Annotated in this window: 47 protein-coding genes (1 of these 47 cut by a window edge); 17 read left to right on the top strand and 30 right to left on the bottom strand. The window is 70.5% G+C overall.

What is annotated here, in order from left to right; all coding sequences use genetic code 11:
• Positions 1–1573 precede the first annotated feature (1573 nt).
• Positions 1574–1996 (bottom strand): ATP-binding protein, encoded by a 423-nt coding sequence (locus Aco03nite_RS44855; protein WP_203807807.1) that lies wholly within the window; start codon positions 1994–1996, stop codon positions 1574–1576.
• 393 nt (positions 1997–2389) lie between these two features.
• Between Aco03nite_RS44855 and Aco03nite_RS44850 the strand changes: the two genes are divergently transcribed.
• Both Aco03nite_RS44850 and Aco03nite_RS44845 read left to right on the top strand, forming a co-directional pair.
• Complete coding sequence (locus Aco03nite_RS44850) at positions 2390–3109, top strand: SigB/SigF/SigG family RNA polymerase sigma factor (protein WP_239145956.1); 720 nt, start codon at positions 2390–2392, stop codon at positions 3107–3109.
• Positions 3110–3227: 118 nt separating this feature from the next.
• Positions 3228–3887 (top strand): DedA family protein, encoded by a 660-nt coding sequence (locus Aco03nite_RS44845; RefSeq protein ID WP_203807803.1) that lies wholly within the window; start codon positions 3228–3230, stop codon positions 3885–3887.
• A 60-nt stretch (positions 3888–3947) separates the two neighbouring features.
• Here Aco03nite_RS44845 and Aco03nite_RS44840 read toward each other — a convergent pair whose 3' ends face one another.
• The 9 genes from Aco03nite_RS44840 to Aco03nite_RS44800 form a co-directional block, all read right to left on the bottom strand.
• Positions 3948–5678, bottom strand: coding sequence for a hypothetical protein (locus Aco03nite_RS44840; protein WP_203807801.1), 1731 nt, complete (start codon positions 5676–5678; stop codon positions 3948–3950).
• A gap of 457 nt (positions 5679–6135) precedes the next feature.
• A complete protein-coding gene (locus Aco03nite_RS44835; RefSeq protein ID WP_239145952.1) occupies positions 6136–7284 on the bottom strand; it encodes a PQQ-binding-like beta-propeller repeat protein in 1149 nt (382 codons plus the stop codon).
• A gap of 6 nt (positions 7285–7290) precedes the next feature.
• Positions 7291–9234 carry an alkaline phosphatase family protein gene (locus Aco03nite_RS44830; protein WP_203807799.1) on the bottom strand — a complete coding sequence of 648 codons (1944 nt, stop codon included), beginning with the start codon at positions 9232–9234 and terminating at the stop codon, positions 7291–7293.
• 19 nt (positions 9235–9253) lie between these two features.
• Positions 9254–10030: a LamG-like jellyroll fold domain-containing protein gene (locus tag Aco03nite_RS44825; RefSeq protein WP_239145951.1), complete on the bottom strand. Its 777-nt coding sequence runs from the start codon at positions 10028–10030 to the stop codon at positions 9254–9256.
• 38 nt (positions 10031–10068) lie between these two features.
• Positions 10069–10800: a tetratricopeptide repeat protein gene (locus Aco03nite_RS44820; protein WP_203807797.1), complete on the bottom strand. Its 732-nt coding sequence runs from the start codon at positions 10798–10800 to the stop codon at positions 10069–10071.
• Between the two features lie 122 nt (positions 10801–10922).
• Positions 10923–12131 (bottom strand): tetratricopeptide repeat protein, encoded by a 1209-nt coding sequence (locus Aco03nite_RS44815; RefSeq protein WP_203807795.1) that lies wholly within the window; start codon positions 12129–12131, stop codon positions 10923–10925.
• 10 nt (positions 12132–12141) lie between these two features.
• Entirely contained in the window at positions 12142–13074 is a 933-nt protein-coding gene (locus Aco03nite_RS44810; protein WP_239145950.1) for a cyclase family protein, read from the bottom strand.
• A 13-nt stretch (positions 13075–13087) separates the two neighbouring features.
• Entirely contained in the window at positions 13088–13678 is a 591-nt protein-coding gene (locus Aco03nite_RS44805) for a TMEM165/GDT1 family protein (RefSeq protein ID WP_203807793.1), read from the bottom strand.
• Between the two features lie 243 nt (positions 13679–13921).
• The gene (locus Aco03nite_RS44800) at positions 13922–15487 is read right to left on the bottom strand and encodes an alpha/beta hydrolase (RefSeq protein ID WP_203807791.1); all 1566 of its coding nucleotides are present in this window, start codon (positions 15485–15487) and stop codon (positions 13922–13924) included.
• A 153-nt stretch (positions 15488–15640) separates the two neighbouring features.
• On the opposite strand from Aco03nite_RS44800, the gene Aco03nite_RS44795 reads away from it, so the two are divergent.
• Entirely contained in the window at positions 15641–16141 is a 501-nt protein-coding gene (locus tag Aco03nite_RS44795; RefSeq protein ID WP_203807789.1) for a hypothetical protein, read from the top strand.
• Here Aco03nite_RS44795 and Aco03nite_RS44790 read toward each other — a convergent pair.
• Complete coding sequence (locus Aco03nite_RS44790) at positions 16113–17660, bottom strand: amino acid permease (RefSeq protein ID WP_203807829.1); 1548 nt, start codon at positions 17658–17660, stop codon at positions 16113–16115. The genes Aco03nite_RS44795 and Aco03nite_RS44790 overlap by 29 nt on opposite strands.
• A 59-nt stretch (positions 17661–17719) precedes the next feature.
• Here Aco03nite_RS44790 and Aco03nite_RS44785 point away from each other — a divergent pair, with 59 nt between their 5' ends.
• The 4 genes from Aco03nite_RS44785 (at position 17720) to pseI (ending at position 22641) form a co-directional block, all read left to right on the top strand.
• A complete protein-coding gene (locus tag Aco03nite_RS44785; RefSeq protein WP_203807788.1) occupies positions 17720–20032 on the top strand; it encodes a putative bifunctional diguanylate cyclase/phosphodiesterase in 2313 nt (770 codons plus the stop codon).
• A gap of 80 nt (positions 20033–20112) precedes the next feature.
• Entirely contained in the window at positions 20113–21174 is a 1062-nt protein-coding gene (locus Aco03nite_RS44780) for a glycosyltransferase family 2 protein (RefSeq protein ID WP_203807786.1), read from the top strand.
• Between the two features lie 4 nt (positions 21175–21178).
• Positions 21179–21628 (top strand): GNAT family N-acetyltransferase, encoded by a 450-nt coding sequence (locus Aco03nite_RS44775; RefSeq protein ID WP_203807784.1) that lies wholly within the window; start codon positions 21179–21181, stop codon positions 21626–21628.
• Positions 21625–22641 (top strand): pseudaminic acid synthase, encoded by a 1017-nt coding sequence (gene pseI / locus Aco03nite_RS44770; RefSeq protein ID WP_203807782.1) that lies wholly within the window; start codon positions 21625–21627, stop codon positions 22639–22641. Before Aco03nite_RS44775 ends, pseI begins: the two co-directional genes overlap by 4 nt.
• A gap of 36 nt (positions 22642–22677) precedes the next feature.
• On the opposite strand, the gene Aco03nite_RS44765 is transcribed toward pseI, so the two are convergent.
• Together Aco03nite_RS44765 and Aco03nite_RS44760 are read right to left on the bottom strand one after the other, a co-directional pair.
• Positions 22678–24366, bottom strand: coding sequence for a hypothetical protein (locus Aco03nite_RS44765; RefSeq protein ID WP_203807781.1), 1689 nt, complete (start codon positions 24364–24366; stop codon positions 22678–22680).
• A complete protein-coding gene (locus tag Aco03nite_RS44760) occupies positions 24366–25193 on the bottom strand; it encodes a hypothetical protein (RefSeq protein ID WP_203807779.1) in 828 nt (275 codons plus the stop codon). The genes Aco03nite_RS44765 and Aco03nite_RS44760 overlap by 1 nt, the downstream gene beginning before the upstream one ends.
• A 277-nt stretch (positions 25194–25470) precedes the next feature.
• Between Aco03nite_RS44760 and Aco03nite_RS44755 the strand changes: the two genes are divergently transcribed.
• Both Aco03nite_RS44755 and Aco03nite_RS44750 read left to right on the top strand, forming a co-directional pair.
• Positions 25471–25794, top strand: a complete 324-nt coding sequence (locus Aco03nite_RS44755) for a fluoride efflux transporter FluC (protein ID WP_239145949.1) — start codon at positions 25471–25473, stop codon at positions 25792–25794.
• On the top strand, positions 25791–26135 hold the full coding sequence (locus Aco03nite_RS44750) for a fluoride efflux transporter FluC (protein WP_203807775.1): 345 nt from the start codon (positions 25791–25793) through the stop codon (positions 26133–26135). The genes Aco03nite_RS44755 and Aco03nite_RS44750 overlap by 4 nt, the downstream gene beginning before the upstream one ends.
• Here Aco03nite_RS44750 and Aco03nite_RS44745 read toward each other — a convergent pair.
• The 9 genes from Aco03nite_RS44745 to Aco03nite_RS44705 all read right to left on the bottom strand — a co-directional run bounded on the left by Aco03nite_RS44745 (position 26117) and on the right by Aco03nite_RS44705 (position 36433).
• The gene (locus Aco03nite_RS44745; protein ID WP_203807773.1) at positions 26117–28309 is read right to left on the bottom strand and encodes an MMPL family transporter; all 2193 of its coding nucleotides are present in this window, start codon (positions 28307–28309) and stop codon (positions 26117–26119) included. The two genes, Aco03nite_RS44750 and Aco03nite_RS44745, sit on opposite strands and share 19 nt — an antisense overlap.
• 72 nt (positions 28310–28381) lie before the next feature.
• The gene (locus Aco03nite_RS44740) at positions 28382–29026 is read right to left on the bottom strand and encodes a response regulator (RefSeq protein ID WP_203807771.1); all 645 of its coding nucleotides are present in this window, start codon (positions 29024–29026) and stop codon (positions 28382–28384) included.
• 28 nt (positions 29027–29054) lie between these two features.
• Positions 29055–30362: a sensor histidine kinase gene (locus Aco03nite_RS44735; protein WP_239145948.1), complete on the bottom strand. Its 1308-nt coding sequence runs from the start codon at positions 30360–30362 to the stop codon at positions 29055–29057.
• Between the two features lie 80 nt (positions 30363–30442).
• Positions 30443–32002: a M1 family metallopeptidase gene (locus Aco03nite_RS44730; RefSeq protein ID WP_203807767.1), complete on the bottom strand. Its 1560-nt coding sequence runs from the start codon at positions 32000–32002 to the stop codon at positions 30443–30445.
• Between the two features lie 40 nt (positions 32003–32042).
• Positions 32043–33224, bottom strand: a complete 1182-nt coding sequence (locus Aco03nite_RS44725; RefSeq protein WP_203807765.1) for an acyl-CoA reductase — start codon at positions 33222–33224, stop codon at positions 32043–32045.
• Positions 33221–34255: a LuxE/PaaK family acyltransferase gene (locus Aco03nite_RS44720; RefSeq protein WP_203807763.1), complete on the bottom strand. Its 1035-nt coding sequence runs from the start codon at positions 34253–34255 to the stop codon at positions 33221–33223. The genes Aco03nite_RS44725 and Aco03nite_RS44720 overlap by 4 nt, the downstream gene beginning before the upstream one ends.
• On the bottom strand, positions 34252–35466 hold the full coding sequence (locus Aco03nite_RS44715) for an AMP-binding protein (RefSeq protein ID WP_203807761.1): 1215 nt from the start codon (positions 35464–35466) through the stop codon (positions 34252–34254). Before Aco03nite_RS44715 ends, Aco03nite_RS44720 begins: the two co-directional genes overlap by 4 nt.
• A complete protein-coding gene (locus tag Aco03nite_RS44710) occupies positions 35463–36194 on the bottom strand; it encodes an SDR family NAD(P)-dependent oxidoreductase (RefSeq protein ID WP_203807759.1) in 732 nt (243 codons plus the stop codon). The genes Aco03nite_RS44715 and Aco03nite_RS44710 overlap by 4 nt, the downstream gene beginning before the upstream one ends.
• Entirely contained in the window at positions 36191–36433 is a 243-nt protein-coding gene (locus tag Aco03nite_RS44705; RefSeq protein ID WP_203807757.1) for an acyl carrier protein, read from the bottom strand. Before Aco03nite_RS44705 ends, Aco03nite_RS44710 begins: the two co-directional genes overlap by 4 nt.
• 192 nt (positions 36434–36625) lie before the next feature.
• Here Aco03nite_RS44705 and pseB point away from each other — a divergent pair, with 192 nt between their 5' ends.
• The 6 genes from pseB (at position 36626) to Aco03nite_RS44675 (ending at position 43010) form a co-directional block, all read left to right on the top strand.
• On the top strand, positions 36626–37606 hold the full coding sequence (gene pseB / locus Aco03nite_RS44700; protein WP_203807755.1) for a UDP-N-acetylglucosamine 4,6-dehydratase (inverting): 981 nt from the start codon (positions 36626–36628) through the stop codon (positions 37604–37606).
• A complete protein-coding gene (locus Aco03nite_RS44695; protein ID WP_203807753.1) occupies positions 37606–38730 on the top strand; it encodes a DegT/DnrJ/EryC1/StrS family aminotransferase in 1125 nt (374 codons plus the stop codon). The genes pseB and Aco03nite_RS44695 overlap by 1 nt, the downstream gene beginning before the upstream one ends.
• 3 nt (positions 38731–38733) lie before the next feature.
• On the top strand, positions 38734–39543 hold the full coding sequence (locus tag Aco03nite_RS44690; protein ID WP_203807751.1) for a hypothetical protein: 810 nt from the start codon (positions 38734–38736) through the stop codon (positions 39541–39543).
• A complete protein-coding gene (locus Aco03nite_RS44685; protein WP_203807749.1) occupies positions 39540–41201 on the top strand; it encodes a class I SAM-dependent methyltransferase in 1662 nt (553 codons plus the stop codon). Before Aco03nite_RS44690 ends, Aco03nite_RS44685 begins: the two co-directional genes overlap by 4 nt.
• Complete coding sequence (locus Aco03nite_RS44680; RefSeq protein ID WP_203807747.1) at positions 41198–41926, top strand: cytidylyltransferase domain-containing protein; 729 nt, start codon at positions 41198–41200, stop codon at positions 41924–41926. The genes Aco03nite_RS44685 and Aco03nite_RS44680 overlap by 4 nt, the downstream gene beginning before the upstream one ends.
• An 85-nt stretch (positions 41927–42011) precedes the next feature.
• Complete coding sequence (locus Aco03nite_RS44675; RefSeq protein WP_203807745.1) at positions 42012–43010, top strand: PseG/SpsG family protein; 999 nt, start codon at positions 42012–42014, stop codon at positions 43008–43010.
• A gap of 7 nt (positions 43011–43017) precedes the next feature.
• Here Aco03nite_RS44675 and Aco03nite_RS44670 read toward each other — a convergent pair whose 3' ends face one another.
• Positions 43018–44031, bottom strand: coding sequence for an NADPH:quinone reductase (locus Aco03nite_RS44670; RefSeq protein WP_203807743.1), 1014 nt, complete (start codon positions 44029–44031; stop codon positions 43018–43020).
• A gap of 76 nt (positions 44032–44107) precedes the next feature.
• Between Aco03nite_RS44670 and Aco03nite_RS44665 the strand changes: the two genes are divergently transcribed.
• The gene (locus Aco03nite_RS44665) at positions 44108–44587 is read left to right on the top strand and encodes a response regulator (protein WP_203807741.1); all 480 of its coding nucleotides are present in this window, start codon (positions 44108–44110) and stop codon (positions 44585–44587) included.
• 1 nt (position 44588) lies between these two features.
• Here the strand turns inward: Aco03nite_RS44665 and Aco03nite_RS44660 are convergent, their stop codons facing one another.
• From Aco03nite_RS44660 to Aco03nite_RS44640, 5 genes are all read right to left on the bottom strand, one after another.
• On the bottom strand, positions 44589–47609 hold the full coding sequence (locus tag Aco03nite_RS44660) for a S8 family serine peptidase (RefSeq protein ID WP_203807739.1): 3021 nt from the start codon (positions 47607–47609) through the stop codon (positions 44589–44591).
• 220 nt (positions 47610–47829) lie between these two features.
• Positions 47830–48852, bottom strand: coding sequence for a S66 family peptidase (locus tag Aco03nite_RS44655; protein WP_373872689.1), 1023 nt, complete (start codon positions 48850–48852; stop codon positions 47830–47832).
• A gap of 32 nt (positions 48853–48884) precedes the next feature.
• Complete coding sequence (locus Aco03nite_RS44650) at positions 48885–49610, bottom strand: zf-HC2 domain-containing protein (RefSeq protein WP_203807735.1); 726 nt, start codon at positions 49608–49610, stop codon at positions 48885–48887.
• Entirely contained in the window at positions 49607–50116 is a 510-nt protein-coding gene (locus Aco03nite_RS44645) for a sigma-70 family RNA polymerase sigma factor (protein WP_239145947.1), read from the bottom strand. Before Aco03nite_RS44645 ends, Aco03nite_RS44650 begins: the two co-directional genes overlap by 4 nt.
• 158 nt (positions 50117–50274) lie before the next feature.
• Positions 50275–51333 carry a neprosin family prolyl endopeptidase gene (locus Aco03nite_RS44640; RefSeq protein WP_239145946.1) on the bottom strand — a complete coding sequence of 353 codons (1059 nt, stop codon included), beginning with the start codon at positions 51331–51333 and terminating at the stop codon, positions 50275–50277.
• Positions 51334–51713: 380 nt separating this feature from the next.
• Here Aco03nite_RS44640 and Aco03nite_RS44635 point away from each other — a divergent pair, with 380 nt between their 5' ends.
• The gene (locus Aco03nite_RS44635; protein WP_203807731.1) at positions 51714–52184 is read left to right on the top strand and encodes a cysteine dioxygenase; all 471 of its coding nucleotides are present in this window, start codon (positions 51714–51716) and stop codon (positions 52182–52184) included.
• A 14-nt stretch (positions 52185–52198) separates the two neighbouring features.
• Here the strand turns inward: Aco03nite_RS44635 and Aco03nite_RS44630 are convergent, their stop codons facing one another.
• Both Aco03nite_RS44630 and Aco03nite_RS44625 read right to left on the bottom strand, forming a co-directional pair.
• The gene (locus Aco03nite_RS44630) at positions 52199–52780 is read right to left on the bottom strand and encodes a hypothetical protein (protein ID WP_203807729.1); all 582 of its coding nucleotides are present in this window, start codon (positions 52778–52780) and stop codon (positions 52199–52201) included.
• Positions 52781–52805: 25 nt separating this feature from the next.
• Positions 52806–53671: the 3' portion of an AAA family ATPase gene (locus Aco03nite_RS44625; RefSeq protein WP_203807727.1), read on the bottom strand. It continues 232 nt past the right edge of the window; 866 of the gene's 1098 nt are visible here — the last part of the coding sequence; the start codon falls outside the window, past its right edge; it ends in the stop codon at positions 52806–52808.

Below are 53671 nucleotides of genomic sequence, written 5' to 3'. Positions count from 1 at the left end.
CCTTAGTTCGTTCCGCTTTCGCGGCCCGCCCTCCGGGGCACTCGCTCTACTTTACCCGAGCTATTCCGTCTCGCCAAATCCGGGGTTTCCCTCGAATTCGCTGAGCGAGGAGTTCGCTCAAGTCCCGCAGAAAATTACACGATGCTTCGTGCTGCTCTTCGTTGGGGTTTGGCAGGACGGCCGCTGCGGGTCTGTGTTGCTCGACCCGCTCGCCTCGCCCGTTTCCCTGCCGGCTCCCAAAACATTACCCGGTGCTCCCCGGGACGCCAAATCGGCCCCCCTCCCTCGCACACGGCCGTTGCCGCTGGTGCCCACCGAGCCGAATGGGGCCAATGACGATACGAAGTGGATCCGACACGAATTGAACACGCCTCACTTCCACCACCCACCACAACAGCCCGAATAGCGACCCCACCCAACAACGCCACGACCGCAGGAAGAGCGGAGGGGAGAGGGCCGATGCCCGCAAGGCGGAAGACGGAAGCCCGCAAGACGCAGGGCGGCAAGGCGCGAGGCGGAAGACGCACGGCGGCAAGGCGCAAGGCGGCAAGGCGGCAAGGCGGCAAGGCGGCAAGGCGGCAAGGCGCAAGGCGCAAGGCGCAAGGCGGCAAGGCGGCAAGGCGGCAAGGCGGCAAGGCGGCAAGGCGCAAGGCGGCAAGGCGGCACGGCGGCACGGCGGCAAGACGGAAGGCGGAAGCCCGCAAGGCGGAAGCCCGCAAGGAGAGGAGGCACGGAGAGGAGGCACGGAGAGCAGGAAGCAAGGGGCGGACACCGAGAGGAGTCGGCGAAGGAAGGGCGGCAAGAGGGAGATCCGCACCAAGCGAGCCGGGTAACGCCAAGAGAGCCGGGTAGAGCCGGGAAAGCCGGGTAGAGCCGGGAAAGCCGGGTAGAGCCGGGAAAGCCGGGTAGAGGCAGAGGAGGAGAAGGCCGGGCGGGAAGCACCAGCCGACAGGCAGGAAGGTCCGGGCAGGCGGAGAAGGCGTCGAGTCGAGCAGAGGAAGCCGATCGGCCAAGGAGAGGGCAGGCTGATCAAGGAGAGGACGGGCCGAAGGAGGGACTGGCCTCCGGGATATGGGAAGGACGGCCAAGCGCTTCAGGAACGCGGGAAGGGCGGCCGAGCGCCTCAGGAATACGGGAAGGTCGGCCGAGCACAGGAGAGCAGGCCAAGGACGACTGCTGCGGAGGACAAAACCCAGGAGGGGAGGGCAGGAGGAAGAGGGAGGAGGGACTGACGCGAGCAACCCCCACCCCTCAGCCCTGATCGGCGAGCTGGCATGGCTGGCTGACGTCGGCTGTCGCTGCCGAGGACGAGTCGGGCACAGCGAGTCGGGCACAGCGAGTCGGGCACAGCGAGTCGGGCATCGCCGGAAGACCATCGGGCGTAGCCGGAAGACCATAGGGACAACCGCCGCGGGCAAGGCCGGCACGGTCAGAGGACAGTGGTCGACCTCCTGGAGGTGGACCGCCGCGGGCAAGGCCGGCACGGTCAGAGGACGGTGGCCGATCTCCCGGAGGTGAAGCAAGCGCGCCGGAGAAGGGCAGGCGGCAGCTGCTGGGGGCGAGGTGGGCGGGCCTATCCCCGTACCAAATCGAATGTTGCCCAGATGTGTTTGGTGTTTGTGGTGCGGTGCCAGCCGAAATTGGTGGCGAACGTCTTGACCAGCCTCAGGCCCAGGCCGCCCAGGCCGACCGGGCGGGTCAGGTCGAAGTGGGGCTCGCCGGTCAGGTCGTGGTCGGCCACGTCGAGGATCAGCAGGCCGGGCTCGCGCAGCAACCGGATGACGGTCGGCGGGCTGCCGTGCCGGAGCGCGTTGGTGGCGAGTTCGGTGCCGACGACCGTCAGGCGGTCCAGGCCGTCCTCGGTGTCGAGGGAGGTGCCGGCGACGGCCGCACGGAGTCCGGCTCGCAGGTGCCGGAGGCCGCCGACGTCGTCGAGGGTCCAGCGGCGGATCTCGATCGCCTCCGGGTACGGAACCGGCGTGGGAGGCGACGTCATGTGCCTATCTTGCCCACTCACGTGGGAAATGCGGATACCCGTAAGAGTCGGCTTCCCCTACCCGAGAGGCCTAGATCACGGCCGCGTGAGCAGGTTTTAGACCGTTTTGTACAGGTTTATGCCTCATACTTTCGGCTAGTGTTCTCTCGACCTGTCGTATAGAGTCTGCATAACCGAACGGCCTAGTGTGCTCATCGGGCGCCCCCGTCGGGGATGCCTGTACGAGCTATGGATACCCACCCGACCCGGGCCCTAACCACAGGGCCGGCTCTCCGGAACGGTGCCAGGGAGGACCACGACATGACCGTCACCGAGACTCAGACCAAGGTGTCGCCCGCGACCAAGGCAAGCGCCGAGGCATCGGCGGACAGCGCTGCGGAGCTGCTCTCCGCGATGGCCGCGATGCCGGCCGGCCACCCGTCGCGTGCCGCGCTGCGTGACCGTGCGATCGAGGCCTGGCTGCCTCTCGCCCGTCACCTCGCCCACCGCTACTCCGGCCGTGGTGAGCCCACCGACGACCTCGTCCAGACCGCCAACGTCGGCCTGATCAAGGCGATCGACAAGTTCGACCCCGAGCGTGGTGTGGACTTCGCGGGTTACGCGATCCCCACCATCATCGGTGAGATCAAGCGTCACTTCCGGGACCGCACCTGGTCGGTGCGGGTGCCGCGCCGACTGCAGGAGCTGCGCCTGGCCATCACCGAGGCCAACGCGACGCTGACCCACTCGCTGGGCCGCTCGCCGCAGGTCTCCGACATCGCCGGCCACCTCGGGATCACCGAGGAAGAGGTGCTGGAGGGCCTGGAGGGCGCCCGCGCCTACAACGCGACGTCCCTCTCCACCCCGATCAGCGCGGACGGCACCACCGAGCTGGGTGACACCCTCGGCGGTGAGGACCACGAGTTCGAGGTCGCCGAGACCCGGGTCGCTCTGGGCCCGGCGCTGGCCACGCTCGACGAGCGTGAGCAGAAGATCCTCACCCTGCGGTTCTACGGCAACCTGACCCAGTCGCAGATCGCCGACCAGATCGGCATCTCGCAGATGCACGTGTCCCGCCTGCTGACCAAGGCGCTGACGAAGCTGCGCGGCCAGCTCGCCGCTGACGTGATCTGACTCTCCGTGTAAAAGTGGTGCCGGCCAGTGGCCGGCACCACTTTTTGTCATGAAGAAATCGCCCGGTCGACACAGGTCTGTGCAGCCGGGGATGCCGGGTACGGCTACCGTGTAGCGGATGCCACCTTCTGCCGAGCTTCCCGGGTTCCTGAACACCGTGGCCCCGATCCTGGACCGATGGGGTTATCTGGCGATCGGCGGCGTGATCGTGGTGGAGAGCTTCGGCGTTCCCGCCCCCGGTCAGACGATCATGGTGGCGGGGTCCATCTATGCCGGCTACGGCCGGATGAACATCTTTCTGGTCGCCCTGATCTCGTTCGTGACAGCGGTGGTCGGCGACAACATCGGGTACTGGATCGGGCTGCGCGGCGGCCGCAAGATCGTGCACCGGTGGGGCAAGTACATCTTCGTGACCCCGGCCCGGCTGGCGAAGGCCGAGGAGTTCTTCGCCCGGCGCGGCAACCGGATCATCGTGGTGGCCCGGTTCATCGACGGGTTACGGCAGCTCAACGGCGTGATCGCGGGTATCACCCGGATGCCGTGGAAGACGTTCCTGCTCTACAACGCGATCGGCGCGGCCCTGTGGGTCGGGTTCTGGTGCACGCTCGCCTACTTCCTCGGCGCCAACCTCGTGACGATCATGGGGCACGTCCACAAGTACCAGTGGCCGGCCATCGGACTGGTGGTCCTGGCCATCGGCACCTACGTGGTGCTGCACGTGCGGCACATCCGCAAACGCAAGGCCCGCACCACCACGGTCGAGGAGACCCAGGCCTGACGAAGACGGTTCCCGCCGCCCACAGCGGGAACCGTCTCCGCTTTCATCCCCCGAGCAAAGTCACGTGCCCTGCGTGGGCTGGGCGTTCGGCGGCTGTCCGTTCGGCGCCTGACCGGGCGCGCCGGCCGGGGCGGTGGCGTTTCCGTTCTCCATGAACGCCACGATCCCGGCGCCCACGCCGCCACCCGCCAGAGCTGCGGCGATCAAGGCTGCGGCCAGGGTCAGCTTGGGGTTGCGGCGGGTTCCGGAGGTCGGCCGGCCGGCGGGTTCGGCGATCGGTTCCGGCGGTCCCACTGCCAAAGATCCGGCTTCGGTACGGGGGACCTGCGCACCCGTGGCCGTCCCGCCAACTCGCGAATCCTCGTTCCAGCCCCGGGCCGGAGCTTCGACGGGGCGATTGCCGGGCGCCGGGCTCCACGAACCGTCCACGACGTCCCGCCCGGTCCGCTCGTCCCGCCCGGTCCGCTCGTCCCGCCCGGTCCGCTCGTCCCGGCTGGCGCTCTCGTCCCGGCCGGCCCGGTGGGCACTTTCGTCACCGCTTTGGTCTCGCCCGCCGGCACGCCACGATCCGGTGCCTCCGGCCGGCGAGTTCCACGACGTGGCCGGTGCCCCCGGGGGTTCGGCACGGGTGAGTGCGGCCGGGCTGTCCCACGTCGTCGTCGGAGACTCGGCGCGGTCCGCGACGGCCGGACTGCCCCAGGCCGCGGTCGGCGGTTCAGCGGGGGACGTGTTGGTCCAGGCCGCGGTCGGCGGTTCAGCGGTGGGCGTGTTGGTCCAGGCCGCGGTTGTGGGCTCGCCGGCGGTGGTGTTCCAGGTCGCGGTCGGCTCGGGGCGGTCGGCTTGCCATGGTTCGGGGTTGCGGGCGGCGGGGTGCCACTGCTCGGTGGCGGTTTCGGAGTTTCCTTCACCCCAGGCTGAGTGACCCTGGTCGGTGCGGCCGTAGTCGGTGTGGGTCCGGCCGGACGGGGTGTTCCAGGGGACGGTCGGGGGTTCGGGGTCGCGGTGGGGGTCGGTGGCCCAGGACGGCGGGATCGAGTCCGGGACCGCGGTGTCGTCCCACTCCGGCGGGATGCGGTCCGGTACCGGGGTCACCATCCACGGGTTCCGGTCCCGGTCCGAGGTGGTTCGCTCGGCGCCCATCGAGGTGTTGCCGTTCCAGGACGAGGCCGGGTCGTAGGCGGCGCTGCGCCCGGAACGGCCCGGAGCGTCCGACCAGCTCTCGTCGGGACGGCTCCGGGAAGCGGGCGCGTCGCCTGGCTCCGTGGGGGCGGGGAGCCAGGCGACGGGCGCACCCCCCGGCTCACCGGACGACCATCCGGCGGAGGAGCGTTCGCCGGAGGCCCGGTTGTCCGGCGAACGCTGGTCGGAGAAGCGGCCGTCGGAATACGGCGAACCCGCATACGGCGAACCGGCGTGCGACGAACCGGGATGTGCCGAACCGGCATACGGCGCATCGGGGTAGCCGGGGGCGGGAGAACGTGGGGTCACGGCGCCGTCGAAACCGGCGGGCGAGTGCCGCGGGGTGACGACGGTGTTGTAGCCGGTGGACTCGACCGAGGTGAATCCGGTCGGGGCGCCGGGGGTGAACGCGGACACCGGGGCGTTCGACGGCGTCGAGTGGTGCGAGCCGGCGTGTGCGGTTCCGGACGGGGACCAGTCGGTCGGCAGCGAGTTGGGGTCGGGCACCTCGGGCAGCCGGGCGCCGGGTTCACCGTGCGGAGTCCGTGGCCGGTACGCCTCCGGGCGTCTCGACATCGGCCCGGTATGGGCGGTCGGATCGTGCTGAGTCATCGGCGCTCCTCGGTCCGCTCGGCTACTGACGCCGAGAAGACTGCCGAGCCCGCCTATGCAAATCCTGTGCGGTCCTTAGGCACCGCATATCAGTCCAGGTCACCAGCGCGAGGCGGGCAGGCGAGGAGAGGGGAGGCCCTGAGCAAGGAAGGCCAGGAAGGCAAAAAGGACGCGGACGCCGCCAAGGTTGCGATGGCTACAAAACGGGCAAGGTTGAAGGGTGGAGGGCCGCGAGCAGGGCGAGTCGAGGAATCCGGGAGATCACCACGCGGGGGCGGGCCGGGTGGTGATCTCCCGGGGCGTGACTGGTCACCACGCGAGGGCGGGCCGGATGGTCGCCGCCCGGCGGCGCGGCTGGTGACCACGCGAGGGCGAGGTGGGTGGCCACCACGCGGGGCGGCGCGGCTGGTGACCACCCGAGGGCGAGGTGGGTGGCCACCCGGGGCGGGGCGGGTGGTCAGAAGCGGGCGAAGCGGGGGCGGATCTGGCCTCCGATGGTGGTGAAGTCGCCGCCGGCGTCCAGGGAACCGGTGGCCGGGTCGGTGGACAGGACGCGGACGCCGATCACGCCGTTGGCGCGCGGGTTCCAGGTGGTCAGGCTGCCGGCGGTGGTGATCGCGGCCAGTTTGACGCGGGGTACCGAACCGTCCAGGCAGCTGCCGTGCGGGCCGTTGCGGGCGGTCCGGCAGACCCGGTCGAAGTGGCCACCGACGTAGGCGATGCCACCGGCCAGGGTGATCGCGGTGGTGTCGCCGTCGAAGACGCGCTGCCAGCGGGGCCGGCCGTCGAGCCGGAACGCGACGGCCCGGCCACCCTGTCCCCCGGTGGCGGCGTAGACCCCGCTGCCGTCGACGGCGATGTCGTTGACCTCGGCGGAGACCGCGGGCCGGAAGGTGCGGTCGAGTGCCCCGGATCCGGCGTCGACGGCGGCCAGGCGGGCCGCGGTCCGGTCGCCGCCGATGCCGCGGAAGGCGCCGCCGACGAAGACCCGGCCTCCGACGGCGGCGAGGGTCTGCACGCGGTCGTCGGCGACCGGCCGCCAGCGCGGGTCGAGACGGCCGGTGGCCAGGTCGAACGCGGCCAGGTTGGACTGCCGCCGACCACTGACGACGCTGAATTTGCCACCGAGGTAGAGGCGGCCGTTGCCGATTGCCAGCGCGTACGGCGTACCGGCAAGGAAATGTCTGAAGGGGGTGAGGGGGTTGCCGTTGGGGTTGAGGCGGGCGAGCGAGTCGCGTCGTTTGCCGGCGATCCGGTGGAAGTCACCGGCGACGTAGACGGCTCCGGGTGCGGCGGCCAGGGCGCGGACCGTGCCGTCGGCGGTGGGTGCCCAGCTCAGCAGGGCGCCGGTGCGGGAGTCGAAGGCGGCGAGGCGTTCGCGGGGCCAGTTGCGCCCGCCCCAGTGCGCCCGGGTGAACGATCCGCCGACGTAGACGGTGGTGCCGAGGTAGGCGACGGCGTGGACGGTCCCGTTGAAGGTGGGCGCGGTCCGGGCGGTGTCGGTGACGGCCCGGTCCGGCACCGCGGCGTGAACAGCGGCGGCGGGTGCCGCGGCGGGGACCGCGGCGGACAGGACGAAGGCGAGGGTCAGGACAAGCAGGCGCACACGTCGTCAACTCTCCCGCACGGGGGAAAGTCGCGCATTTGTCCCGTTTTCCCGGTTTGTCAAGTGTAGTGGCTCAGCCGGGTCGAGCGCCATCCTCTCCGCCTTGCGCAGGCCGAGCATGACCAGCCAGTCGACCAGCTGCCGGTACACCGCGTCCGGGTTCTCCAGCTGATGGGTGACCGGCCAGGACGCCGGATGGACCAGCATCGCGTCGGTCTGCCAGCCGCCGAGACCACCGTGCGACCCGACCAGCTCCTCGAACGCGGACACCTCCTGCGTCTCCGGATCCACCGCACTGATCACCACGAGATCGCCGACGTGCGCGGCGCTCTGATGACGCAGCAGGTCGGCGCGGGCGCGTTCGCCGTACGGCGCCAGCGGGTCGATGCCGACGACCACGCCGGCCCGGAGATCGTGCGAGCCACCGGACCCGTACGCCATCGGCCCCTCCTCGCCCTGAACCACCACCACACCGATGCCGGGGTGGATGGCGAGCCCGCTGATCAGGTGCGGGTGGGCGTGCTCGATCGCGCCCTGCTTGAGCCGGGTCGGGAACCGGGTCAGGTAGATCATCGACAGGTTCCCGGACGAGACCGTGAGCGCGTCGGCGGCGAGCCGGTTCACCACCTCGTCCAGGCCCTCGCCGTGCCGCTGCCGGAACGTCGGCCCCTGACTCTGCCCGTGATCGGAGAGCACCACCAGGTGGTAGTCGCGGGCCGCCTCCGGCGCCAGCCGCTGGAGCACCCCGAGCATCCGGTCCAGGTTCTCCAGCTGGCGCATCGACTCCGGTCGGGCCGGGCCGGCGTGGTGCGCGACCTCGTCGTAGTCGACCAGGTCGCAGTAGATCGCCGGGACACCGCGGGCCATCTGCTCGGCCATCAGCGAGACGTTCACGTCGCGCAGCAGCATCGACGCCGGGCGCAGCGCCAGGAACGCGCCGGAGCGGCTGACCCGGGGCTGCAGGTCGCGGCGGCGCTGCAGACGGGCCTGGTGCAGTTCGGTGACGACCTCGGCGACCCCCAGGACCAGGGCTCGGGTGAACCCGTACGGCGAGGCCATGAACGCCGCCCAGCCGCGCGCCGACCGGCCCGGCAGCGCCGCGTGGCTGACCGTGAGCAGGCTGGTCGTCGCGTCGCCGCTGAACGCGTTGCTGATGCTGACCCCGCCGTCCCGGAGCAGGCCGCGGCCGTCGCTGAGCCGGGTCTCGATCACCGCGGCGTCCCGGGGCCGATTGGCGACCATGATCTTGCCGGTCTCCTTCTCGTACCAGCGGAAACCCGGGATCTGCCGGCTCGCCCCGTGCAGGATCCCGGCCTGCGAGGCGGGTGTGGTCGACGGCAGCCCGGTGTGCCAGCCGCGGGCGGTGTGGCTGCCGGTCCGCAGCCAGTGGCCGAGTGTCGGCAGGTTGCCGGCCCGGATCGCCCAGCGCAGCACCGGCTCGGCCACCCCGTCCAGCTGGATCATCAGCAGGCCCGGTTCGGTGCCGGGCGGGCGGCGGCGGAAGTCCAGCCGGCGGCCGCTTCCCCGGCGGCGGACCGCGCGCATCAGCCGGCGGGCCTCCCGGGCGAACGTGTCATCGGTGCCGCTGTCGGCCAGCCAGTCGATCAGCGCAGCCACGATCACCGCCAGGACCGCGGCGGTCACCAGGCTGGGCAGCCCGTTGATCCGGTTGCCCGGGTCCAGTCGCAGCGCCACCACCATGACCACCACCTGCGCGACCACGCCGAGCAGCATCGCCGCCCAGCCGCCGAGCGCGGTGATGCCGAGCAGCAGCAGCGGCCGCAGCACCGCGCCGGCCACCGCGACCAGCACCACGAGACCGAGGGTGTCGACCAGATCGTTGCTCGCGACACCCGGCATCAGCCACAGGGTCAGGGTCAGCACCACGAAAGTCGTCAATGCGCTGCGCAGCGCGCCCCGAACCCGGGTGAGCAGGGCGTTGATGGGCACCCTCCGACGATAACGGGGCTCAGCGGTCGATCCACACCCAGACGTTGTCGAGGACGCCGTTGAACTGGTCGTTGTCCCGGTAGAAGCCCTTGCCCCCGATGCTCAGCGGCTGATCGTTGGCGACACTCAGCCGGGACGGGATCCGGACCCGCCCGCGGAGCACCTCGTCGACCCAGACCTCCCAGCGGGAGCCGTCCCGCCGGCAGCGCAGCCGGTGCCAGCGGCCGTCGGCCACGGTGACCGCGCTGCGGACCACCCGGATCGCGGGCCGGCGCACGTCGACCAGCACACAGCTGGGGTGCCCGGCGGTGCCGTCGATCTGCAGTTTGTACTGGCTGCTGACCGTCGAGTAGCCCTTCTGCAGCACGTTCTGACCGGCGCTGGTCTGCGCCGGGGCGAGCAGCACGTCCGCGCCGAACGCCAGGTTCCGATCGCCCGGGTTGAGGTCGGCCGAGTCGGCGCTCTGCAACGTCACCTGCGGGCAGAGCAGGGCGGCGCACTTGCCGGGGAAGGCCAGCGCGGTGCCCGGCCCGTGCACGACCGGGCGGACCCTTCCGCCCTGGAACGAGATCACCCGCAGCGTGTGCCCGTCGCCGGACTCGTCGAGGATGTTGCCGGACCGGCCGTTGAAGCCGTAGTGCACGGTCATCGCCGCGACCGGCAGCGCGGGCACCGCACGCCGGGCCGGGGCGCCCGGCGGCACACCGGCCGTGCCGACCGCCCGTGCGGCTCCCGGGTCGGCAGCGGATACCACCACGACGATGACCGAAGTCACAGCACGCAGACGGGGTTTCATGCCCGAATTATGACCTGTTATGTAGTTTTGACGGTTATTTACGGACGGAACTCTTCGGGGCGTACCGGCTTGCTGTCACTCTTGCGCCCGAACAGCCGCCAGCCACGCTTCTTCTTCTCCGGCGCCGGCGCCGCCACCCCGTTCAGAACGTCCAGCCGATGCCGGGCCACCGGGTTCTCCGGTTCCAGCCGCAGCGACGTCATCAGCGCCTGCCGGGCCTGATCGATGTGCCCGAGAGCGGCCAGGGTCACCCCGTGCGTGAAATAGAAGTGCGCCTCGTTCGGGTCCAGCCCCACCGCCGTACGCGCGGCCTGCTCGGCGTCACCCAGCTGCCGGTCCGCGGCCATCAGCGCCCACGCCACCCGGTCGTGCCACAGCGGATTGCGGGGTTCCACGATCACCGCCCGGTACGCCATGCTCATCGCCTCGTCGTGCCGCCCGAGCAGGGTCAGCGCCCGGCTGGCGATAGCAGGCGGCCGGGGATCCTCCGGAGCGAGCTCGACAGCCCGGCTCGCGGCCTCCAGCGCCTGCGGAACCTGATCGAGCGTCAACCGGATCCGGGCCATCAGAATCCACCCCGACGCCGAATCCGGCCGGCTCGCCAACACCGGAGCCAGCATCTCGGCAGCCTTGTCGGGCTGCATGTCCTCGAACAGCTCGGCGGCCCGGGCCACACCGGCCTCACTCGGATCAGCGAACGATCGCCCCCCGACACCGGGCGAGGCGGTCAGATTGAGGTTCAAGCCCGGCGATGCGGCGAGTTCGGTCATCAGGCGACTCCGGGAAGACAGCGAAACTTCACACCAGGCACATCGGCAGGACCACACCATTTCTGAGCTTTCGGTACGCCCGTCAAAAGCCCCGCCCTTTGACGGGCGTACCAGAAAAGGGGTCAGGAAGTTGTCTGGCGTCGGCGCGCTATCAGGATCAGGACCACCGCCGTTGTTGTGGCGGCGGTTATGGCTGCTGGGAGACGCCATGGGGCCGTCAGAGCGTCGGTGACGGCGAAACCCACTGTCAGGGCCGCGCCTACCACCACTATTCGCCACAACGATGCCGTGCTCAGTGTTCTGCCGGAGCCGCCTGGCTCGTCCACGGGGGCCGTCAGCAGGCGTACTGCGAAACCGGCGAACGTTGCGGTGCCCAGTAGGACCGGTAGCCACGTGACGGGGGCCGCAAGGGCCATCAGCAAGGGGATCACCGCTACCGCGGCGGCTGTCAGGGCCAATCTCTGGCGGCTCTGGGTCAGCAGGTCTCGCACGTATCTGCGCAAGCCTGGGTCCAGGCGGTGCAGGAAATAGCCCGCGTACGCGGCGGGGGCCAGGACCGCCACGGCTGCGAAGAGTCGGGCCGTTCCGGGGGACGTGTCCGTGAAACGCCAGCCCAGGTAGGCCAGGAACGCCAGGATGATCGCTGTCCAGACCAGGAACTGGCGTAGTGCCAGGTCCAGCAGGAAGCGGCTCGCCTCCTGTTTCGGGTCGGCTCTCAGAGCCCCCACCAAACCCGAGGCTCCTCTGGCCAGGCGGGTCAGGGCGAACGGGTTGTGGTGCACCACGTCGAAGGCTGCCAACTCGTGCCTTGCCACCGCGTTGTCGGGCTCCAGGGACAGGGCGTCCTTCAGCGCCTGGCGGGCTCGGTCGTGCAGGTTGAGCTGCTTCATCACCATCGCGTACGTGATGCGGAAGTCGGCTTCCTCGGGGTCCAGGCGGATCGCCTCACGGGCCGCGTGTTCGGCCTCCACCGCGTGTCTGCCGTCCTCCAGCAGGGCCCACGCCAGGCGGTTGTGGCGGAACGGGTTCTCCGGCTGTCTGTCGGCCGCGGATCTGGCGGTGGCTATCGCCTGGTCGTGCCGGCCCATCTCGGTGTGCACCCGGCTCAGGGCGGACAGGGCGTCGGGCCAGTCGGGGGCGTGTTCCACGGCTCTGCGGGCCAGCTCGTCGGCCAGTTCGGGTCTCTGCAGGGCCAGCTGTGCGTGGGTCATCAGGACCAGAGCCGGGACGTCGTCGGGGTCGGCGGCCAGGATCGGGCCCAGCAGGTCCGCGGCTGCTGCCGGTTCGCCGCGGCCGAGCTGGATTCTTGCCAGGTCCAGGTTCTGCGTCATGCTCCGGTTCCTAGAGAGCGTCCTCTACGGGGACAGTGCGGTCGTCCTCGGCGGGGACGGTGGCGTAGGCGCGGACCGGGAACGTGCCGAATCCGGCGATCCGGGGTGGGACGGCGGTGAAACGGGCGCCGACGGGTGGGAGTTCGCGCAGGTTGGTGAGGTGTTCGACGACCGGGATACCGGCCGCCAGCAGGAGCGTATGCGCCGGTCGCTCCCCGGAGGCAGCCGGGGAGATGTCGTCGATGTTGACGGCGTCGATGCCGACCAGGACGGCGCCGCGGTCGGCGAGCAGCTCGGCGGCGTCCCGGGTCAGATAGGGGGCGTCGACGCCGTAGCCGTCGGTGGCCCAGTGCCGGTCGCCGCCGGTGTGCAGCAGCACCGCGTGCCCGGTGACCATCACGTGGGCCAGGGTGTCGGCGGTGACACCGCGTTCCCGGCCGACCGCGCGGACCACCACGGCCGGCAGACCGGCCAGCCGGTCCAGGGGCAGCCCGGCCAGGTCGGTGCCGTCGGCGTAGCGGTGGTACGGGCTGTCCAGGTAGGTGCCGGTGTTGCCGACCATGCTGATCCGGTCGATCGCGAACTCGGTGCCGGGCGCGTAGACGGCCCGGGACGCCTCCCTGGTCAGGTGGGCGGTGATCTGCGGTGCGGGCACACCCGGGTGGCTGACCAGCCCGTCGGTGATGACGTGGCTGAGGTCGACGAACCGGACCCGCTCGGCCGGGGAGTCCCCGGCCGGCGGGTGCGGTTCGGCGAAGATCCGGACGTCGCTGACCTCGGCCCGTTTCACCCGTTGCGGGGCGAGGGCGGCGATCAGCAGGTCGGCGATCTCGGCTTCGGTGACGTCGGCGTGCGGGATGACCATCCGGAAGCCGCGCGCGCTCAGCTCGCCCCCGCCGTCGAGGGCAACTTCGGCGTCGAACTCGGCCCGGTACTCCAGCACGGTTGGCTCCCTTTTATCGCACTTCGATCACACCTTCGGTGATCAACCAGATGCCGAAGATAGCGAAGAGTGCGGCGGCTCCGTACTTGATGACCTTTTCGGGTAGATGACGCCCGAGATAGCGGCCCACCACGATGGCGAGCGCGTCGGCCGCCACCATGCCGACCGTGGAGCCGACCCAGACCCCGAACCAGCCGTGCTGGGTGGCCAGCGTGATGGTCGCCAGCATGGTCTTGTCACCCAGCTCGGCCAGGAAGAACGCGCCGGCGACGAACCAGAACGCGGACTTGCCGCCGGCCCGTTCGGCCTTGGTCTTCTCGTCGTCGGTGAGCGAGTCGCCGCGCAGTGTCCAGGCGCCGAAGCCGAGGAAGGCGATACCGGCGATCAGGGAGATCCAGCCGGTCGGGATGGCGGCGCCCAGCCCGTAGCCGATGGCGACCGACACCAGGTGGACCACCGCGGTGGCCACGGTGATGCCGAGCAGCACCGGGACGGTTTTGAAGCGGGTGGCGAACGTCATCGCCATCAGCTGTGACTTGTCGCCCAGCTCGGCGACGAAGATGACCGCGAAGCTGATGCCCAGCGCGGCGAGGAAAGCTTCCACAAGGAACTCCCGGTAGAACACGACCGGGCGTCGGGCGCAGGGCGACCTCGACCCGGCCGTAAACGAATACGGCCTGGTCGAAGGTCTCGCTCGCCCCGGAGACCGAGGCCGCGCGGCCGGAGCCCGGAGAACCGGGATCAGTATGTCGACCGCGACATTGGGAGCTACTCCCCTTCGCGGGACTGAGCATAACTCACGTGCTGGTCAGCGGCCCGGTGACGACCGACACCGGGCCGCCGGGTGTCATCTGCCGACGATCAGGTCCTGCAGCGCCGCGCGCTCGGCGGAGCGGGCCGTCGCCAGCGGGGCCGGTTTGGCGATCGGCTTGCACTGCTTGTCGGAGCGGTCCCCCTTGGCCCGGCCGGGCAGCACCCCGGCGGTCAGGTAGTCGGCGATGGTGTTGTCGACGCAGGCGTTGCCGTAGAGCGATCCGGCGTGGGTGGTGCCGCCGACACCTTCCAGCAGCGCCGAGCGCGGGAAGCGGCGGCGGACCTCCAGGGCGCCGGCGAACGGGGTGGCCGCGTCCAGGGTCTCGCTGATCAGCAGGATCGGCGGGGCCTTCGCGCCGTCGACCCGGACCGGGGTGCCGGCCGGTGCGGGCCAGTGCCGGCAGGGCGCGTTGTACCAGGCGTTGCCCCAGGTCTCGAACGGCGCCTTCTTGTGAATCCGCCAGTTCTCCTCGGACCACGTCTTCCACTCGGCCGGCCACGCCGCGTCGGTGCACTCGACGGCCAGGTAGACGGCGTAGTTGTTGTCGGTGCCGTCGCCGGTCGCGCGGTTCTCGTCCCAGAGCCGCCGGACCGGGGCCGGGTCCTTCTTGTTGACCAGGGCGGAGAAGGCGCGGGCGATCTCGTCCCAGCCGAAGATGTAGTAACCGGCCTGCAGGAAGACGTCGGTCAGCTCGGCCGGGCCGATCCGGCCACCCGCCGGTTTCGCGGTCAGGGCGGTGAGCTGCCGGTAGTACGTCTTCTCCACCGCGTCCGCGGTCCGGCCCAGGTGGTAGACGGAGTCGTGGCGGGCGAGCCACTTGAAGTAGACCCGGATCGCCTTCTCGAAGGCGAGGTCCTGGTCGAGGTTCGCCCGGTACCAGACCCGGGTCGGGTTGACCACGCCGTCCAGGATCATCCGGTGCACCCGGGTCGGGTTCATGGTGGCGTAGACCTGGGCGAGGTAGGTGCCGTACGAGAACCCGTAGAAGCTGATCTTCTCCACGCCGAGGGCCTGCCGGATGCTGTCGATGTCCCGGACGGTGTCCTCGGTGCGCATGTGCCGCAGCAGGTCACCGCCGTTCTTGGCGCAGGCGGCGGCGTACGCCCGGGTGCGGGTGTGCCACTCGTCCTCGATCTTCGGGGTGGCCGGGACGTACGGCGGGCGGAGATCGGTGTTGTATTTGCTGTCGCAGGAGATCTTCGGCTTGCTGGCGCCCACCCCGCGCGGGTCGAAGCCGATCCAGTCATACGCCGCGCCGGCCTTCTTCGGCACACTCTGGCCGACTGTCGCCATCCCGCGCCCGGAGCCGCCGGGACCGCCCGGGTTGACCAGGATGACGCCCTGGCGTTTCGCCGCCGGCGCGGTCGCTCTGATCCGCGACACCGCGATCTGGATCTTCGTCCCGCCGGGCTTCGCCCAGTCCATCGGCACGGTGACGTATCCGCACTCGGCACGGTGCGACTTCAGGGTGCTGTCGGTGCAGGTGCCCCATGCGATCGGAGCCGGCCCTCCGCGCGCCGTCTCGGCTTGGGCGCGGGTGGCCCCGGCGCCGGCCGTGCAGAGCGCGACCGCTGCGGCGGCCGCCCAGATTCTTCTCATTCCCCCATGCTGTGGTTCACACCGGCACACTTCGCCCGCACACGCCGGGTTACCCCCTTTACAGGTGGTTTTTACCGGGGCGTGGTGATCTACTCGGACGCGCCACCCCGGAATCCGCACCTCGGGCTGCCTGATTTGCGACCATTGCGAACCATGGACGAGTTCTGGCTCCGCCCGCGGCTGGGGACAGCGACTCGGGACGGCCGGGCGCCACAGCACTACCTGGTGGCACTGCGACACGCCGTACAGACCTTGGACGCGGACCCCCGCTGGCAGCAGTGGTGGCACGCGTCCGGATTCCGGGACTGCGAACTCGGCATCGTCACCGAGGGCCGGCTCGACCACCTGCGGCCCACCGCCGATCTGCACCGCGTCGACGACCAGTTGCGGGCCAACTTCACCTGCGCGCTGCCGCCGGCCGGCACCGCGCCGGACGAACTCGCCCTGCGTGCCGCCCTGGAGGTACGCACCATGTTCGAGGTGATCCGGGAGGCGATGGCCCTCGCCGACCTGCCGCCCACCCCGGCGCCGTCGCCGCTGCCGGAGGACGCCGACGAGGTCCAGGTCACCGCCAAGAGCCTGCCGTCGATCCCCCGTGAGCTGGAGACCCAGGGCTATCTGACCCTCACTCAGGTCCGGGACTTCTTCGGCTAGGCACTCGTTCCGGACGGTGGGCGCCGGGGTCGCGCTGGCGCGGGATCAAGCGGGGCTCGGCGTGGCCCCCGGCCGGTGGTGTGACCACGACGGCCATCCCGGCCAGGCCGATACCGGCATAGCGCACCGGGGCGAACCGGCGCAGCAGCAGGGCGTGCGCCACGGCCAGCAGCACACAGGCGGCCAGGAAAGCCGGGATCGCCCGGACCAGCGGAAACCCGGACGGCATGTCGAGCAGCGCGGCCAGGTCCCGGAACGCCAGGAAGACCAGGGTGCCCAGGCCGACGGTGGCCAGCACCGGCGCCACGAAGCGTCCCCAGGCCCCCTCCCGCCCGGGGACGCGGTTCAGGTGCAGCAGCGCCGCCACCGAGATCAGCAGCAGCACCACCAGGATGCTCAGGGCGCCGCCGACGATCAGCCAGCGGGCGGTCCGCGGCCCGGGGTCGGCGCCGGCCAGGTAGGCGCCGGTCATCGTGGCGCCGGCGATCAGCGACTGGGTCACCGAGGCGGCCCGGGGCGCGGCGGTCCGGCGGACGGCCGTGCCCAGCACCACCGGCAGCACGTGCTCCCGGCCCAGGGCGAACAGTTGCCGGGCGATCACCTGGTGCAGGGCCAGCAGCGCCGCCAGCACCCCGGCGAGCAGCGCGAACCGGCCCAGCGTCACGGCCCACGGGGAGAGCCGTTCGGCGGCCAGGGAGAAGAGCAGCTCGGAGCCCCGGGCGGCGGCGAGCGGGGCGACCCGGTCCGGGCCGGCCGCCACGATCAGGCTCCAGGAGAAACCGCCGAGCAGCAGGGCGAGCAGCAGGACCGCCCCGTGGGCGCCGTAACCGGCACTGCGGCGGGGCTGGAAACCCTCCTCGGCGTACGCCGCGGTCGACTCGAATCCGGCGAAGGTGAGCACCGCGACGGCGAGCAGCAGGCCGAGCGCCGGCCGGTCCAGCACGGCCGGGTCGGCGATCAGGATCGTGTCGGGGGTGACCCGGTCGCCGGACGGCTGCAGCACGTTCGCGGCGCCGACCCCGGCGAGCACCGCGGCCTGCGCGACGGCGAGCAGCCCGATCACCCCGGCGGCGATCTCGATCCGCATCGGCCCGCAGATCGCGACGAACGCCCAGCAGGCCGCGGCCACCGCCCACCAGGGCAGGGTCAGGCCGAGGAAGCTGCTCAGCAGTGGGGCGGCGGCCAGTCCGGCGAGCGCGTACAGACCGAACTGGATCGCGTGGTAGCCGGCCACCGACAGCCAGGCGACGGCCAGCCCGGCGGGACGGCCGAGACCCCGGGCGACCAGCGAGTACGCCGCGCCGGTGCTGGGGAACCGGCGGGACATCGAGGCCAGGCCGGAGCAGAGCAGCAGCAGGATCACACCGACCGCGGCGAACGCCCAGGGCACGAGTTGACCGGCGCCGTCGGCCAGCACCGCCGGGACCACGGTCACCAGGGTGACGATCGGCGCGGCCGCGGCCACCCCGAGGAAGGCGATCGAGGCGGCACCCACCCGGCCGGCCGCCAGCCCGTGCATCTCCACGGATCTATTCAGTCGGAAACCGGGCGCCTTTGACAACCGTACGTATCGACCCAATGACCGTTCGTGACCAGATTGGCACGAACCTCGAACTGCATGCGGATTTCTCTCAGGTGCCCCGGGCCGAAGCCGACTGCAACCTCGTGCTCGCCACTCAGCAACTGACGGAGTTCCTTGCCGTCGTGGCCGATCGGCCCGACGAATCCGCCGCGCAGCACGCCGCCGTGGAGTGCGCGTTACGCGCCCTCGATGCCGACCTCGCAGTGTTGACGGTCGACGGTGGCGTGGCTGCGGCTGTCGGGGTGCCCGCCGACCAGATCCCGGAGTACGGCCTGATCGCCGGGTATCTGGTCGGCCGGCCGGCGACCCTGCGGGCCGGTGACGTGACCTACATGCTCGCGGTCGCCCCGCTCGGCGGCGCGTCCTCCGGCACCCTGGTGATCGGCCGCGCCTCCCACGACTTCAGTGACGAGGAGGTCTGTCTGCTCCGCGGGATGGCCCGGGTCCTCGAACTGAGCCTGGAGACCCGGCAGCTGACCGACTCGTTGCAGCGCCGGGAGCGCCTGTTCGAGGAGCTGAGCCGGATCCAGCGGGCGATCGCCCGGCGCGAGCCGCTGCCGGAGATCCTGAACCGGGTCACCGCCGGGGTCGCCGACCTGCTCGGTGTCGACGTCGCCGGGCTGACCGTGCTGGAGAACGACGACCCGGGCCGGATGAGCGTGGTCTCCGCATCAGGCGTCCCGGAGGACCTGTCGGCGAAGATGCAGCGGATCCCGGTGGCCGCCCTCGGCGTGGTCGGGTTGTCGATCATGGGGGACGAACTGGTCGCCGTGGACGACTACGTCAACTCGCCGATCGCGGTGCCGGAACTGGTCCAGCACCGGATCAAGAGCGTGATGGCGGTGCCGGTGCACGAGAACGGCCTGGTGGTCGGCTCGATGTTCGCCGGCATGCACACCGCCCGCCGGAACTGGGACGAGGCGTCGCAGGAGATGCTGCGGGCGTTCGCCGAGCACGCCGGCCTGGCGGTCACCGACGCGCGGACGCTGACCGAGATGAACGCGTCGTTCCATGACCCGCTGACCGGGCTGGCCAGCCGGTCGCTGTTCGTCACCCGTACCGAGAACGCTCTGGGCAGTCTGCGCACCGGTGGGGTGGCCGCGCTGCTGGTCGGCCTGGACCGGTTCAAGATGATCAACGACGCGCTCGGCCACGGCACCGGGGACCAGCTGCTGGCCCTGGTCGCCGACCGGCTGCGCGAGTGCCTGCGCACCGACGACACCGCGGCCCGGCTCGGCGGCGACGAGTTCGCGGTGCTGCTGCCGGAGGCCGACACCGTGGAGGCGGCCGTCCCGGTGGCCCGGCGGATCGTCACCGCGATGCGTGAGCCGTTCGACCTGGACGGCCGGGAGACGTTCGTGACCTGCAGCATCGGGGTCGCGTTCGGTGAGGCCGGCAAACACGACGCCCACGAGCTGCTGGTACGCGCCGACCTGGCGCTGTTCGAGGCCAAGAAGGGCAAGGACCGGTACGCGGTCTTCGAGGCGTCGATGCGGGAGTCCTTCCAGAAGCACCTGGAGATGGAGGCCGACCTGCGCCGGGCCGTGCTGCGGCACGAGTTCCAGCTCCGGTTCCAGCCGATCGTGCGGCTGGCCACCGGCGAGATCTCCGGCCTGGAGGCGCTGGTCCGCTGGCAGCATCCGGAGCGCGGGATGATCCCGCCGCTGGACTTCATCCCGCTGGCCGAGGAGACCGGGATGATCGTCCCGATCGGCGAGTGGGTGCTGCGCGAGGCGTGCCGGCAGGCGGCCCGCTGGAACGAGCAGCGCGACCCGGACAAGCCGCTGTCGGTGAGCGTCAACCTGTCCGCGGTGCAGCTGGAGCGGGCCGATCTGCCCGAGCTGGTCGTCTCGGCGCTGACCGACAGCGGGCTGCCGGCCCGGTGCCTGGTGATCGAGCTGACCGAGTCGCTGCTGGTGGATCACCGCCAGGAGACCCTGGACCGGCTTCAGGCGATCAAGGAACTGGGCGTACGCCTGGCCATCGACGACTTCGGCACCGGCTATTCGTCCCTGGCGTACCTGCGCCGCTTCCCGGTCGACATCATCAAGATTGACAAATCGTTCGTGGACGACGTCGGTGACGTGCCCGCCGCGGCGGCGCTGACCCTCGGCATCATCCAGCTCGGCCAGGCCCTGCAACTGTCCACGGTCGCCGAGGGGATCGAGGACGCCGGGCAGCTCAGCGAGCTGGCCGACGGCAACTGCGAGCTGGGGCAGGGCTACTACTTCGCCGAGCCGCTGACCACCGAGGCGATGGACGAGCTGCTGTTCGGCGCGGTCGGGGCGAAACCCGAGTTTGTTGATTAGACCGGTGAAGTTGCCTGTGATGTAGATCCCCGACAACTCCGGTTCCCCTTGACTTCACTCAAGGGGCCGACGGTTGTCGCATGGATGTTCTGCTGACCGTCGTAGTGCCGGTCTACGCGGTCGAGGGCTACCTCTACCAGTGTCTCGAGTCGATCCGCGCCGGACTGACCGCGGAGGAGAACGCCAAGGTCGAGGTCATCGCCGTCGACGACGCCTCACCGGACTCCTGCGGCACGATGCTGGACGACTACGCCACCCGCCACGGTGACCTGCGCGTCATCCACCTGGAGGAGAACGTCGGACTGGGACTGGCCCGCAACGCCGGGCTGGCCCAGGCCCGCGGGTCGTACGTCTGGTTCGTCGACAGCGACGACTGGCTGCCCAGCGGCTCGGTCCGCGCGGTGCTCGAGCGCCTGACCGAGAACGAGCCGGACGTGCTGCTCATCGACCACCTGCGGGTGCACGAGAGCGGCCGGCTGCAGACCGACCCGAGTTCCCCGCTGCTGGCCGGCTCCCCGGATCTGAACCGTCTGATCGGGGTCCAGCACACCGCCTGGAACCGGATCCTGCGCCGCGAGTTCCTGGCCAAGCACGAGCTGAAGTTCCCGGCCGGCTGGTACGAGGACGTCCCGTTCAGCAACCCGGTGCTGATCGCCGCCGAGCGTCTCGACGTGCTGAACCGGGTCTGCTACCACTACCGGGTCGGCCGCTTCGGCGCGATCACCGCGACCCGCAGTGACCGGCACTTCGAGGCCTTCGAGCAGTGGGACCGCTTCTACGCCTGGCTGGACGGGGTGGAGTTCGATCCCGGCCTGCGGGTTCGGGTGTTCACCCTGATGATCAGCCACCTGCTGGTGATCGCCGGCAACGAGAGCCGGGTGCACCCGAGCCGCCGCCGCGCCTTCTTCCGGGAGATCGCCGCGCTCTACCGCCGGCACCGCCCGGCCGGGTATCTGCCGCCGGCTGGCACCCCCGGGCTCAAGCACCGGCTGGTCGCGGCGAACAGCTACGCGATGTACGCGGCACTGCGCACCGGTTACCGGGTGGCGGGCATCCGGCGCCGGTCCACCCAACGGACACCTGTGGTTTCCCGGGACCTCCCCTCTCCGCCACAGCGGGTCAAGACCACATCCCTACGTTGACGGCGTGCTTCGACCCGCCCGTGATTCCGACCGTGACCTGGTGCTCCCCTGGCGCAACCATCCCGATGTCCGCGCCGTCAGCCTGACCAGGCACGAGATCCAGCCCGCCGAGCACGCCGCCTGGTGGGCGAAGCGCAGCGGCAACGTCCTGATCTACGAAGAGGACGGCGTGCCCGCCGGTGTGGTGATCTTCGACGGCACCACCTGGTCGTTCTACCTCGACGTCGCGGGGCTCGGTCAGCGCCTCCTGCCCGCATGGATGCGGCTGGAGAAGGAGGCCGTCGAGTACGCCTTCGGCACGCTCGGCCTCGACACCCTCGGCGGCGAGACGCTCGCCGACAACAAGCAGGTCCTCGCGCTGCACCGGCGATTCGGGTTCCGCGAGACACGCAGATACGAACGGCTGATCGACGGGGTGCCGACGACGGTCGTCTGGACGGAGAGAAACAGATGAGCAGCAAGAAGCCGTACATCGTCGCGGAGATGTCGGGCAACCACAACGGTTCGCTCGACCGGGCGCTGCAGTTGGTGGACGCCGCAGCCGACGCCGGCGCGGACGCCATCAAGATCCAGACGTACACCGCGGACACCATGACCGTGAACGTGGATCATCCGCGCTTCCGGCTGTCCAAGGGCCACGAGCTGTGGGGCGGCGAGCACCTCTACGACCTCTACGAGCGGGCGCACACCCCGTGGGACTGGCACGCGCCGATCTTCGAGCGGGCCCGTGAGCGCGGCATCACCCCGTTCTCCAGCCCGTTCGACCGGACCGCGGTCGAGCTGCTGGAGAAGCTGGACGCGCCGATGTACAAGATCGCGTCCTCGGAGATCACCGACCTGCCGCTGATCCGTCTCGCCGCCGCCACCGGCAAGCCGATCATCATCTCCACCGGCATGGCCACGCTGCACGAGATCACCGCAGCGGTCGAGGCCGCCAAGGGCGCCGGGGCCACCGACATCACCGTGCTGAGCTGCACCGCGTCGTACCCGGCCCCTCCGGAGCAGACCAACCTGCGGCGCATCCCGGTGCTGGCCGAGGCGCTCGGGCTGCCGATCGGGCTCAGCGACCACACGATGGGCATCGGCGTGCCGATCGCCGCGGTGGCGTACGGCGCGGTGCTGATCGAGAAGCACTTCACCCTGGACCGGGCCGACGGTGGCGTGGACTCGGCGTTCTCGCTCGACCAGGCCGAGCTGAAGCTGCTGGTCACCGAGTCGGAGCGGGCCTGGCAGGCGCTCGGCACCACGGCGATCGGGCCGACCGAGGCGGAGCAGGAGAGCCTGCGGTTCCGGCGGTCGCTCTACGTGGTGGCCGACGTCAAGGCGGGCGACCCGGTGACGCCGGAGAACGTGCGCTCGATCCGGCCGACCGGTGGTCTGCAGCCGGACGCGATCGGGACCGTCCTCGGCCGGACCTTCACCGCGGACGCCGCCAAGGGCACCCCGCTGACCTGGGACCTGATCTAACAGTTGAGGGGGGCTTCACGGCCCCCCTCAAAAAGCCTACTTCTTGACCTTCTTGTACGCCCGTTTCGCCAGCATCAGCGACCGGCCGCCCCAGGTCCGCCGCAACAGCTGCAGCTCCCAGTCCATCTTGCTCAGTGCCGAGTCGCGCGAGCGGATGATCTGCTCGTTCCACTCCATCATCGCCAGCAGGTGACTGGCCTGGTAGCGCTGCCGCCACAGGGCCTCGGTCAGCTCGTGGTACCCGGCCACGTCCAGCGGCGCGGTACCCGGCTGCACGGCCAGCAGGGCCAGCCGGTGCGCCTGCCGTTCGGCCGGCCCGAGCCCGAACTCGGCGCTGTCGATCACCACCTGGAGATCGATCGCGGCCCGCAGCTCGTCGTCGGCGAGACTGCGCCCCGCCATCCCGGCCAGGATGGCGGCCAGGTCGGCGGCGCTCGCGGTGTTCGGCCACGGGTGCGGGCGTCCCCAGGTGATCAGCCGGACCGCGAACTGCCACAGGGCGCGGACCAGCACGATCTGGGCGGGCACCGGTTCGGCCGGCGACCAGCGCGCGGACATCACCACCGGGCCGTCCGCGGTGATCCCGAGGTCGGAGAGGTCGGCGAGGGCCCGCGGTCCGCTGACCGGGCCGGCGCCGAGCCACGACTCGTACTGCGCGATCTCCTGCCGCAGGCGCCGCACGTCGGCGGCCGCGCACAGTTCGAGCAGCCGGTCCTCCAGCCGGTCCGCGGCGACCGGGTTCACGATCCGCTCGCGGACCAGGCTGTCCACCCGGCCGGTGACCCCCGGCTCGGCGGCGTCCGGGGTATAGACCCCGTGCACGTCGCTGACCAGCACGTCGTGCCACTCCCGGGCCGGTTCGGTGTCGCCGGGGGCGTGCGCGACGACCAGCCAGCCGCCGGCCACCGTCTCCTCGGCGCCGGCCCGCAGGGCCCGGTTCACCAGCCGGCGGGGGTCGCTGAGGACCGGGCGGCCGCGGAAGGCGACGGTGTAGGCCTGCGCGAGAACGGTCCGCAGCCAGGGCCGCAGCGGCGACGTGACGTCGCCGAGGGTGACACCGCCGATGAGTACGGCCGGGTCGCCGGGCTCCGGGAACGCGGCGTAGGCGGCATCTACGACCAGTCCCGCCCCGGTCAGGTGCGCGGTCAGCTGGGACCGGGCGGCCGGGCCCTCGGTGGTCTCGGACGGGTGCCAGGCGGCGTCGTCGCGGTGCCGGGCGCCCGGGTCGAGCCGGACCGTGTGGTGGGCGCCGAGCTGGTTGTCGTGCATCAGGATCAGGGCGCCGTCCGGGCGGACCGCGGCGGCCAGCCGGTCCAGCAGCTCCCCGGCGGCGAGCTGGTCGCCCTCGGCCGAGTTGAGGCGCTGGATCCCGCCGGCGGCGACCACCAGGTCGTACCCGCCGGTCAGGTCGGCCTTGCCGAAGGCGCCGGACAGCACGGTGATGCCGGGGTGGGCGCGGGCGGCGGTCTCCGCGTCGATCAGCGAGCGCAGCAGCCACGTCACCTCGGCGCCGGCACCGGCCAGCGCGGCGACCAGCCCGTCCGGGTGCGGGCCGGCGACCAGGACGGTCCGTCCCGGCCCGGCGTGTTCCAGGACCAGGCGGGTCAGCAGCTGGTTGTCCCGGCCGTCGGTGTCGGTCCAGTTGAACATCTCGCCGCCGGACCGGATCAGGTTGGTCAGCGGTGGGGCGGCGACGGCCGCGGCCATGTCCGGACGGTCCGGCATCACACGTACCCTTCCTTGGGCCAGCCCAGCAGCTTGCGCAGCTCGGCGGGACCGGCCAGTTCATCGGCGCCCAGTTGTTCCCGGGCGAGCTGGTGACAGGTGGCGAAGTCGGTCTGCTTGCCGTAGACGTCGGGCCACTGGCGGTGCAGGCGCGGTTCGCCGCCGAACGTCATGTCGGCGTTGTCGAGCACCATCGGGTCGCCGTAGACGGCGGCCTCCCGGCCGGCCAGCAGGCCGTACCAGATGGCGCTGCACAGCCGGTTGGAGACGACCCGCCGGTGGCGGCGCAGTTCGGCGAGCTGGCCCACCAGGAAGTCCCGGTTGCTGTCGCGCCACCAGAATCCCCGGTACCCGTGACAGATGACCCGGAACCCGGCTTTCTCGTAGAGCGCGCGCACGTTGCGCATCCGGTACTCGTTCCAGTACAGGCACGCGGTGACCGGTCCGGTCTCGGTCTCCAGGACCTCGTCGATGAGGCGCTGGTGGTCGCCGTGGACCTGCTGGCCCTCCCAGCCGTGGAAGGGGTAGAAGATGGTGCCCTCGCCGGGGCCCTCGACGGGCGGGGCCATCTCCACCAGGTAGGCGAACGGCGCACCGACCACCGTCACGTTGCGGCGGCCCTGCGACCAGGAGCGGCGGCGGGTCTCCTCGGACCAGACGAAGAGCGGGGCACCGGACACGTACGGTGTGCCGGGCGCGAGGCCGTCCCCGATGTTCCAGCCGTGTTGCAGGTACCCCCGGATCCGCGGCGGGTGCATCGCATCCGGGATGTTGCAGTAACGGGCCAGAATGTGCGCGTGCCCGTAGTGGTGATTCGCGTGGTGCATCGTCAGTACCGCTCCGTCCGCGTGCGGAGCCGCACGTTATCAGCCGTTCCTACGCCAATCCTGCCCGCTTTATAAGGCAGATGCCCCTTTTGTCGGCCGAAGCCGCCGACAGACAATCGCGAAGTCACCCCCTCGACAGACAGAATTAAGGTCGGAGACCCGAACAGGGCCGCCCGCGCGTTCTTCAAGATCCTGATCTAAAGTGGACTGACCGGCCGGGGTGGACGCCGCCACGTCCCCCCGGCCGCCCAACTTCTGCTGGGATACCGTGCGGGTTGTGGATCGCACCGCGCTTGCCGTCGTCTCCGCCGGTGGTGTCCTCGGCGCGCTGACCCGGTGGGCCATCTCGGTCACCTGGCCCGGGACGGTCTGGACCACCTGGGCGATCAACGTGTCCGGCTGTTTCCTGATCGGGGTGCTCTACACCCGGGTCGAGCGGCGGATCCCGCGGCTCCTGATCGGCACCGGCTTCCTCGGCGGCTACACCACGTTCTCCACCGCGATGGTCGAGGTCTCCGTCGCCGGGCTGGTCTATCTGGCCGCCACGCTCACCGGATGCCTGCTCGCGGTGCTGGCCGGCAGTCTGCTGGCCCGGCGATGACGGCCCTGTTGGTGGCCCTGGGCGCCGCCGTCGGAGCGCCGCTGCGCTACCTGGTCGGCCAGTGGGTGAAGGATCACCGGGGCACTCTCGTGGTCAACGTGGCCGGGTCGTTCGTCCTCGGGCTGGTGCTCGGCCTGCCGCTCTCCCCCGGCCTGGTGGCGATGCTCGGCACCGGGTTCTGCGGGGCGCTCACCACGTACTCCACCTTCAGCTGGGAGATCCTCACCCTGTCCAAGCGTGGCGAGATCGCCGCCGCGGTGGGGTACGCCCTGCTCAGCATCACCGCGGGAATGGGCGCCGCCGTGATCGGCGGCGCCCTCGCTCACACCCTGGTCAGCTGACGTTCCACATCCGGGTCCGGCAGCGGCCCGGCGGGCGGGGCGGGCAGTTCGTGGGCGACCTCCGGCAGCCAGCCCAGCCACTTCGGCAGCCACCAGTTGGCCCGGCCGAGCAGCGCCATCACCGCGGGCAGCAGCACCGCCCGGATGATCGTGGCGTCCAGCAGAACCGCCGCGGCCAGCCCGACACCCAGCTCCTTGGTGGCGGTCAGCGGCAGCGTGGCGAAGAGCGCGAAGACCGCGACCATCACCACGGCGGCGCTGGTGATCACGCCGGCGGTCCGGCCGATGCCCTCCCGTACCGCGTCCCGGGTCGACAGCCCCCGGTCGTGGCCCTCGCGGATCCGGCTCACCACGAAGACGTGGTAGTCCATCGACAGACCGAAAAGGATCACGAAGAGGAACATCGGGATCCAGTTGGTGATGCCACCGCCGGAGACGAAGCCGAGCTGCTTCTCGAAGTGGCCGTCCTGGAAGACGAAGACCAGCATGCCGTACGCCGCGGCGACCGACAGCAGGTTCAGCAGCAGGCCGGTGATCGCCACGACGACCGACCGGAACGAGACCAGGAGCAGCAGGAACGCCAGCCCGAGGACAAAGCCGAACACCATCGGCATGGTCCGGTCCAGCTGCGCGTTGTAGTCGATCCCGCTCGCCGTCGAGCCGGTGACCAGTGCCCCGTCACCGAACGTGTCCGGAACCACCCGCTCCCGCAGCAGGGTCAGCGCGTCGACGGCGGCGGCGTCACTCTCCTTGCCGGCCAGGCCCACCGACACCACGGCGACGTTCCCGGCCGGGTTGACCTGCACGTCGACCGGTTCGACCAGAGCGCCGTCGCTGGCCCGTACGGCCGCGGTGAAGGTCTTCAGGGTCTTCGCGAACCCGGCGCCCCCGACGTCACCGGAGACCACCACCTGCGCCGGGGTGGTCTTGCTCGGGAAGGCCTCGCCGATGGCGAGGAAGGCCAGCACCACCGGGGCGTCCGCGGACACGTCCTGGATGCCCTGGCCCTTGGTCTTCAGATCGAGGGCGGGCGAGGCGATGGCGGCCAGCGCGGCGACCGCGACGATCGCGGAGATCAACGGCTTGGCGAGTACGACCTTCAGCAGCCCGTTCCAGACCCGGCCCTCGTTGTTCTTCCGGTACAGACCGGGGATCCTGATCGCGTCCACCCGGTCGCCCAGCGCCGAGAGCAGCGCGGGGAGAACCGTCAGCGAACCGAGCACCGCCGTGGCCACCACCAGGATCGTCCCGACGGCGAAACTGACGAACGTGACGTCCTGGGTGAAGAACATGCCGGCCATCGCCACGATCACGGTCAGCCCGGAGACCCAGATCGACCGGCCGGAGGTCTGCGCGGCGATCATCAGCGCCCGGTGCGGATCGGCGCCGGCCCGTCGCTCGTCCCGCTCCCGCCGGATGTAGAACAGGCAGTAGTCGACCCCGACCGCCAGGCCGATCAGCAGCATCACGTGGGTGGTCTCGTCGACCGCCGGCGCCCACCGGCTGGCCAGCGCCATCAGGCCGATCGCAGCGACCACCGACATGATCGCCAGCGCGACCGGGAGCAGTGACGCGACCACCGCGCCGAACGCCACCAGCAGGATGCCCAGCGTCACCGGGATGGAGAGCATCCCCAGCCGGGTCAGCCCGTCCTCCAGCTCGACGCCGACCAGCCGGTCCGCGCTGGCCGAACCGGCCTGCGCGACGTAGAGATCCGGGTGGGCGGCCTGCACTTCCGCCACCGCGTCCAGCGACGGCCCGACCCGCTCCCCGGCGGTGTCCGCGGCACCGGCGACGCTGAACGAGATCAGGGTGGACCGGCCGTCCGGCGACTCGATCGGCGCCTGCACATCGATGACGTCCGAGGTCGTGCCGAGGACCCGGATGATCTCCGCCGCGGCCGCGGTCCGGTCGGTGCCGGCCCGGTTCTGGATCAGCACCATCTCGCCGGCCGGCTGCTCCGGGAAACCGGCCGCCGCGACGATCCGGTCCGCCTCGCCGGAGTCGCCGTGCCCGGTCTGGTCGAAGTCGGCCTGCCTGGTGCCGAGCTGGCCGCTGAGGACCACGGTGGCCGCGACGAACGCCACCCAGCCGAGGATCGCGAGCGCCCGATGGCGGGCGCTCCAGATCGCGACACGAGCCGCGATGCCTTTGACGTTTTCCCTGTTCTCCACGGGGAAAGACGCTATGGAGCGGACGGCGTCACCAGAATCCGGCGAGCACCCCGGTCGGTGGTAGGGCTAGCCCTACGTCTGGAGGTAGGCCAGCACTGCCAGGACCCGCCGGTGCTGCTCCTCGTCCTGGTGCAGACCGAGCTTGGTGAAGATGTTGCGGACGTGCTTCTCCACCGCGCCGTCGGTGACCACCATCTTGCGGGCGATCGCGGTGTTCGACATGCCCTCGGCCATCAGCGTCAGCACCTGCCGCTCCCGCGGGGTCAGGGCGCGCAGCGGGTCGTCCCGGCGGCGGCGGACCAGCAGCTGGGCGACCACCTCGGGGTCGAGCACGGTGCCACCGGCGGCGACCCGGGCCAGCCCGTCCAGGAACTCGGCGACCACCGAGACCCGGTCCTTGAGCAGATAGCCGACCGCGCCACGGCGGTCGGCCAGGAGATCGTCGGCGTACGACACCTCGACGTACTGGGAGAGCACCAGGATCGGGCTGCCCGGCACCGCGGTCCGCGCCTCGACAGCGGCCCGCAGCCCCTCGTCGGTGTGTGACGGCGGCATCCGGACGTCCACGATGGAGACATCCGGACGATGTTCCTTGATCGCTTCGACCAGGGAAGGGCCGTCCCCGACTGCCGAGACGACGGTGTGACCGTTCTCCTCGACGAGCCGGATCAGGCCCTCCCGCAACAGCACCGCATCATCGGCTATGACCACCCGCATGCCGCCATGCTGTCAGATCCTCATGTCTCTAGAGGGGCAGCGGTAGCGCCGCCGTGAGCCGCGTCCCTCCGTCGACGGGGCTGTCCACCGCCAGCACGCCCCCGGCGGCCTGCACCCGGTCGTCCAGGCCGGCCAGGCCGTGGCCCTTCGCCAGGCTGGCGCCGCCCACCCCGTCGTCGCTGACCGTCACGATCAGGCCGGTGGCGATCCGCTGCACGCTGACCTGGACCTCGTTGGCGTGGCTGTGCTTGGCGACGTTGGTGAGCGCCTCGGCGACCACGAAGTAGGCGGTCGACTCGACGGCCGGATCCAGCCGCTCCATCGGCGGCGCGTCCAGGTCCACCGGGACGGTGCAGCGGCCGGCCAGCGCGGTCAGCGCCGCCTGCAGCCCGCGGTCGACCAGGATCGGCGGGGCGATGCCGCGGGACAGGGCACGCAGCTCGTCCAGGGTCTCCCGGGTCTGGGTGAGCGCCTCGGCGACGATGGCGCGGGCCCGCTCCGGGTCGTCGGTGAACTGCTGCTCGGCGCGCCCCAGGTCCATCGCCAGCCGGACCAGCCGCTGCTGCGGGCCGTCGTGGATGTCGCGCTCCAGCCGGCGCAGCGCCACCGCCTCGGCCGAGACGGCCGCCGCCTTCTGCCGCTGAGCCACGTCCCGGGCCTCCTCCGCGGCGGCCACCTGCATCCGCAGGTCGTGGGCCCCGTTCAACAGGCCCTTCGCGAAGTACGCCTCGGCCAGCGCGACCGCACGGACCACCCAGTACAGGGTGCCGCCGAAGAAGATCCCGATGCTGAGGTTGAAGAAGATCCGGACGGACGCGGTGTCCTGGAAGCCGAGCACCTGGTGCAACCCGTAGTTGTCCGGGCTGTGCGGCAGGGCCCAGTCGTAGAACGGGTAGAGCAGGCCGGCGATGGCACCCGACCACCAGACCACGACGAAGCTGAACCCGATGACGTTCGGGATGAAACGCAGCGTCGCGTGCAGCAGGTCGAGCCAGGACTGGGCGTCCAGCAGCGGGGCGAGCGTGCGGCGCACCGCACCCTCACCGTGCACCTTCCGGTACGGCGGGTGCGGCACCCTCTGGCCCAGGACCGGGCTGATCCGGGCCCGCTCGGTGATCGCCATCCCGCGGGCGAACAGCAGGGTGCCGACCATCAGCGGCAGACCGACCCAGATGACCGCGAGACCGAGACCGAGGGCGAAACCGGTCAGGCCGATGATCAGGGTGATCAGGCCGAGGGGGAAACCGAGCAGGACATATTGGGTGTCGATGCCCAACTGGGCCAGCTTGCCCCGGTGGCTCCGGGCGGGCGCCGCGTCGGCGTATGCGGTGGTCATGCCGTAGACGCTATTCATCGGCGCCCACCCGCGCGATCCGGTGGGCCGCCCACCCGAAGGTGGGGTTATCCCTACCTAGCTCAGTGCTCGTGCCCGCTCAGCAGGTGCGCCCGGTTCGGGAACACCAGCGCGTCGGCCGCCGAGGTGGCGGTGGCCGAGGCCTTCAGCACCTTCCAGTTCTTGCCGGGCATGGCCGGGGTCTTCTTGCCGTACAGCCAGTTGGTCAGGAAGGGCTTCAGGTTCTTCCCGGAGACCTTCGAGGCCAGCGCGATGAACTGGGCGGTGGAGGCGGACTTGCCCTTGTACTTCTTCGCCCACTCCCGCTCCAGCTTGGCGAACTTCTTGGCGCCGATCTTCTGCTGCAGGGCGTAAAGGGCGAGCGCCCCGCCGTCGTAGACGTTCGGGTTGAAGACGTTCCAGACCGTCTTCGCGTTCTTCGGCTTCGCCACCGGGCCGTACTGGGCACGGAACCGGTCGCCGAGCTGGTAGACCGCCTTGAAGTACGCCTCCCGGTTCGCGAGCCCGGTGTACTTCTTGAAGGTCTTGGTGTCGCTGGCGTAGAGCATCTCGTACCAGGTGGCGTGGCCCTCGTTCAGCCACACGTCGCTCCAGGCCGCCGGGGCGACGCTGTTGCCGTACCACTGGTGCGCCAGCTCGTGCGCCATGATCGGGTTGAGGACGTAACCGGGCAGACTGAAGACGTTGGTGTCGTACAGCGAGAGGGTCTGGGTCTCCAGGGCGAAGCCCAGATCCGCCTCGATGACGAGCGACCCGTAGTTCTCGAACGGGTAGGCCCCGACCTTCTTGGTCAGCCAGCTCATCTGCGACCGCTCGATCGCGGCCTTGCCGGTCAGCTTGCTCGCCAGCCGCCGCGGGAAGACGTCCCGGATCGGCACGCCGCCGACCGCCTTGCGGTTCTGCACCACGAAGTCGCCGGCCACGATCTGGGCGAGCTCGCTGGCCATCGGCTTGGCCTCGCGGTACGTCGAGGTGACGTACCCGCCGGCGGTGGTGGTCTTGAGCAGTTTGCCGCTGGCCACACCCTTCCAGCCGGACGGGACGGTCACCGCGATGGTGTACGTCGCCTTGTCCCGCGGGTGGTCGTTGCTCGGGAACAGGTTGTGCGCGGTGTTCGGCTGGCCGGCCAGCACTGTGCCGTCCCGGGTCGCGATGAAGCCCTCGGGCTCGCCCTTGGCCGCCGAGACCGGGGTGGCGGTGAAGTCGTTGACGGTGACCCAGAAGCCCTTGCCCTTCGGCAGGTAGCTCGCCGGGGTGACCACCAGTTCCCCGCCGGAGCGGGTGAACCTGGCGGCCTTGCCGTTGACGTAGACCGAGCCGACGCCGTTGCCGGCGAAGTCCAGGTTGAACCGGGACAGGCTCTGGGTGGCGACCGCGGAGATCGTCACGCTGCCGGTGACCTTCTGGGTCGGGGTCTTCGCCGGGTGCTTCAGGCGAAGGTTGTAGTTGGTGACGTCGTAGCCGCCATTGCCGAGCAGCGGATACAACCGGTCACCGAGGCCGGCCGAGCCGGGCTTGGCAGCGGCCGCGGCGCTGGCCGGGACCGCGGTCCCGGCGATACCGACCAACGCCGCCGTGGTCACGGCCAGCGCCCCCGTGAGCCGGTTGTTGATGGTTGTCATGGCCGGGACGGTACGCCCCCGGCGCAACGTCGGCAATCACCTATATGTGCAGCGTGGTAAGCCTGGTGAACTCGGCCGGAAGGTCGTATCCGTCCCAAATGGACCCGAAGGTCAGCGCGGATCCGAAAGGCACGATCCGGTCCACCCCGCGCCCGCCCAGCTCGGTCGCGAAGGCCCGCAACTCGTTCTCGGCGAACCCGAAATGACTCACCGTCTGGTCCTGCCGGTTCATCGCCGGCACCAGGTCGAGCAGCGAGCCGGCCTCGGCGAACGGGAACGCCCCGGCCCCGATCCAGCGCCGGGGCGCCTGATCGGTATCGGCCAGGGTCACCGCGGTCAGCCGGTTGTCCGGGAAGTCCACGGCGGTCGCGGCGCCGGTCGCGGCCAGTTCGTACGCGTTGACCCGCTTCTCCACCGCCATCGCCGCGTCCACCGTCCAGCCGCGCTGGTCGACCACCTGCAGCAACAGGTCCAGGAACTCGGAGCGGACCGCGGCGGTGTCCCCCGCGCCGACCAGGAACACGGTCCGCGGCGACGAGCAGGCGGCCTGGTCGAACCAGTAGGCGTCGTTGGCGAACCCGACCGCGGCGGCCTTGCGCGCGGCCGGGTCGGCGGCCTGCCAGCCGGGCACCGACAGCAGGGCCCAGGACGTCCGGTCCGGGAAGGTCAGGTCCCGGGCCGACGGCCGTAGCGGCTGCTTGCGGATGGTGTCGACGGCCCGGTCGCCGCCCCAGATCACCCGCAGGTCACACCACCTGCTGAGCGCCGCGGTGACGGTGTCGTCATGGCCGTACGTGACCATCTTCTGGGTCCGCCCGATCACCGGGTCGGCCTCGGTCTTGTTCAGCGCGTCCAGGATGACCTCGGCCGCACCCGCCGACCGCGACGAGATCCGGACCACGTTGTGGTTGCCGGCCAGCGCGGACAGCGCCCACGAGTAGACGAAGATGGTGTCCACATTGGCCGGGGGCAGGTGGAAGACGTTCCCCCGGGGGAAGACCATGGCGTCGGTACGCTGCATCGCGGCGACCGCCCGGTGCAGTTCGGCCGGTCGCAGGAAGTAACCGAGCGAGCCCAGCTCCGGGAACTTCCGGGCCACCGCGGGCGCCAGCAGCTTGCGGGCCAGCTTGGCGAGGAAGTCGACGACCCGCGGGTCACCGACGGTCAGCCGATCCTCGGACGGCGCCGTCAGATCGCCCTCGACCCCGAAACGAAACTTCATGCCGCGCTCCTGTACGTGTCCGAACAGCCCCGTGCCTCGGCGCGGGGCAGCCGGCCGAGCACCGAGAACCGCTTCCCGGGCCACTCGCCGTCGTCGATGCCGTGCACCACGCCGAGGTCCTCGGTGAGCAGCACGTGGCCGGGGTAGGAGGTGGGCAGCGTGCTCACGACCTCCAGGAGGCCCGGTTTGCCGGGCGGTAGTTCCGCCCAGGTCTCCGGGTCGCGAACCACGACGTCCGCGAAGTCGGGGCAGTACAGCGAACCACCGTCCGGGCCTTCAAGGAAGATCGTCCCGATCTGCTCGACCATGCCGTAGTAGTTGTGCACCCGGGTGAGCCCGACGCCCGACAGGCGCTTGCGGAACTCCTCCGGTGAGACGGCCTGGTCGATCAGCTTCTTCCAGCCGCCGGAGTGGATCAGGATGCCGTTGCTCAGGTCCAGCCCGTGCTCCAGCGCCACCTCGTAGAGGTGCAGCCAGACCAGGAAGGTGAAGCCGAAGATCAGGAACGGCTGGTCACCGTGCTTCTCCAGGAAACCGCGCAGCGCCGCCAGGTCCACCTGGCCGTCCATGTCGAGCGCCCACACGTGGTCGCGCCCGAAGGTGGACATGCCGAGCACGCCGGCGCCCCGGGCGCTGAACGAGCGGCGGTCCTTCAGCATCGCCCTGGTATCCACCAGGATCATCGGCAGGCGCTTCGGGCCGAGCACGGTCTGCACCGTGGCGGCGAGCCGTCGCTGCTGCTCGGCGGCGGCCGCCTTGTCCAGGTAGATCTTGCTGACGTCACCGGTGGTGCCGCTGGAGGTGAGGACCTTGAAGACCTCGTCGTCCGGGATGCTCTTGAGTTCCAGGGTCTTGAAGAGCCGGACCGGCAGCCACGGCAACTCGGCGACACCGGACGCGCCCTGGTAGCCGGACGCGCGCAGGATGCGGTCGTACGGCTCACAGTTGGCGCGATGAAAATCGGTCAGCGTGGACAGCTCGTCGAGCAGCCGCGCCTCCTTGTCGGCTTGCGACAGGGTGAAGACACTCACAGCGACGCCTCCAGGGCGCGGTAGTCGGTCTTGCCGTTCGGCAGCAGCGGCAACGCCTCGATCGTCCGCACGTCGACACCGGTGAAGTGGGTGCCCAGCCACTCGGAGATCTTGGTGCGCAGCGCCCGGGCGTCGCCGTCCAGGGTGAAGACGTGCAGCTTGTCGTCGCCGGCCACGGCCGCGACCGGGAACTCGCGCTCGACGTCGTCCAGGTTGATCCGGACGCCGAAGACCTTGGCGATCCGCTTGATCCGGCCGGTGATGAACAGATAGCCCTCGTCGTCGAGCCGGCCCAGGTCGCCGGTGCGCAGCTCGCCGCCCTGATCGTCACCGCGGGCCAGATCGGCGGCGGTCTCGGCGTACCCCATCATGACGTTGGGACCGCGATAGACGACCTCGTCGTCCTCGATCGCGAACGTCCCGCCGCGCATCGCCACGCCGGCCGAGCCGAGTTTCTCCCGGAGCCGGGCGGACGGCAGGCAGGCCATCCGGGGCGCGGCCTCGGTCTGGCCGTACATCACGAAGAACCGGCCGCCGACGGTGTCCATCCGGTCGGCGAAATCGGTGACGAGGTCGGTGCGCAGACGGCCACCGGCCTGCGTGAGGGTACCCAGCGACGGGTACCGGGCCGGGTCGAAGCGCAGCCGCCGCAGCATCTCGTACTGCGACGGGACGAACGCCATCGACGTGACCCGGTGGTCGTTCACCGCGGCCCAGAAGTCCTTCTGCATGATCCCGGTGCGTTCCAGGACCACCGTCGCACCCCGGAGCAGGTGCGAGTGCAGGACCGACAGGCCGTACGAGTAGAAGAGCGGCAACGTGGTGATCGCCACGTCGTCAGCGGTGACACCGAGGCTGTCGGCCACCTGCCCGGCGTTGGCCAGCACCGCGTCCCGGGACAGCCGGACGAGTTTCGGGTCGCCGGTCGAGCCGCTGGTGGTGAGCAGCAGAGCCAGGTCCGGGTGCACCCGGTCGGTGGTGAACCGCTCGCGCAGCGAGGTCTGGTCGATCTCCGGGTCGAGCAGCAGAACCGGCTTGCCGGCGCGCAACGCGGCCAGGTAGGTCGCGATCGACGACACCGTGGTGGCCATCGACAGGAAGACCGGCGACTCCGCGGGCAGTTCCCGCTCGGCCGCGTCGATCAGGTCGGGGGTGAGCGTCTCGCCGGTGGCCGCGTCGACGACCTTGGCGGAGGGGTGGAGCAGGTTCACAGCGTCAATCCCCCGTCGACCCCGATCACCTGTCCGGTGACGAATCGGGCCTGGTCGGAGAGGAGGAAGGCGATCACGTCGGCGACCTCCTCGGCGGTGCCGAGCCGGCCCAGGGCGGTGTCGGCGATGCGTTCGGCACGACCGGCCTCGTCCAGGGTGTCCAGCATGTCGGTGGCGATGAAGCCGGGCGCGACCGCGTTGACCCGGATGCCGCGCGGGCCGAGCTCCTTGGCCGCCGACTTCGCCAGCCCGACCACGGCGGCCTTGGAGGCGGCGTAGACGGCCTGACCGGCGGCACCGTGTGTGCCGGTGATCGAGGCGGTCAGCACCACCGCCGGGTTCTGCGCGCGCGCGAGCAGCCGGACCGCGTTCTGCAGGGTGTACGCGGCACCCGCCGCGTTCACCGCGAAGAGCCGCTCGACGGTGGCGTCCGGGGTCATGCCCAGCATCCCGGCCGCGTGCGTGCCGGCGTTGACGACGAGCGCGTCCAGCCGCTTGAACGTCTCGAAGGCCAGCCGGACCAGGGCCTTGCTGGTGGCCGGGTCGGCGATGTCACCGGCGGCGTGCACGACGGTGACGCCGTGCTTGCCGGCCAACTCCGCCGCGGCCGCCGCGACCGCGTCCGGGCCGTGGCCGTGCAGCACCAGGTCGAAGCCCTGCTCGGCGAGGCGGTGCGCGGCGGCTCGGCCGATGCCGCGCGACGCACCCGTCACGAGGGCGACACTCACTTGACGTCCACCCCGTATTTACCGAGGATTCGCACGGCTTCCTTGAAACTGGACATATCGATGACGTCGTCGGTGTCAATCATTACCGAGAATTCATCTTCAATGGTCGCGACAAGTGACATGTGCGCGAGCGAATCCCACTTCTCGTTGTCCTGGTAGCGCAGGTCGTCCACGGGGGCGTCCGCCGGAAGATCGAGGGCGGTACGGAACGCCTCGCGTAGTCTCTGCAGCTCAGTCACGGTGTTACTCCCGGGTGGGGGTGGTTAGAGGAGTCCTACCTTCCCGCAGCTTCCCGGTCTGCCGGACCAATCCCGGCTGAACTGGAAATGAACTGAATTTGGCGTTCTTCCGCACTCGTGGAATTAGCGAATCCGCTGGTTATGCTTCCGGCTCGTACCCGGCCTCATCGCTGAAACCCTGCGGAGAAAACCTTGTCTGAAATCGCCGGCTCCTCGATCCTTGTCACCGGCTCCACCGGTTCCTTCGGCAAGGCCTTCCTGAGGTACGCCCTGACCCACCTCGACCCGGCGCGCATCGTCGTCTTCTCCCGGGACGAGCTGAAGCAGTACGAGGTCCGCCAGATGTTCGGCGACGACCCCCGCCTGCGGATGTTCATCGGCGACATCCGGGACGAGAAGCGTCTCGCCCGGGCCATGCACGGCATCGACCACGTGGTGCACGCGGCCGCCCTCAAGCAGGTCGACACCGCCGAGTACAACCCGTCGGAGTTCGTCGCGACGAACATCAACGGCACCCAGAACGTGATCGACGCGGCCATCAACGCCGGCGTCAAGAAGGTCGTCGCGCTCTCCACCGACAAGGCGTCCAGCCCGATCAACCTGTACGGCGCGACCAAGCTGGCCGCCGACAAGATCGTGATTGCCGGCAACCACTACGCCGCCACCCACCCGACCCGTCTCGCCGTGGTCCGCTACGGCAACGTGATGGGCAGCCGCGGCTCGGTGGTCCCGTTCTTCAAGAAGCTCGCCGAAGAGGGCAAGAGCCTGCCGATCACCGACAAGCGGATGACCCGGTTCTGGATCACCCTGGACCAGGCGGTGAAGTTCGTCGTCGACTCGTTCGACGTGATGCAGGGCGGCGAGCTGTACGTGCCGCGCATCCCCAGCATGCGGATCATGGACCTGGTCGAGGCCGTCGCGCCCGGCGCCGCCACCCACGAGATGGGCATGCGCCCCGGCGAGAAGCTGCACGAGGAGATGATCGCCGCCGACGACAGCCGCCGCACGCTGCGCTTCAAGGACCGTTACGTGGTCCAGCCGGTGGTGGCGAGCTGGGGCTACCAGACGCCGGAGGGTGGCGAGGAGGTCGCCGACGGCTTCAACTACCGCTCGGACAACAACGACCTGTGGCTCTCGGTCGACGAGATGCGCGAACTGCTCGCGGAGTCCTGATGATCTCGTACGGACGGCAGTCGATCGACGCCTCCGACGTGGAGGCGGTCGTCGAGGCCCTGGGCAGCGACTGGCTGACCACCGGGCCCCGGGTCGCCCAGTTCGAGGCCGATCTCGAAGCGGTCGCCGGCGCGCCCTGCGTGACGGTGACCAACGGGACGACAGCCCTGCACGCGGCGTACGCGGCCGCCGGTGTGACAGCCGGCGACGAGGTCGTGACCACGCCGATGACGTTCGTGGCCACCGCCTCGGGCGCGGCTATGCTCGGCGCGAAGGTGGTGTTCGCGGACGTCGAGGAGGACTCCGCGAACATCGACCCGGCCGCCGTCGAAGCGCTGGTCACGTCGCGTACCAAGGTCATCGCGGCGGTGGACTACGCCGGGGTGCCCGCCGACTACGACCGGCTCCGCAAGATCGCGGACGGGGCCGGGGCGTACCTGCTCGGCGACGCCGCGCACTCGATCGGATCGGTGTACCGGGGCCGGCCGGTGGGCACCCTCGCCGACCTGACCACGTTCTCGTTCTTCCCGACCAAGAACCTCACCACCGCGGAGGGCGGGGCGGTCGCCTCGATCCACCCCGAGCTGGTCACCCGGTTGCGGGAGTTCCGGACCGTCGGGCTGGTCCGGGACCGGGCCAGGATGCGGTATCCGGACGAGGGTGGCTGGCACCAGGAGGTGCACGAGTTCGGCCTGAACTACCGGCTGCCGGACGTGCTCTGCGCCCTGGGCAGCTCGCAGCTCAAGCGGCTCGCCGCGTTCAAGGCGCGGCGGCAGCAGCTGGTCGCCCGCTACGACGAGCTGCTGGCCGGCGTGCCCGGACTGCGGCTGCCGGTGCACGGCGACGGCGTCGACGCGATGCGGCACCTGTACCCGGTGCGGATCCTCGACGGGCGCCGTCGTGAGGTGTTCGACCGGATGCGGGCCGGCGGGATCATCGTGCAGGTCAACTATGTCCCGGCGTACTGGCACCCGGTCTTCGAGGACCTCGGCTACCGGCGTGGCCTGTGCCCGAACGCCGAGGCCTTCTACGCCGAACAGCTGTCCCTGCCGCTCTACGCCGACCTCACCGACAGTGACCAGGACCGCGTGGTCGAGGCTCTGCGCGGCATCCTCGGGAGCTGACGGGTGCACCACGGCAACCACTTCTACGGCCACGCGCACGTCCTCGCCGAATACTGCGGGCTGGACCCGGCCGACCCGCCCCGGGTCGAGGGCTACCTGCAGCACGGCTGGAACGTGGTGGACGGGCTGGGCGCGGGCACCCCGTACGCGCCCGGCCTGCCGATCTTCGTGTGGTCGGAACGGACCCGCCGCCGGGCCTGGTCGATGAACCGGCCGCTGGCCACGGTGACCGGCGCCCCGTTCCTCTACCTGCTGCGTTCCCTGGCCGAACCCGAGCCGGAGACGCCGCGGGAGGGGACGATCTGGTACCCGTTCCACGGCTGGGAAGGACAGAAGGTCAGCGGGGACCATCACCGGCTGATCGACGAGATCACCGCCACCGAGGACGGGCCGATCACCTTCTGTCTCTACTGGAACGAGTTCGAGGACAGCCGGATCCGGGCGCTCTACGAGAAGAGCGGCCGGGTCATCTGTCACGGGTACCGGGGTTACATGCGGATGCGCACCGACGCCCGGTTCCTGCACAACCAGCTCGCTGAGCTGCGTAAGCACCGGCGGGTGGCGTCGAACCGGCTGAGCACCGCGATCCTCTACGGCACCGCGGCCGGGTGCGAGCCCGCGGTCTACGGCGACCCGATGTACCTGGACCGCGAGGACACCTCGACACCCGACCGGATCCGGCGCGAATGGCCGGAGCTGCACGGGTCCGCGCCCGAACCGGAGCGGGCCCGGGCCACCGTGCTGGCCGAGCTGGGCGACGGGCATCTGGCGTCCCCGGCGGAACTGCGCGCGATCCTGGGATGGCCGGCATGATCACCATGATCGGCGGCGAGATGCCGGAGTACGCCGAGGAGCACCCGCCGGCCGCCGGGCCCCTCTACCGGCACCTGGCCGACCGGCTGCCCGCCGGCATCCGGGTGCTGGTCGCCGGGCCGCACGACACCGGGCTGGTCCGGGCACTGGCCGACCGGCGCGAGGTGACCTGCCTGCTCCGCTCCCGGCCGGATGCCGAAACGCTGTCCTCGGACGCGGCGGATCCGACCGAATCCGGCCTGACCGTCCTCTGCGGCACCCTGTCGAAGCTGACTGATGCCGACCGGTATGACGTGGTGATCGCGTTCGACGGGGTCGGGCGGCTCTGTTCGCCGGAGGACACCCCGCTGGACTGGGCCGAATCGGTCCGGCTGCTGCAGCGGTCGTTGCGCCCCGGCGGGACGCTGCTGCTCACGGTCGAGAACGAACTGGGCATCCACCGGCTGGTCGATCCGGGCACCCCGTCCGCGAGCCGGTCCGCCGACGCCTGGAACGCGGCCGCCGAGTTCGGCACCGCACCGGGCCGGGCCGATCGGGTGGCTGAGGTTCTCGGCGCCGAAGGCCTTCCGGTGTCCGGGATGGCCGCTCTCTGGCCGCTTCCCGCCAACCCGACACTGCTGATCAACCCCGAGACGCTGCGGTACGGGCCACTGGACGCGCTCGCCGCCCTGGCCGCGAACGTGACCGCGACCGCGTACTCGCAAGGCTCTGTCCTCAGTGATCCCCGGCGGCTTGCCGCCTCCTCCGTGCGTCGCGGGATCGGCGCCGAGCTGGCCCCCGCCTGGCTGGTCATCGCCCAGCGCGCCACCCGCCCGACCCAGGGAATCCAGCTGCCCCCGGCACTCTTCGTGGGCGGATCGGGGGTCGGTGGCTCAGAGACCGGCGGATCGGCGGCCGGCGGGTCAGGGGCGGCTGCGGTCACCGAGATTCTCGGCACGCCGGATGGCTGGCTGCGTCGGACCGGGAACGGGACCGCCGAACCGCTGCCGGATGGTCATCTGCTGGAGGAGCGGCTGCTCAGTGCGGCGCTCGGGCACGATCTGCCGGAGTTGCGGCGGCTGCTCACCGGGTGGATGACCGAACTGCCGCTGACGACCGCCGGGAACGTGCTGGTCGACGGTGCGCGATTCACCGTGCTGGACCCGGGCGAACCGGAGCGGTCGGACGCGCTGGCCCGATTCGCCCATCTGCTGATCGACGGCGGATACCACCACCCGTGGCCGGGTATCACCGATGTGGTCCGGCTGATCGCGGTCCTGGCCGGGGCGGCCGGGCTCGCCAACCCGACCGACATTCCGGAAATGTCCGGCAAGGAAGTGGCACCCGGACAGCGGAGCAAAGAAGTAGCTGCCGGACAGCCGGGCCAGGAAACGGCGTCCGGGCCGCGAGGCCAGGACGCGGTGGCCGGGCACCAGGGCCAGGAAGCGCTGCCTGGGCAGCGGGAACAGCTCCTGCAGGTTGCGGCCCTGCGACGACAGCTGGCCGACGCCGAGGAACGTTCCCGGTTCTTCGAAGTCGAACTGGAGAAACGCGAGGCCGAACTGGGCCGCGCCAAGACACAGATCGCCGCGTTCAGCGGCAACCTCGGCTATCGCGCCGCCAAGGCCGGGCTCGTCCTGGCCCGGGCGGCCCGCAATCGCATCCGAAAAGGACGATGATGACCACCCTCGGGATCATTCAGGCCCGGATGGGCTCCACCCGGCTGCCCGGCAAGGTGCTGCGCGAACTCGGCGGCCGTACCGTCCTCGACCGGGTGGTGCATGCCGCCCGGGAGAGCGGGGTCCTCGACGATCTGGTGGTCGCCACCACGATCGAGCCGGCCGACGACGCGGTCGTCGCCGAGTGCGAGCGGATCGGCGTCGCGTGTTACCGCGGGCCGGTCGACGACGTGCTCACCCGGTTCCTCGGGGTGCTGGAGACCCGGTCGGCCGAGCACGTGATGCGGTTCACCGCGGACTGTCCGCTGCTCGACCCGCGGCTGGTGGCCCGGGCCTACCGGGTGTTCGCGGCGGCCGGCGCCGACTACCTGACCACGTCGATCACCCGGACGCTGCCGCGCGGCCTGGACGTCGAGGTGGTCCGCGGTGCGGTGCTCAAAGAGATCGACACGATGGCGTACGACCATCACCGCACGCACGTGACCTCGTACATCTACTCGCACCCGGCCGATTTCGACGTGATCGGGATGACGGTGCTGCCGGATCTGTCGTACCTGCGGCTGACCCTGGACACCGAGGACGACTGGCGTCTGATCGAGGCGATCGTCGAGCACTTCGGCGACGCGCCGGTGGCCGTCCGGGAACTCGCCGACTGGCTCGCCGACCGCCCTGAGCTCGCCGGCTTGAACGCTCATATCGCGCAGAAGGAACTCGAGCAGGCATGATCGCCTGCACCGAGCGGCACCTACCCGCAGCGGACCGACGACGCCGCAGGCGAGGGCCAGAAGAGCATGCCAAGGCAGGCACAGCGTGACCGTCATCGGTATCCGGTGCGACGCGGGACCGAAGACCGGGGTCGGGCATCTCGTACGGTGCGTGGCCCTGGCCGAGGAGCTCGTCGCGCGGGGTGTGGACGTGCACTTCCTCAGTGACCTCGGCGGGTTGGCCTGGGCCGAGGCGCAACTGCGGCAGCGCGGGCTGCCCTGGCATCCGGCGCCCTACGACGAGGTGGGACTGGTCGCCGCGGTCGAACGGCTCGGGCTGGACGCGCTGGTGGTGGACTCGTACACGCTGCCGCCGGCGCATTCCAAGGCGGTCCGGGCCACCGGGCGGACCGTGCTGGCCATCGTGGACGGTGACACCCGCGGGCAGGACGCCGACATCTACGTCGATCAGAACCTGGACACCGCACTCGACGCGGACGGCACCCTGCTGACCGGAATCGATTACGCCCTGCTGCGTACCTCGGTACGCCGCCTGCGGCCGCCCGCTGCTCCGGTGCACCTCTCCGGGCGTACCGCAAAGGTGGTCGCGTTTTTCGGTGGAACCGACGCCTATCGTGCCGCGCCGCAGGTCGCGCGACTGCTCGCGGACACCGCGGCGCCTTTCGACGCGACGGTGATCGCCGCCGACCCGGGCCTGCGCGCCGACCTGGAGTCGATCCCGGCCGGCGAGGACCAGAATTTCGAGATCATCGACCCGACCGACCGGCTGCCGGAGCTGCTCGCCGAGGCCGACCTGGTGGTCAGCGCCAGCGGCACGTCGACTTGGGAGCTGCTCTGCCTCGGCCGGGCGGCGGCCCTGGTCTGGGTGGTCGACAACCAGATCCTCGGGTACGACCGGACCATCGCCCGTGGGTACGCGGCGGGGCTGGGCCGGCTCGGTGACTTCGACGAGCACGCCGTCACCACGCTGCGCCGGCTGCTGCTGAACCCGGCCGACCGCACCGCGCTGGCCGTGCAGGGCTGGGCCGCGGTCGACGGCCGGGGTGTCGAACGGGTCGCGGACACCCTGCTCAGAGGGCGGTGACCGCGGTTCAGAGGGCGGTGACCTCAATGACGACCTTGCCGACCGCGTGGTTCTCGACCGCCTCGTGCGCCTCGCCGATGCGGTCGAGCGGGAACCGGATGAGCGGCAGCCCGGCCTCCTCGCCGACCCGGAAGGCACCCGCGTTGACCGCTTCGGCGACCGCCTCGACCGCGTTCGCCTTCTCCCGCGGCTTGGTTGAGTAGGTGAGCACGAAGTCCAGGCTGGCGTTCTTCATCATCGCCCGAAAACTGGGCACCCGGACCTTCCCGCCCACGTAGATCGCGATGTTGCCGCCCGGGGCGATCATGTCCAGGTCCAGGTCGAGATTGTCGGTGTTGACCTCGACGATCACGTCCGGTCCGGCCGGGCTGATCTCACGGACCCGGGCGGCGACGTCCTCCTCGCGGTAGTCGATCACCGCGTCGGCGCCGGCCGCGAGCGCCAGCTCCGCCTTCTCCTTGGAACTGACCGTGGTGAGCACCGTTGCGCCGGCCCACTTGCCGAGCTGGATCGCCGCGTTGCCGACCGCGCCCGCCCCACCGGCCACCAGCACGGTCCGGCCGGCCAGCGCGCCCGGCTGCAGACGGTCCGGCCCGTCCGCGGCCAGCGTCAGGCACCGGTGCGCGGTCAGCGCGGGGATGCCCAGACCGGCCCCGACCTCGATCGGGATGTCGTCGTTCATCCGCACCACCTGGTGCCGGGGCAGCACCACATACTCCTGGGCGGTCCCATTCACCCGGCCGAACCCGGCATCCCACACCCACACCCGGTCACCGCACTCCAGGTCCCGCACACCCTCGCCGAGCGCGTCCACCACACCTGCGCCGTCCTGGTTCGGCACCCGTGGTGGCGCCACCCCGTCCGGCACGCCCCGGCCCGCCCGGGTGCCGGTGTCGGTCGGGTTCACCGCCGAGTACACGATCCGGACCCGCACCTCCCCCGCACCGGCCGGCGGCAGGTCACGGTCGACGATCTGGAGGACGGAGGCGGGACCGGGCTCGTGGAAGACGGCAGCGCGCATACCCCCACCCTATTTCGCTCTCAGGCGTTCTTTCGGGTTGCCGAACAGGAGTATGCCGAGTTCTGGGAGGTAGCCCGTGCCCACCGTGTTGATCGCCGATGACGAGATCGACCATCGTGAGCTGCTGACACTCGTCCTGCACCGGCTCGGCTACGACGTGGTCACGGCGGGGGACGGCGGCGCCGCGATGGAGTTGCTGACCGCCGGGGGCGTCGACGCGGTGCTGGCCGACGTGCGCATGCCCGGGGTCTCGGGAATCGAACTGTGCCGGATGATCCGGAACTCACCGGTGCTGGAGAACCTTCCGGTGATCGTGATCAGCGCCGACGTGCACCGTCATCAGATCATGACCGCGTTGCACGCCGGCGCCGACGACTTCCTGCCGAAACCGTTCACCCGGGACCAGCTCGGCAGCCGTCTGGAAGGGCTGCTCGGCACCAGGTCCGGGAAGGCGGCCCGGTCGGCGACGGCGGCCCGGGCGGCACTGCTGGCCGCCCGGCAAGCCCTGGCTTCGGAGGCGAAACCGGAACAACCGCCGTTCCGTCGTACCGCCTGAGTCAGTTGATTTTGATCAGCTGAGCCTCGGTGGCACTGCTGTTGTCCTGGCTGACCACCATCAGGCCCTTGGCCGGGCTCTTCGCGAACTCGGCCTTGTCGAACACGACCTTCGAGGTGGCGGTCCTGTTCGGCGCGACCGCACCGACCGGGCCGGTGGTGACGGCCGGGGTGAACGCGTTGAACGTCGCGGTCCCGGCGATCTCGTCGTTGTTGCCGTCGATCAGGCCGACACTCTCCACGTGGTAGGTCAGGCGCGGGTTCTCCGCCGACAGGCACGGCGAGCCGGCCTCGCAGAGCTGGGAGACCAGCACCGGCAGCACGATGGTGCTGCTGTCGAACGGGGCGTCGGCGAAGAGCTCCAGCGTGCCGCCGCCGGTCCGCAGGTCGAAGACGGCCGTGACCAGCTCGCCGGTCAGGTCGCCGGTGGTGAGCAGGCCGTAGTCGGCGCCCACGACCAGGTAGTCGTCGACCTTGTCGCCGTTGACGTCGACGTAGACGTCGAACTCGTTGCGGGCGGCGTTCGACAGGCGGTTGTGGGTGCTGATCGCGAACGCGACGGCGTTGTCGGCGGGCAGGCTCTGCACCCCGACGGCCTTCAGGTCCGCGGCGCCCGGAGCGTCCTTGCCGTCGGACAGGCCCCACGCGAACACGTCGGCGGTCCCGGCGACGGCGCCCTTGCGGTTGGTCACGGTGGCCGTGGCCGAGCCCTTCTTCTTGAGGGCGTTGACGTCCAGCGCCGTGCTCACCTTCGACACGGCCTGCGGCACCAGGTAGTACGGCACCCGCAGCGCGACACCGTCGTTGCTCTTACCGGTCGGGGTGAGGGTGATCAGCCCGGCGACGTCCCGGAACGCGCTGGAGTCACCCGCGGTCCCGGCGGCCACCTCGAGGGTGACACCGACCTCGGTCTCGCCCTTACCGGCCAGGGTCACCGTCTTCTTCGACAGCTTCACCTTGTGCGGGCTGCCCGCGGGCAGGGTGGCCGCGACGGTGAAGGTCTGCTTGGTCCGGCTCAGGTTCTTGACCTTGACGACCTTGCGCTTGCTGTACGTCTTGTCCAGCTCGGCGAAGCCGTAGTTCAGGGTGGCGGTGCCCTTGTCACCGAGCGCCACGACCTGGGTGTTCACCGCGCCCGGCGCCTGGATCAGGCCGGACCCGTTGATCCGGGTGGAGTAGTCGGCGACACCGGACGGGTCGGCCGTGTTGACCATGGCCGCCTTCCAGTACTCGACCTTGCGCCAGTCCGGGTGCGCCTGCTTGACCAGGGCCGCCTGACCGGCGGTCATCGGGGCGGCCATCGAGGTGCCGGACATGGCGACCGTGCCGGTGCCCGCGCCGACGCCGGCCGAGAAGATGCTCACGCCAGGGGCGGTGACGTCCGGCTTCAGCCAGCTGTCACCGACCCGCGCGCCACCCGAGGAGAAGCTGGCCGTCGCCTTGTAACCCGGGTTCTCCAGGTTCAGGTTGGTCAGCGAGAGGCCGGTACCGTCCGCGGCCTGCAGGGTCGCGCCGGCCGACGACGGCACACCCAGGAACGGGATGGTGACGTTCGCCGACTCACCGGTGTCCGGGTTGCTGGTGATCGGGCCCTCGTACGGCGGCAGGGAGTCCACGTTGTTCACCTGGATCACCGCGACCGCACCGGCGGCCTGGCCGTAGACCGCCTTGGCGACCCGGGCGCAGGTGCCCCGGGCGACCACCGCGATCGAACCGGCCGCACCGGCCGCCGCGAACTCCTCGGTGCTGCAACCCAGCCCGATGCCGCCGGCGCCGTTGCCGATCACCTTGATCGGAGCGGTGAGGCCGTCGGTGAAGGTGGCGCCGTTGGCGTTGACCGCGTCCAGGCCCAGCGACAGCCGCGCACCCGGGAAGGCCGGGGTCGGGTCGCTGGCGGCGACGCTGATCGTGCTGGTCGAGGCCGCCGGGCTGCCGGTGATGTACGGCGCCGGGCCGGAGTTGCCGGCCGACGCGACCACGATCACGCCGTTCTTCGAGGCGTTGTCCGCGGCCACCGACTCGGGCGCGTCAGCGGTGCCGAACGGCGAGCCGAGCGACATGTTGATGACGTCCATGTCGTTGGCGACGGCCCAGTTGATGGCGTCCACCGTCATGTCGGTGGAGCCGTTGCAGCCGAAGACCCGGACCGCGTACAGGTCCGCCTTCGGGGCCACACCCGGGCCGATGATCCACGACTTGGCGTTGATCGTGGAGTTGTCGTAGGCGCCCTGGTACGTGGTGCCGTCGGCCAGCACGCCGTAGCCGCCGATCGTGCCGGCCACGTGGGTGCCGTGCCCGCCGCAGTCCAGCGGGTTGGCGTCCGGCTTCGGCACCGGCTGGTAGGACGCGCTGGCCGGGTCGGCGTCGTAGGTGTCGCCGACCAGGTCGATACCACCCTTGATCTTCGGGGCCTTGGCGCCGAACAGCTTCGGGTCGGGCGCGGCGGTCTCGGTGGCGTGGGCGGCCTCGTACGCCGCCGGGGTGCCCGGTCCGCCGAAGTCGGCGTGGGTGTAGTCGATGCCGCTGTCGATGACCGCGACCTTGATGCCCTCACCACGCACGTTGTCCGGCGCGCTCCACACCGCCGGGGCGCCGATCAATGCCGCACCGCGGGTGTTGTCCGGCTTGACCAACTGGAGCGCGTGCACCTTGACCACGCCGGTCTCGGCGGCGAGCGTCTCCAGCTTGTCCGCGGCGACCCGGACCTTGATGCCGTTGTACGCGTCCTGGTACGCGCCGAGAACCGTGCCGCCGAGCTGACGGGCCTTCTTCTCGACAGGCGTCTGCTCGGTGCGGATCCGCTCCCGGCGCTGCTTCTTCTGGGTCGTGGTCAGCGGTTCCGTGGCGGCCGCGTCGACGACCGCGACCGGCTCCTCGCTCAGCTCGACCATCACCGTGACCTGCCGGTCGCGCATGCCGGCCGGCAGATTGTTGATCTTTGAACCGGCCGGGACCGGCTCGAACCGCTGGTCACCCGGTGCGGCGGACGCTCCGGTGGCGGTACCGACCCCCGCCACCGTCATGAGCACGCCGATGCCTGCTGCGGCGGTGAACCGCCTGATTGACTTTTCTGAGCCCACGCGGGCTGCCTCCTCCGTGCCGCGCGTACGACCCCGGCCGGGCACGGTGGTGCGAGGCTCGGACGTCGCGCGCCTCCCTCAGGACAGAGTTCGACCCGAGACGAAAATCGCCACGGGTCGATCTGATCAAGGAGTTTGCCCCGGATTTGTTACGAACACCAGCCTAGTAGTGAGCGATGATTCGGCGACCCGGTCCATCGACGGTCATTTGGCCGCCGTACGGAAGAATCCACTGCGGTGACGTGTGTCCGAAATCGATTCCAAAGGTGATCATTGCCTCGGGGTGATAGATGGCGAACGCTCTCAGCACCGCTTCACGCTGCTCGTCCCGATATTTCTGCCGTTCCGCCACCGGCCGGGGCTCGAACAGCGCGGTGGCCTTGGCCGTCGCCACCAGCACCGCCGGGAACTGCTCCAGCAGACCGCGCTCGCCGAAGTTGCGCAGCATCCGGAACACCTCCGCACCGGGCGGCATCTCCTCGGAGGTCTCCAGCAACAGGATCGATCCGGCGTACCGCTCGTTCGGCAGGATCCACCGGCCGGCCGCCAGATTCCAGTGCAGGATCTCCAGGTTGCCACCCCAGGTCTTCGCGGTGACCGTCCGGTCCGGCTGGTGCCAGTGCCGTCCCGGGCTCGGCGCCGGCGGTGACGTTTCGGTCAACGCCCGCGGGTCGTCCCAGCCGATCTCCTCCTCGGAGAACTCGGCCACCGGCGTGATCTCCAGGTCGCCACCGTCGAAGAGGGCCGCGCGCAACGAGGCCGCATGAAGGGGATCAGTGGGGTATTCGCGCCCGATGTGAACCATTGTGGACCCGCCATGGAAGGACTTCACGCCCTGATTCCACAGCCAGTTCAGCAGGTTGGTGTTGTCCGAGTAGCCGAAGAACGGCTTGGGATCGGCCCGGAACGGCGCCGGGTCCAGAAACGGCAGCACGGTGAGCTGGTCGTCACCACCGACGACGGCCAGGACCGCCCGGATCGACGGGTCCGCGTAGGCCGCCGTCAGGTCGGCGGCCCGGTCCTGCGGAGAGGCGCCGAACCGCCTGGTGGTCGGGTACTCGACCGGCTCCAGGCCGAACTCCTCGCGCAGCCGCTTCATGGCCAGCTCGTGGACGGCGGGGAAGAGCGCGGGCGCCGCGAACGACGGGGACACGACCGCGACACGGTCACCGGGGCGAAGTCTCATGATCTCCATTCAACCCGCCCCGGCAACCGCTTTCAGGCCATCGATGCCGTCCCGAGCACCTTCCCGTCCCGGTCGGTGATCAATATGGCCGCGACGTCGGACATCTGCGCCGAACTCGCGCCGGTCAGCTTGGCCTCGCCGTCGGCGCTGTCACCCCAGGCCGCGGCCTGCTGGGTGCTGCCGTCCTTCATCCGGACCAGGCACAGGAACGGCCCGTCGCCGGACATCCGGGTGACCGCCAGGGACACCTCGACGCCCCACTTCTTCGGGACCACCGCGGCGGTGCCGGTCAGCCCGTTGCCCGGAGCCGGCTGGAACTGGGCGCTGACCGCGCTGGGCAGCGCCACCACCCCCGGATCCGGAGCGCCCGGGGTCTGGCCGGTGTTGGTCATGATCCCGTAGCCGATGGCCGCGGCGGCGATCAGCGTGACCGAGGCGGCGGCGAGCCAGCGCACCCGGTTGACCCGGGTCTCCTTGTACTTCTCGGCCCGCATCCGGCCGAGCAGACTCTCGATGTTCTGTGGACTGGGCCGGGCCGTCGGGCCGACCGCGAGGGCGGCGCCACCGCCGATGTGCCGTGCGTCCGGCAGGTGCTGGAGCATCTCCGGGACCGGCGCCAGCAGGTCGAGCTCGGCCCGGCAGTCGGCGCAGTCGTGCAGGTGCTCGTCGAGCTTCTCGGTGTCCGCTTCGTCGAGTCCACCGAGGAGGTACCCGCCGAGCAACCTGTGCAGCGCTCCGTGTTCGTCGAGGTCGCTCATCGAAGCATCCCCATCTCTTCAAATACCGTGCGTAACGCTCGTACGGCGTAGTAGGCGCGTGATTTGACCGTGCCCTCCGGCACCGACAGTTTCCGCGCCGCGTCCGCCACGCTCTGCCCCTCGTAGTACATCGCCTGGATGACCGCCCGGTGTTCCGGCGAGAGTCGCTCCAGCGCCTCCGCCACCAGCCAGCCTTCCACCATTTGATCAACATTGTCAGCCGACGGCACCGAGTTGACCGCGTTCTCATCGGCGACCAGGCGTGGTCGGCGCTGTTCGGCGCGCCACGCGTTGGTCACCACGTTGCGGGCGATGGTGAGCAGGTACGACCTGGTTCGTCCCGGTTCCGGGTCGAGGTGGTCGATGTGCTTCCAAGCCCGCAACAACGTCTCCTGAACCACGTCCTCCGCTTTGTGCCGGTCCGACACGTAGCGGGAGACAAAGTTGATCAAGACGGCATAGTGTTCGGTGTAGAGCGCGGTCATCAGTTGCTCGTCGGGGCTCACCCGTCGCTTCATCGGCGCCAGCTCTCCCCTCGGGTTGGGCCCGTCCACCCGGATGTACATCGTGGCATGTGGACCGGTTCAACGAGCGCCCGCGGAAGACGGAAACATCGATGCCCGGCACCCTTTCGGGTACCGGGCATCGATCTTGAAGACGCTGGTCAGCAGACTCCGGGGCCGCCGTAGCGGAAGGCGCGGGTGCTCAGCCGCGACACGGTGTAGACGTCCGTGGTGCTGCTGACGGCCAGCTCCGCCGTCGGCCCGTTCAGGTAGGTGACGCTGCTGAACCGGGAGGCGTTCGTGTCGTCCGGGGTCAGGCCGTTGCCCATCTGGGTGCACGGCTTCGGGCTGGCCGCGGCCACCTCACCGAACATCTGGACGTTGCCGCTCTTGGTGAAGCCGCTGGTGGCCCAGAGCTTGTCCGGGAAGTAGCCGACCCACTCCGACTCGTACGCGACCCACCAGCCGCCGGCGTTGTACTGGATGCCGACCTTCTTCATGGTGTCCTGCGGCAGGGTGGCGCCGGGCTTGATGTTCGCGCTGTACTGCACGAATCCGCAGCCGTTGTAGCAGCCGGGCTTGCCGTCGGCCCAGTGGTAGACGAACAGGTGCGGGTCCTCGTCGCCGTTGACGTTCCGGTTCACCATCCAGCCGACCTCGACGACCTGCAGGTTGTCCGCCGACTGGATGGCGATCTCGGCGAGCGAGTGGTAGTCGGCCTTGCCCAGCGACGGCTTGCTGATGGTCATGTTGGCGTAGGCACCTTCGGTCACCGCCGCCTGCGAGCCCATGTTGTAGAGGTAGTGGACGGTCGCCTCGTCGGCCTTCTTCGCCGCCGTCGTGGTCGCCGTGCGCATCGCCGGCGGCTTGGGCGGCGGCGCCGTGACGCGCTCCGACTTGCGGCCGCCCCGGCGGGTGGCGATCCCCTTCGGGGCGTGCTCCTCACCCGCTTCGGCGCCGGCGGTGTCGGGAGCGGCGTCCAGACCGGCCGCCTTGAGGGATCTGCTGCTCGCGCCGTCGCGCCCGGTCTCCAGGTCCTCCGGCAGCGCGCCCCAGGGCAGCCGCGCCGGCGGGGTCGGTTCGGTTTCCGCCGCGGCGGAGGCGACGGCCGGCGCCGGGATCTGCTCCGCGCCCGCGTTGAGCGTCGACACGACTCCGATGGAGGCGACGACAGCTGCGGAGATGCCAACGGCGAGCAGTCCGCGGCGTGACTTCAGCACGGGTCCGTCCTCGATGTGTCAGGGCCTCATGGCCGGGACATCGGAGGCGGCCACTCGGCGGACTCCGGCAACCGGTTTCCCGGCGGCGCTGGTCACCATATAGCTTCCGCAATGGGGTATGGACCGCCTGAGCAGCGTATTTCGGCGGAACAGCCGACCGGTGTAGGCCGATCCGGTGACCCATCGACCGATTTGCTCGACCCAGAGTGCACATGCGACTGCGCACCGCAGTTTTTCGCACCAGATTTCGAAAGAGGCAAAGTTCGCCAAGCCTCTTTCGAGTTCAACGCAAGATCACGGATTCGCCACATCCGGGTGCGGATCTTGTGGTAAAACCTATCATGTCTATAGGATAACTATCCTAAACCTGGAGGGGCACCGTGGCCGTCACCGGCGTTCGACTCGATCATCTCGCCATCGCTCAGAGCTTCTCGGCCGCTGCCGACGAGTGGGCCGTGGCACCCCGCTTCAACCCGGTCGAGCGGTGGTACCACCGGCTCGCGGCCGCCGACGACCACGAGGTCTGGCTGCTCACCTGGCTGCCCGGGCAGGCCACCGAGATCCACGACCACGGCGGGTCGGCCGGCGCCTTCTTCGTGCACAGCGGCACCCTCGCCGAGGACACCGTCGCGGTCTCCGGCGGCATCCCCCGGGTCGTCTCCCGGGAGCTGGGTGAGGGCGCCGGCCGCCGCTTCGGCAGCCACCACGTCCACCGCATCGAGAACCGCTCCGCCCGCCCGGCGGTCAGCGTGCACGTCTACGGCCCGGCCCTGACCCGGATGACCAAGTACCGGCTGTCCCCGGCCGGCCTGGAGGTCCTCACCGTGGAGCGCGCCGGCGCCGAGTGGTGACCGGCCGGGTGTGACTACTTGGCGATGATCACGCCCGAGCGGCCGCTGTAGAGGTGCCGGGTGCCGTCCAGGTCCCGGCCGGTGTTCGGCGCGTCCAGCCAGACGATGTACGGGGCGCCCGGGGTCAGCCCGGTGATCGTGGTGCTCACCGTGCAACCCGTCCCGGCGCCGACGGCCTTCCATGTCGGTTCTGGCTGAGCACCGGAGACCAACCGCTGCGGTACGGCCGCGACACGGTAGTTGGAGTCGTACTGCCGCGGCCATTCGACCTTGACCGAACCCGTGCCCACGGTGACCTCGACCGGGATGAACACCCGCCAGTCGGTCCGCGGCCAGCGCTTGGTGCAGCTCGGGTCCGGTGACGGCGTGGCGACCGAGGCCGACGGCGAAGCGGTCGCCTTCCCCGCCCCGGTGGCGCTCGGCGACGGTGTGGGCGACCCCTGGTCCACCATGATCCACGGCTTGCCCATCGTGGCGGTCGTCCCCGCACCGCCGGAGTCACCGGTGCCACCGCCCGAGAGCCCCAGCGCGGCGCAGCCGCCGAGAGCCAGGGAAGCCGCCGCCAGGGTGAGACCGATACCGGTGGTGCGCCGCATGTACGTCCTCTCGGTGGGTGGTCCCCTACCGTTCGGCCGCGCTCTCCCGCTCCTTAGGCCGGATCGGGTCGGTGAAATCCCAGCCGTCGGCTAGGAGGCCGTCGACCGCGTCGATCGCGGCGCGCAGCCGGGTGCGGTATCCGCCGGTCAGCGCCCGCCAGGGCGTGTCGCCGGCGGCCAGCTCGTCCCGGAACCGGCCGGTCATCCAGTGCCGCAGGTGTTCCCCGTCACGCAGGCCGTCGTCGTCGAAGGGCACCCCGACACTGTCGGTCAGCAGGTACAGGTCCGGCGCGCGGACCAGGGCGCGCACCTCCGGCGAGGTGCCGCCCAGGTAACGCTCCTCCCACACCGTGGTGGCGAACGCGTCGGTGTCGCCGAACAGCACCGGCGAACCGGCCCCGGCGGCGGCGTCCTCGGCCGCGTTCTGCTCCCGGGCGACGGTCACGAAGTCGGCACGGTCCCAGGTCACGTCGAAGACCGTCGCCGCCGGCCGGACTGCCCGCAGCGCGGTGAGCTTGCGCTCGGTCAGCTCCCGGCCGAACTCGGGCACCCACCGGGTCGGCGCCCAGGGCCCGCCCCGGGACCGGTAGTGCCGGGCCAGCGCCCGGGCCATGGTGGTGGTGCCGGACGACTCGGCGCCGACCACGATCACCCGGCGGGCCAGCCAGCCGCGGGCGCCCGGCCCGAGCCGGTCCCAGTGGGCGACCGGGTCGGCGCGGATCGCGGTCCCGGAGACCGGCACCCGCTCCCGCCCCGGGTCGACGAGCACCGCCTCGGCGCCGAACCGGTCGGCCAGCTCGGTCCCGTACTCCTCGGAGGAGAAGACCGCGTCCACCCGGTCGGTGCCGGCCGCCGCCCGGAAGACGGCCATGTGCAGCTCCCAGACCGCCG

Origin of the sequence: Actinoplanes couchii (assembly GCF_016862075.1) — a bacterium.
Lineage (GTDB): Bacteria > Actinomycetota > Actinomycetes > Mycobacteriales > Micromonosporaceae > Actinoplanes > Actinoplanes couchii.
The sequence above is the reverse complement of the archived record's forward strand: the minus strand, read 5'-3'. Positions and strand labels throughout refer to the sequence as shown.

What these genes read in the sequence shown, in the direction of transcription:
- Aco03nite_RS44855 (WP_203807807.1), bottom strand. Translation starts at nt 1,996, where the DNA reads ATGACGTCGCCTCCCACGCCGGTTCCGTACCCGGAGGCGATCGAGATC.
- Aco03nite_RS44850 (WP_239145956.1), top strand. Translation starts at nt 2,390, where the DNA reads ATGGCCGCGATGCCGGCCGGCCACCCGTCGCGTGCCGCGCTGCGTGAC.
- Aco03nite_RS44845 (WP_203807803.1), top strand. Translation starts at nt 3,228, where the DNA reads ATGCCACCTTCTGCCGAGCTTCCCGGGTTCCTGAACACCGTGGCCCCG.
- Aco03nite_RS44840 (WP_203807801.1), bottom strand. Translation starts at nt 5,678, where the DNA reads ATGACTCAGCACGATCCGACCGCCCATACCGGGCCGATGTCGAGACGC.
- Aco03nite_RS44825 (WP_239145951.1), bottom strand. Translation starts at nt 10,030, where the DNA reads ATGAAACCCCGTCTGCGTGCTGTGACTTCGGTCATCGTCGTGGTGGTA.
- Aco03nite_RS44820 (WP_203807797.1), bottom strand. Translation starts at nt 10,800, where the DNA reads ATGACCGAACTCGCCGCATCGCCGGGCTTGAACCTCAATCTGACCGCC.
- Aco03nite_RS44815 (WP_203807795.1), bottom strand. Translation starts at nt 12,131, where the DNA reads ATGACGCAGAACCTGGACCTGGCAAGAATCCAGCTCGGCCGCGGCGAA.
- Aco03nite_RS44800 (WP_203807791.1), bottom strand. Translation starts at nt 15,487, where the DNA reads ATGAGAAGAATCTGGGCGGCCGCCGCAGCGGTCGCGCTCTGCACGGCC.
- Aco03nite_RS44795 (WP_203807789.1), top strand. Translation starts at nt 15,641, where the DNA reads ATGGACGAGTTCTGGCTCCGCCCGCGGCTGGGGACAGCGACTCGGGAC.
- Aco03nite_RS44790 (WP_203807829.1), bottom strand. Translation starts at nt 17,660, where the DNA reads ATGCACGGGCTGGCGGCCGGCCGGGTGGGTGCCGCCTCGATCGCCTTC.
- Aco03nite_RS44785 (WP_203807788.1), top strand. Translation starts at nt 17,720, where the DNA reads ATGACCGTTCGTGACCAGATTGGCACGAACCTCGAACTGCATGCGGAT.
- Aco03nite_RS44780 (WP_203807786.1), top strand. Translation starts at nt 20,113, where the DNA reads ATGGATGTTCTGCTGACCGTCGTAGTGCCGGTCTACGCGGTCGAGGGC.
- pseI (WP_203807782.1), top strand. Translation starts at nt 21,625, where the DNA reads ATGAGCAGCAAGAAGCCGTACATCGTCGCGGAGATGTCGGGCAACCAC.
- Aco03nite_RS44765 (WP_203807781.1), bottom strand. Translation starts at nt 24,366, where the DNA reads ATGCCGGACCGTCCGGACATGGCCGCGGCCGTCGCCGCCCCACCGCTG.
- Aco03nite_RS44760 (WP_203807779.1), bottom strand. Translation starts at nt 25,193, where the DNA reads ATGCACCACGCGAATCACCACTACGGGCACGCGCACATTCTGGCCCGT.
- Aco03nite_RS44750 (WP_203807775.1), top strand. Translation starts at nt 25,791, where the DNA reads ATGACGGCCCTGTTGGTGGCCCTGGGCGCCGCCGTCGGAGCGCCGCTG.
- Aco03nite_RS44740 (WP_203807771.1), bottom strand. Translation starts at nt 29,026, where the DNA reads ATGCGGGTGGTCATAGCCGATGATGCGGTGCTGTTGCGGGAGGGCCTG.
- Aco03nite_RS44735 (WP_239145948.1), bottom strand. Translation starts at nt 30,362, where the DNA reads ATGACCACCGCATACGCCGACGCGGCGCCCGCCCGGAGCCACCGGGGC.
- Aco03nite_RS44730 (WP_203807767.1), bottom strand. Translation starts at nt 32,002, where the DNA reads ATGACAACCATCAACAACCGGCTCACGGGGGCGCTGGCCGTGACCACG.
- Aco03nite_RS44725 (WP_203807765.1), bottom strand. Translation starts at nt 33,224, where the DNA reads ATGAAGTTTCGTTTCGGGGTCGAGGGCGATCTGACGGCGCCGTCCGAG.
- Aco03nite_RS44695 (WP_203807753.1), top strand. Translation starts at nt 37,606, where the DNA reads ATGATCTCGTACGGACGGCAGTCGATCGACGCCTCCGACGTGGAGGCG.
- Aco03nite_RS44685 (WP_203807749.1), top strand. Translation starts at nt 39,540, where the DNA reads ATGATCACCATGATCGGCGGCGAGATGCCGGAGTACGCCGAGGAGCAC.
- Aco03nite_RS44680 (WP_203807747.1), top strand. Translation starts at nt 41,198, where the DNA reads ATGATGACCACCCTCGGGATCATTCAGGCCCGGATGGGCTCCACCCGG.
- Aco03nite_RS44670 (WP_203807743.1), bottom strand. Translation starts at nt 44,031, where the DNA reads ATGCGCGCTGCCGTCTTCCACGAGCCCGGTCCCGCCTCCGTCCTCCAG.
- Aco03nite_RS44660 (WP_203807739.1), bottom strand. Translation starts at nt 47,609, where the DNA reads ATGACGGTGGCGGGGGTCGGTACCGCCACCGGAGCGTCCGCCGCACCG.
- Aco03nite_RS44655 (WP_373872689.1), bottom strand. Translation starts at nt 48,852, where the DNA reads ATGAGACTTCGCCCCGGTGACCGTGTCGCGGTCGTGTCCCCGTCGTTC.
- Aco03nite_RS44650 (WP_203807735.1), bottom strand. Translation starts at nt 49,610, where the DNA reads ATGAGCGACCTCGACGAACACGGAGCGCTGCACAGGTTGCTCGGCGGG.
- Aco03nite_RS44630 (WP_203807729.1), bottom strand. Translation starts at nt 52,780, where the DNA reads ATGCGGCGCACCACCGGTATCGGTCTCACCCTGGCGGCGGCTTCCCTG.